The sequence below is a fragment of the Bradyrhizobium sp. cir1 genome (assembly GCF_014198245.1).
Lineage (GTDB): Bacteria > Pseudomonadota > Alphaproteobacteria > Rhizobiales > Xanthobacteraceae > Bradyrhizobium.
Genome location: NZ_JACIHE010000028.1, coordinates 1 through 56515 on the forward strand (window position 1 = coordinate 1; position 56515 = coordinate 56515).

The following is a 56515-nucleotide window of genomic DNA, read 5'->3' on the forward strand; positions in this document are numbered from 1 at the left end:
ACAGGCCGGACATATGGATGCAAGCGATCCGATCAAACCTCAAAATGCTCTTGTGCCACGGGGGCCGTCCACATATGGGTCCCGGATCTGCGCTCCGCCCTGACAACGCTAGGCGTTGCCAGAGCTGAGCTTGTCCGGGACGATGGCGGAGTTTGTGACTCTTACACCGCCACTTCCTCACCGAGATACGCGACCGCCGCCTCAAGCCCGCCCTTGCCGTGCGGAATCTTCAGCGCGTTCAATCCGACCTCGATCACCCCGAGCGTGCCGAGCAGCATCGGCGCGTTCACGTGACCCATATGGGCGATGCGGAAGGCTTGTCCAGAGAGGTCGCCGATGCCGGTGCCGAGCACGACGCCGCACTTGTCCTTGCAATAGCGTTGCAGCACCGCCGGATCATGGCCGTTGCTCATGGTCACCGTGGTCACGGTGTTGGAGCGCTCGCTCGCCTCCGCGACGTTGAAGCCGAGCACCTGGCCTTCCGACCACATCGCGACCGCGCGGCGCGCGGCTTCGCCGAGCAGGTTGTGGCGGCGGAACGCGTTCTCCAGCCCTTCCTCGTGCAGCAGGTCGATCGCCTTGCGCAAAGCGAACAAGAGATGCACCGGCGCGGTGCCGGCATATTTGCGATAGTTCTCGGTGCCCTCGCGCTCGCTCCAGCTCCAATAGGGCGTCGACATATTGGCCTTCTTGTGCACCTCGAGCGCGCGCGCATTGGCGGCGACGAAGCCGAGGCCGGGTGGCGTCATCAGGCCCTTCTGCGAGCCGGACATCGCGACATCCACGCCCCATTTGTCCATCTCGAACGGCATGCAGCCGAGCGAAGCGACGGTGTCGACCATGTAGAGCGCGGGGTGGCCGCTGGCCTTGATCGCCTTGCCGATCGCCTCGATGTCGTTCTGCACGCCCGAGGCGGTGTCGACCTGGACGACGACGACGGCCTTGATCCTGTGCTCCTTGTCGCGGCGCAGGCGCTCCTCGACCTCATGCGGCCGCACCGCGCGGCGCCAGTCGCCCTTGAGCACCTCGACCTCGGCGCCCATCAGCGCCGCTGCATTGCCCCAGCCGATCGCGAAGCGGCCGCTCTCCAGCACCAGCACCTTGTCGCCGCGCGACAGCACGTTGCTCAGCGCCGCTTCCCAGGCGCCATGACCGTTGGCGATGTAGATGTAGGACTTGCCCTTGGTCGCAAACAGCTTCGAGATGTCACTGAGCAGGCTCTCGGTCAAATCGAGCATCTCCTTGGAGTAGATGTCGATCGCCGGACGGTGCATCGCCCGCAGCACCTCGTCGGGCATCGTGGTGGGCCCGGGGATGGCCAGAAATTCCCGGCCCGCGCGAACGGTCATTGCATTGGTCCTTGTTGCTTGAGAACAGGATGGTGGGTTGCTGAGTCTCACTTTTACGCGGCGTTGGAGGCCAAGAAAAGCGCGTAAAACGCAGGTCTGGGGCTCTTATCTCTTGGTCTCGCGACACCCGGCCGCTTCGGCCTCCTCGACCGAGCAGAACCAGCGGGTGCCCTTGCTGATCTTCATCTTGATCTGGGTGTACCAGCGGCTGGTCGGCTGGTGATAGATGCATTCGCCGGCGCTGTTCACATTGCCCTTGATGGTGCAGTCGGGTGAGGGCGCGACCGGTCCCGAGGCTGAGGCCAGCAGCACGGCATGCGCCCCTTCCGGCGGCTTGGTAGCGCCCAGGATGGCGGTCTTCTTGTTGCGCACGCGCCAGTCCCAGGGCGCGATGAAGGCGCCCTGCCACATGCCGGCTTTTGCCTCGCGCGCGGCGGCTTCGTCGGCGTCGTAATCGTGGGAGACGCGGGCATAGGACAGTGCCCAGCCGTTGCGCACCAGCCATTTCTGGATGTCCTCGCCGCCGACCTCGCAGCGCGCCACGGTGCGGCCGCGCCGGTCGATCGCGCGGGCGTGGCAGACCCAGTTCTTGCCCTCGGTGTATTTGGCGAGTTCCTCGCGCGCGGCCACGCCACAGGTCCACCGCTCGCTCTTGGTGTTGAGACAGAGCTGGTCGGACGACGGCGCGTCGATGCCGCCAAGCCGGATCCGCGTGTTGCCGATCACGACGGAATCGCCGTCGCGGACCTTTGCCGTGCCGGTGATGTCGGCAGCCTCAGCCAGCGAAGGGATAGCGAACAAAGACAGCGCAATCAGGACTTTTCGCAACATGCCGGTCCGGGTGTTCAGGACAATCTCGATAAGCCCAGTAATTGTGGTCGGCTTTTGGCCGCCCGGCCAGCTTATGCCTAACGATCGGGCTTTCAACTTCCTGTCATCTTGCGACGACCCTACGAGACCTATGTCCGGGGCACGAGACCTACCCCCGCCCCGCCATCGCCCGTTTCGCCACCGCCAGCCCCATCAGCACGAACGCCGACGTCACTTCGGGACCGCCGACCAGGATCCGCGTCGGCGTCTTCATCTTGTTCCACTCATAGGCGCGGAACGGGCCGCGGCGGCCGCCTTCGCCGAGGCTTGCAATGATGACGTTCAGCGCCGGTGCAAAGGCGCGCGGATCGGCGCCGAGATGGCCGAGCGCGATCAGCGCCAGCGCGGCGTCGAACACGTTCATCTCCGCGGCCATCAGCTCGCCCTTGACGTAGGAGAGCACGCGATGGCGGATGAAATCGAAATCGCCGTCGGGATCGATCGCCGCCTGCGCTGCCAGCGGCAGTGCCAGGAACGCCGCGTAACAGCGGCCGAAATAGGCGCTGTAGAGCTCCGGCAGATAATAGATGTGCGAGCGCGGATTGGCGAAGGCGCCGCTGGCAGCCAGCCGTTTCTGGAAACCGATGATCCGGTGCACGGTGGCGAGCCGGGCCGGCGTCTCCAACACCTTCCAGCGCGCGAGGTTGCGAAAGCTCACCTCGAGAATGTCGAGATTGAGCGTCGGATCGAGATCGTTGCCGTAGGGCCGCTCGCCGCTGAGATTGTCGATCCAGGTGGCGACGCCGCCCTCGTAGTCGATGTTGTCGTTGAGCGGCACGGTGATGCGCGGCGCATTGACACCGGCACGCACCTGGTAGCCGGCGTAGAAATCCAGCAGCGGCTGGTCGATGATCGCATCAAGGCAGCCGGCCTGCGTCGCCGCCGAGATCGAGCACGCCGTGGTGTCGCAATCCGGCACATAGATGCCGAAGCCGAGGTCCTGCTTGATCTGGGCAAAGAACCGGGAAAAGCGCGGATGCGGCGCCGGGGCGAGCGCGGTGATGACGTTGAAGCGTGCGCCGCCCAAGCCCTCGACTTCCTCGCGGCTGATATTGACGCAGAAATTCACCATGTCGGCGATCGCACGCTCCGCCGCGATCTTGTCGGCCAGCGAGGCGAGCCCGCTCTCGACGAAGCCGAGCAGCGCCTCGATGAAGAACGCATCGTAATAGGCCGAGCGGTGGCGGATCTGCACCGGCTCCCACATCGGCTCGGCGATGCCCTTCCAGGGCGGATTGACCACCGCGCGGGCCGGCGAGTGTGCGATGAAGACGCGCGCGAGGTTGAACAGCAGCGAGGAGTTCTTGTAGCCGCGCGCGTTCAGTCCCGTCAGCGCCATGATCAGCTCGCGGCCGCGGCAATCGGGATCGCCGATCAGGTTGAAGGCGGCATAGGTCGGCAGGAAGCCGTTCTTGCGGTACGAGCCGAGCAGGTGCTGCGCGCAGTCGCGGATCACGCCGTCGATCTCAGCGGCTTGCGGCATGGTGCCGGTGAACATGGCCGGCGGCGGCTTCGGGTGGTCGAGCGTGATGCTGTCGACGAGATCGGCCACGGGCTGGCCGACCGCCGCCCAATCCGGCTCCGCATCATCGCGGGCGCGCCTCAGCGCCTCGCGCAGCCGGGTCAGCTTCGCCTCGTCGCGCAGCTCGGGCAGCCCGGCCCGCCGCAGCAGCATCCGCAATGCGGGATTGCCGAGCGCGGTCTTGTAGAACTTTGCCAGGTGCAGGTCGCCGCTGGCGCTAGCCGCCAGCACGGGATCGCAGACCTCATAAAGAGAGGGGCCGTCCTTCCGCGCCGTCAGCGCCCGGCAGGCGGCGCCGGCAAAATAATGAAAGCTCATGAAATACCTGGTCGCGGGGCCTTGCCCGGGAGCTGCGAGCGCGCACCCGTCCGCCCACCACCCCCTGCAAGTCCTTGAAAAGCTACCCGGATTCGCAGGAAAAACAAATGTGATGGTGGTCACGGAAATAACAGGCACGAAGCCTGCATGATCCAGACCCCGGAAAGCTACGGGGATGCCATAAATCGAGAAATTCGGCCTGGAGAATTAACCAATAACTTCAGCGACTTAGCTCAAATTTTGGGCGATCTATTGCCGGCAGGGCGATATCCGGTTAAGGGTTTGTTTGGTGCGGCGCCGCAAATTGCGCGCAATTCGGGGGCACTCCCCGGGCCAATCCCTCAAACCTAAAGACGCTATCGCGCTACTCAAACAGTGTGCGCGCGCTTGGCTGGTCTTTGGCACTGACAGGAATGAACCGAGATGAATGTAAGGCAGCTCGACATTTCCCGACGCACCATCGCGGTGGCCGCAGCCCTCATCGGCACGGTGTCGCTGGTGATCGGCGCCCATGCTGCCCTCAACATGCGCGCGCTCGATGCCGCCAAGGCTGTGACGACCGACCAGATCACCGGCTCGATCGGCCAGACCTCGCGCCTCGCGCTCGTCATCGGCAATGGACATTATCCCGACGCCAGCGCGCCGCTGACGCAGTCGATCAACGACGCCCGCGCGCTGTCCTCGTCGCTGCGCAAGAACGGCTTTGACGTCGACATGGTGGAAGACGCGACCAAGGACGACATGGTTCGCGCCGTCAATCGCCTGAAGTCCAGAATCAAGCGCGACACGGTCGTCATGCTGTTCTTCGGCGGCTTCGGTGTGCAGGCCGGACGCGAGAGCTACATGCTGCCGGTCGACGCCGTGATCTGGAAGGAAAGCGACGTCCGCCGCCACGGCGTCTCCATCGAGGGCGTGCTCGAGATGATGAAGGAGCAGGGCGCCAAGGCCAAGCTCGTCGTCGTCGACGCTTCCCGCCGTAATCCCTACGAGCGCCGCTTCCGTTCCTACAGTCACGGCCTCGCGCCGATCAGCGCGCCCGACAATGCGCTGATCCTCTCCTCCGCCTCGCCCGGCAAGGTCGTCGACGACGGCAAGGGCGAGCACAGCGTGCTGGTCGGCGAGCTGCTCGGCAATCTCAATGCGCAGAGCGGCAGCGCCGAAGCCGTCTTCAACAAGACCCGCGTCGCCATCTCCCGCGCCTCCGAAGGCGGCCAGGTCCCGACCGTGTCGTCCTCGCTGCTCGAAGACGTCCATTTCGGCGAAGCCGGCAGCTAGTTCGCGGCAGTCGCCGCTCTCGGGTGGGCAAAGGCGCAACGCGCCGTGCCCACCATCCTTCCAGGATTTCGATAGAAGACGTGGGCACGCTTCCGCCGTCGCTCTTCGAGCTATGGCGGACAAGCCGCTTTGCCCACCCTACGATTATGTGTGCGTAGGCACGTCTGCCTCTCCATCGTCATTGCGAGGAGCTCTTGCGACGAAGCAATCCAGGATCCCTCCCCGGAGAGATTCTGGATTGCTTCGCTTCGCTCGCAATGACGATCGTGGCTGTTACTTCCCCGCTTCCGCGCTCGCCATCGCCGGGCGCACGGGATCGCCTTCGCGGAGCAGCGCGCCGGCGCGGGCGACGACGACGTCGCCCTCGTTGAGGCCGTCGCGGACCTCGATATTGCCGCCCGACATCAATCCGATCTCGACGCGCTTGGTCTCGACGCGGTTGCGGCGGATCACCTGCACCACGGTGCCGGCCGACGAATATTGCACGGCGGTGAGCGGCACCGCGACGTTGCAGCTCTGGCCGGTCTTGATCAGCGCGCGGCCGCTCGCGTTCAGCAGCAGCCGCTTCTGCGAGGAGATGCCGATATAGACCATGCCCTGCTGGATGTTCGGCTCGACGGTCGGCCCGATGCGGCGCACCTTGCCCTCGATGTCGCCGGCGCCTGCGATACGCACGGTCGCCGGCTGGTTGACGGCGAGCTTGCGCACGTCAGTGGTCGCGACCAGGCCCACGAGATCGTATTCGCTGCGCGCCACGATGGTGAACAGCGCCTCGCCCTTGGCCGAGGCTAAGTTGCCGATCTGGGCGGTGGAGGTCGCGATCACGCCGGCCACGGGAGCGGTGACCTGAAGCGTGCCGCCTTCGGGCAGCGCGAGGCGCGCCAGCACCTGGCCGGCCGTGGTGGTGTCGCCGGCTTCCGCCAGCACCTCCGTCACCTTCAGGCCCGGACGTTCGGGCCGCACCGAGCTTTCCTCGCGCGCGATGATCGTGCCGGTGGCTTCGACGATGTCGGAGAAGCAGGATTTCGCGACCTTGAGCACCGTGACCGCCGGCCCCTTGGGCGCGTCGTCATCGGCGGCTCCGGCCGGATATGGATCGAGGAGGAGCACTCCGGCAATGGCTGCGGGATACAGGCTTCGAACAACGGCACGGGACAAAGGGCGCATCGGAAATTCCACGGGGGCTATGCCTCCAAGCGATAGCAGATGGCGGGGGCCCGGACTACGGCAGCGTTGTCCCAAAGCGGGATGCCGCGCCGCCCGGGGTGACGCGGCAAGTCCCTTGATTAGTCGCTGGATTGGAGAACAGGTTCGCCGCCGGCCGGCCCGAGCGAACCGCTCAGCTCCGGCGATCGCCGAGCAGCTTGCCGGTGGCGCGGTCGATCAAATGCAGCCGCGTGCAGGCCGGACAGGGCACGGACACGTGCGTGCGATCGGCCGGTACGTCCTCGAGCCGATGCTGCACGTTCATGCCGGTCTGGGGGCACTTGAAGAGGATATGGCGGTCCATGACCGCCATATGATGGCAACGCCGGCCCCGCGAAATTACGGATGTTTACGTAGGTCGGTCGCGGCCCCTCACGGCAGGCTCAGGAATTCCACCCAGTTCGGCTTCTTGCCGGTCGGGTAGGACTTCAGCTTGGCCAGCACGCCGCTGCCCTGGTCGATCGCATAGACCGTCATGCCGTCGGAGAGCTCACCGACCGCGGCGAGGTAGCGCCCGCCGGGATCGATGTTGAAGCCGCGCGGCTGCTTCTCGGTCGGCACGCTGCCGATCGTGGTCAACTTGCCGCTGGCCGCGTCGACCTGGTAGGCGGCGATCGTGTTGGTGGTGCGCTCGGAGGCGTAGAGGAAGCGCCCGTCCGGCGTGATGTGGATGTCGGCGGCCCAAGGCTTCTTATCAGAATCTTTTCCGGTGAACCCTTCAGGCAGCGCGGTGGTACGCTGGACCTCGTCCCATGCGCCGCTCTTGGCTTCATAGGTGAACGCGGCGACATCGCCGTTCAGCTCGTGGAGGAGATAGACGAACTTGCCATTGGGGTGGAACACGAAGTGCCGCGGCCCCGATTTTTCCGGCAGCTTGTAGGCCGGCGGATCGCTCGGCGTGAGCGCACCGGTGGTGGGCTCGAACGCAAAGCTTAGCACCTGGTCGGAGCCGAGATTGGTTGCGAACACGAAACGGTTGTCGGGCGAGGGCAGGAAGGCGTGCGCGTTCAGCCCGGTCGGGATCACCTGCGTCGGTGCGCCCAACACGCCGTTCGCTCCAAGCGGATTCACCGCGACCTTGTTGCCGCCATAGGAAGCGCTGAACAGCACCTTGCCGCCGCGATCGGTGGCAATGTGGGCCATGCTGTCGGCGAGCGGCCCGTTGCCGATATGGCTGAGCTGGCCCGTCTTGGGGTCGATCGAAAAGCTCACCGCCTGGAATGGCTGCGAGCGGACGCCGGCAATCAGCACGCGGTGGTCGGGCGTGATCGCGAGCGGCGTCGAGGATCCCGGTTTTTCCACGCCGGTGAGGGCGGCGGTCTGCACCGGTGTCATCTCGCCGGTTTCGGCCAGCTTGAACACGCTGATGTCGTTGCTGTCGGCATTGCCGACATAGGCGAAGGTCTCGGCCATGCCGGCACGGGCTCCCAGGGTGAGGGCAAGAAAGGTGAGAGTGGTGGCAATCGCAGCGCGAGGCGTTGTGGACGCGATGCGGCGGGTCGGACTCGACATGGGCGTTCTCCTCGGGGGGCCAGTGCGGCGTTGTTGTTTTGCCGGAGAGGATAGCGGGCGGCAGGTTGCCGCACCAAATTCCAATTGAGATCGATCGATGCCGAAATTGTATCGGTTGCACTGATGCGGCTATCGCACCGCCGCCGTCAGATTGCGGGAGGGCAGGTGCGGGCCGGCCGGGCGGTCAGGCGGCCCGAGCACGGTCCACACCGCCACAGCAAGCAGGGCGCTGGTCAGAAGCGTCCAGGCGACCAGTCGTTTTCGCATCAGGCCAAATCCCGTTCGTCGCAAGTCCCGTCCGTCAAACGCGTGCGGCGATGCACGCCGTCATCGTGCACCGCAACGGACGACGCTCCTATGAACTCGTTCACAGGCGAAAACAGGGCAATGCAGGCGAACCAATGCCGGGCGCAGGCATTGACCCGGCATGCCCCGCGAAAACGATCTCGAAGGCAAGCCCGACATGGGCGGCAAGCATGGCGGTCAGGCCGGCCAGCCCAAGCCGCCGCCGCGCCCGCACGAAGGCCCGCGCGATGAGGATGTCGTGGCAAAGCGCCACACCGGTGAAACCGATCGCAGCTCCCCGCCGACCAAATCCAAATAGCGCCTCGCCCGCGCCGCGCTCGCGTCAGGAACGGCAGCCTCGCCTTGCCGCTACCTGATCCCGCAGGCGGAGGACGACAAAACGGAGGGTGGCACGTGTTTTGGATCTATTGGGACACCGCCTGGTCGATCATCATCAGCGGCATCATGTTCACCACCATCGTCACCCATCCCGACGCCGAGTTCGCCGAGATCCGTGCGGCCAAGCAGGTGAAATAAGCCTGTCCCGTGAGCCAGTCTGTAGGGTGGGTTAGCCGCTCACGCCCTCGCTCGTTCGCCAGCCGACAGTGCAAGGCGTAACCCACCACGCTCCAGGCGAGACCGGCGGTGGATTACGCCAAGCGGACTGCGCTTCGCGCATCCGCAAGGCTAACCCACCCTTACGAAGCCCACGCGCGCGCTCGATTCACACCTCGGACGTCGCATCATGGCGACGTCCGAGTGCGGCCCAGAGCGTCGTGTCTGGATGGCTGCTACGGTCAGGCCGTCTTGGTGGCGGCCACCGCGATCTGATTCGCGAAATTGCGATAGGAGTGCAGCGGACGACCCAGGATCCTGGTCAGACGCGCGACGTCGCCGTCCTCGGGGATCATTCCGTCGCTGACATAGCGCTCGGCCATCAGGCGCATTTCGTAGGCCATCCACTTCGGCATGAAGCCCGCCAGATTCTGCTCGAATCCGGTGGGATCATCGCCGCCATACACGACGGAGCGGCCGAGGATGTCGGACCAGATCGCAGCCACTTCCGGACCGGTCAGCGTGTCGGGGCCGACCAGATTGATGGTCTCGATCGGCAGTTCGCGAGGCGCCTGCTCGCGCCGGATCAACTCGATCGCTGCGACCTCGCCGATGTCGCGCGCGTCGACCATGGCGACACCCTTGCTGCCGATCGGCATCGGATAGATGCCGTGGTTCAAGATGACGTCCTTGATCATGAGCTCATTGTCGATGAAGTAGGACGGACGCAGGATCGTGGCGCTGAAGCCCATCTGCTCGATCATCCGCTCGGCGCCGGATTTCACCGCGAAGTGCGGCACGTTCACGAAGCGATCGGCGTGGATGACCGAGAGATAGACGAGGCGATCGACGCCCGCCTCGCGGGCGACGTTCAGGGTGATGAGCGCCTGGGTGAATTCGTCTCCCGTCACTGCATTGAGCAGGAACAGCGTGCTGACGCCGTTGAATGCGGTGCGCAGCTGCTCGATATCGAGCAGGTCGCCCTTCACGACCTTCACGCCGGCCGGGACATCGGCCTTCGCGGGATCGCGGGACAGCACGCGCACGTCCGCGCCGCGCTTGACGAGTTGCTGGACAACGTGGCGGCCGACACGGCCGGTGGCGCCGGTAACGAGGATAGTCATGGGGGGCACTCCTTTTTGGGATTGAGAAGACACCCCGCAAATTAGTGATCCACATTCGGGCCGATAGACGCTAATTATAGACCAATCGTCTCACTGGTGGAACGAATGGATCTTCTGGCCCTCGCTGACTTCAATCTCGTCGCCCGGCACGGAGGGTTTGGCCGGGCCGCACGGGCCTCCGGTCGCCCGAAAGCGACGCTGTCCCGCCGGGTCTCGGATCTGGAGGCTAGCCTCGATCTGCGCCTGTTCGAGCGCGGAGCACGCGCCCTGAAACTCACCGAGGAAGGGCGGGCACTCTACGAACGGACAGGAGCATTGCTCGCCGAGCTCGATGAGACGGCAGCCGCGATCGCTTCAGGCGGCGACAGGCCGCGCGGCAGGCTGCGGATCAGCGCGCCGCTCCTGTTCTCGCAGACTGCGATGGGAAAGCTGGCCGCTCTGTTCGCGCTGAAATATCCGGAGGTCCGGCTCGAGGTCACGACGGAGGATCGCACCGTCGACATGATCGAGGAAGGCTATGACCTGGTGATCCGCATCAATCCGGATCCGGGCGAAACTCTTGTCGGACGAATCTTCCTGCGTGATCGGCTGGTGGTCGTGGCGAGCCCGAGCCTCGGTCGTCCCACCGGCAATGTCGCAGTGCCGGCGGTCGTGCGCGGAGCAGGCGACCTGAATTCCGTCTGGGAGGTGACGGCGCCAAACGGAAGATCAAATATCAGGGTCGAACCAGTGCTTCGCCTGTCGTCTCTCATCATGGTCCGCGATGCGGTGCGCGCGGGCGTCGGGGCTGCGCGGCTCCCCGTCTCGCTCGTGAGTCACGACCTGGCGGCCGGCAAGCTTGTGCATTGGGGCGATGTCGACGGACCCGAGATCGCTCTCTGGACGCTCTATCCATCGCGCCGGCTGCTGAGTGCGCGCGTGTCCGCGTTCCTCGACTGTCTCAAGGACGCATTTCCCTCCGGCACGCCGGAGGAATTTGCATCGTTTATCGATTGAGCCCTATTGCAGGACCTTCGGCATGACGACGACGACGTCGATCTGCTTGCCGAGCACCCGCGATACGACCGCGGCGATGAGAGGCGAGTATCCGTCCTCGATGTCGGAGGCGACGTCCTCGTTCCTGGCGACGGCATAGAGCATCGTACCCTCGATCTCGTCGAAGCGGATGCCCGCGAAGACGTGATCGAATGTCTCGGCGCCGACGATGCCTGCCATGAGCGCCTGGATGGCCTGGTCCTGGACGAGTGTGAGCTTCATCATGCCGATGAGATATGGAACCTTCGCGCGATTGCAAGGTGCGGAGCGACGCGGGACGTAACGGCGCCCGGCTTGATCTAAATCATCCGAACACAGCCGATTTCGTGGAGAATCCCTGCAAACAGAGAGGTTCACGTGTCCTTTGAACGTTCGAGTATCGCGTCGCCGGCATTTCGCTCGAAGATCATGTCGGCCGATGATGCCGCGGCGCTGGTGCCGCATGGCGCGAATGTCGGGATGAGCGGCTTTACGGGATCAGGTCATCCGAAGGTGGTCCCGGGAGCGCTCGCGCGCCGGATCGGGCAGGCGCATGCGCGCGGTGAAGAATTCCGGATCGGCGTGTGGACCGGCGCCTCGACCGCGCCCGATCTCGACGGCGCGTTGTCCAGGGTCGATGGCGTTGAATTGCGCTTGCCCTATCAGTCGGACGCGATCACGCGCGAGCGCATCAATGCCGGCGCGATGGAATACATCGACATCCATCTCAGTCATGTCGCGCAGTTCGTCTGGTTCGGTTTTCTCGGCCATCTCGACGTCGCGCTCGTCGAAGTCACGGCCATCCTGCCGGATGGCAGCCTGGTGCCCTCGACGTCCGTCGGCAACAACAAGACCTGGCTGGATCAGGCCGATCGCGTCATCCTCGAGGTCAATTCGGGAATGAGCACGTCGCTCGAGGGCATGCACGATGTCTACTACGGCACGAGACTGCCGCCGCATCGCAAGCCCGTCCCCATCATCGCGCCGGGCGACAGGATCGGCGAACCCACGTTTCGCTGCGATCCCGGCAAGGTGATTGCGGTGGTCGAGACCAATGCTCCGGATCGCGACACGACCTTCGCCGCGCCGGATGCGACGTCCAGGGCCATCGCCGGTCACATTCTCGAATTTCTCGACCACGAGGTTCGCCGTGGCAGGCTGCCGCCGGAATTACTGCCGATCCAGTCCGGGGTCGGCAATGTGGCCAATGCGGTGATGGCGGGCCTCGAAGACGGTCCTTTCGCCGGGCTGACCGCCTATACCGAAGTGTTGCAGGACGGCATGCTGAACCTGCTTCGGTCCGGCCGCATGACGCTCGCTTCCGCCACCGCGCTGTCGTTCAGCGCCGACGCGACGACGCAGTTCAACCGCGAGATCGACAGACTCAAGCGCAAGATCGTGCTGCGTACGCAGGAAATCTCCAACCATCCGGAGGTGATCCGGCGGCTCGGTGTGATCGCCATGAATGGACTGATTGAGGCGGATATCTACGGCAACGTCAACTCGACCCATATTCGCGGCTCCGCCATCATGAACGGCATCGGCGGCTCCGGTGATTTTGCCCGTAACGCATACCTTTCGATCTTCATGACGCCGTCGACCGCCAAGGGTGGGTCGATCTCGGCCATCGTGCCGATGGTGACGCATGTCGATCATACCGAGCACGACGTCCAGATCATCGTGACCGAGCACGGTCTGGCCGACCTGCGCGGCCTGTCGCCGAAGCAGCGCGCCGCGGTCATCATCGGCAATGCGGCGCACCCGTCGTTCCGGCCGGCACTGAAGGATTACTTCGAGCGCGCGTGCCGGCTCTCGTCCGGAAAACACACGCCGCATCTGCTGGACGAAGCCTTCCACATGATCACGCCGGCGGGCTGAAGCGCGAGCCCCGGCGTGTAGGCCCTAAGCCGCTTCCGCCTGCGCCGACAGCAGCTGCTTCAGCTTCGCCGCCGGCACGGCCGGGCTGAACAGCCAGCCCTGCATCTGGCTGCATCCGAGCTGGCGCAGCACCTCGCGCTGGGCTTCGGTCTCGACGCCTTCCGCCGTCGTCGCCATGTGGCGGGCGGCGGCCATGTGCACCACGGCCTGCACGATCGGCGAGGAATCCTCGGGCTCGCCGATGTCGCTGATGAAGCTGCGGTCGATCTTGATCTTGTCGAACGGGAAGCGGTGCAGATAGCTCAGCGACGAATAGCCGGTGCCGAAATCGTCGAGCGCGATGCGCACGCCGAGCTCGCGCAGCTGCTGCAGGATCGTCAGCGCCTCCTCGTCGTCGCGGATCAGGACGGTCTCGGTGATCTCGAGCTCGAGCCGTCCGGGTGCAAGACCTGAGTCCGCAAGCGCGGCGGCGACCTTCAACGCCAGCGACCTGGAGCGGAACTGCACCGGCGAGACGTTGACCGCGATGTGGATATTGCCCGGCCAGCTGGCGGCCTCATTGCAGGCCTGCTTCAGCACCCATTCGCCGATCTCGCCGATCAGTCCGGTGTCTTCCGCGACCGGAATGAAATCCGCCGGCGAGACCATGCCGCGCTCGGGATGGCGCCAGCGCAATAGCGCCTCGCAGCCGGTGACGACATTGGCGGCGAGATCGACCAGCGGCTGATAGTGCACCTCGAACTCGCCGCGCGCGAGCGCCTGGCGCAAATCGAGCTCGAGCTGGCGGCGCTGCCGCGCCTTGGCGTCGTATTCGCTCACGAAGACGCGGAAGGTGCCGCGGCCTTCCGATTTCGCCGCGTACATCGCGAGATCGGCGCACTTGAGCAGATCGTCGAGATTGTCGCCATGCTCCGGCGCGATCGCGATGCCGATGCTGGCATCGGTCGCAATCTCCTGGCCCTTGCAGTTCACCGGCGCACGCAGCGTGTTGAGGATCGTGTCCGCCAGCGCCGTCAGCTCGGCGTGATCACAGGTCCCGGCCTTGACGATGGCGAATTCGTCGCCGCCGAGCCGCGCGACGAGGTCGTTGCCGCTGACGCAGGCGCGCAGGCGGTTCGCGACCTGGCGCAGCAGCTCGTCGCCGACCTCGTGTCCCAGCGAATCGTTGACGCCCTTGAACTCGTCGACGTCGATATAGAGAATCGCGAACGGCTTGCCCTGGGCAAGCTCGGCGACGCGGCGCTCCAGATGGCTGCGCATCAGCACGCGGTTGGGCAGGTCGGTCAGCGCGTCGTAATGCGCCATATGCGCGATGCGTTCGTCGGCGCGGATGCGCTCGGTGACGTCGTCATGGGTGGCAAGCCAGCCGCCGGCGGCGCCGGGCTGGTTCTTGATCTCGATCAGGCGGCCGTCACCCGTCTCCACGATCGAGCTGTGCGTCTGGTCGGCGCTGCCCAGGATGCCGTCGCAATAGGCATCGACGTTGCCGTCGAAGGAGCCGGTGTCGTGGCGGTGCTGGATCACGTCGCGGAAATGGGCGCCAGGCTTCACGATGTCGGCGGAGAGGCGGTACATCTCGATGTAGCGCCGGTTGCAGACGATCAGCCGCTCGTCCTGGTCGAACATCAGAAGGCCCTGCGTCATCGTGTTCATCGCGGTGTCGAGCCGCTGCTTCTCGAGCAAGAGCCGGCGCGTCACCTGGCGGAAGATCAGGAACAGCGTGAGCACGAGCAGGGCGATCGACGTCACGGCGACGGCGACGAAGAATTTCGTCTGCGTACGCCAGGTGGCGAGCGTTGCGTCCAGCGATTTGGTCGCGACCACGACCAGCGGCTCGCCGGTCAAGAGGCGCGAGGCGACGATGCGGTCTTTGCCGTCGATCGGGCTCGCGAGCTGGGTCGTGACGAAGGTGCGCTCGAACACCGCCATCTGCTCCGGCGTGCCCTTGCGAAATCTCTGCCCGATCATGGTCTCGACGTGCGGGATGCGCGCAAGCAGCTGGCCGTTCTGGTGGTGCATCGCGATCGAGGATTCCTCGCCGAGCCCGGTCGAGGCAAAGAAGGATTCGAGCTGGTCGGGCGCAATCGCGCGCGTGACGATGCCGAGGAACTCGCCACGCGGACCGGAGACGCGCCGCGCGAACACGATCGCCGGTCCGTTGCCGAGCCGTCCCGGCACGACCTCGACCTCTTCCTGCGCGGCCGGGTCGTTCTTGAGGCGATTGAAATAGCCGCGGTCCGTGATCGAGACGTCGGCGACCGGCCAGCGCCGCGACGAGTTGATCAGGATGCCGCCAGAGTCGAACACATTGGCGCCGGCGACGTCGGACCAGCCGCTGGCTTTGGCGCGCAGCAACTCATGCATGGCGAGCGTGCCCATCTCGCTGCGGAAGACGTCGGCGGATTCGATGCCGTGGCTTTCGAGCTCCGCGATGATGCCTTTTTGCAGCACCGCGAAATCCTCGAACTCGCGGTCGAAATGGCGGGCCAGCAGGCGGACGGCGCTCTCGAGGCTGTCGCGGCCGCTCTCGATCGCGTTCTGCCGGAAACGGTCGACGGTGAGCGCTGTGCCGATGGCGGTCGCAAGCATCAGCACGAAGCCGCCGGCGATCAGCCATGTCAGCGGCGCCCCGCGCCAACGACGGAGCAGCGCGCGCATGCGCGCGGTCCATCGGATCGATGTGCCCATCCAGCCCTCCCGTGGGATGCAAGATGCAGCAAAACCGACAAGACCCCGTTACCATTGAGGGTTAGGAAAATATGAATCGGAGCGGAATCAGGGGGTTGGTTCCGTCGCGCAGAATGCCGGAAATCGTGGACTGCGCTTCGCGCAGCCGCCAGCTAACCCACCCTACGAAGCAGCACTCACCGCTTGATCTCCCACTCCAGCGCTTCCGCGTTCTCCTTGGCGAACATCTTGGGCACGTCGAACTTGCCGGTCTTGAGGTCATAGCGGCATTTCCAATCCGCCAATCCCTTCACGGCGACGTTCTTCGGATGCTTGTCCATCTCGCCCGACAGCGAGATCAGGAGGTAGCGGTTGTTCGGCCAGTCGACGCCGAGCCAGCGATAGCCGTCCTCCGTGCCCTTCATCAGATTGGCCGAGATGTGGTAGTCGAGCTTCATCTTCTTGGTGTCGGGCCGGCTGTGGAAATAGGCCCAGGCGAGATCGCTGAGCGATTTCTTCGTCGCGTTCACGAAGGCACCGTTCTCGATATGGTAGAGAAAGAGATCCTGCTCGCCCGAGCCGGTCTTCTGCATCCGCACCAGCCATTGCGAGTCGCTGGTGAAGCGGAAGCCGGCGCCATAGCCCTGCTCGGGCTTCAGCTCCGTCATCTGATCGCCGCGCCGCGCCCAGACCTGCCATTTGACGCCGAAAAGGTCTTCGCTGTCCTTCATGTACTGCTCGAGCTTGGTGGCGCCGTCGGGCGAGGTGAAGGCGAGATCCTCATTGTCGGTGAGAACGTAGCCCGGCGGCGGGCCGGCGGCAGCGAGCGTGGGGGACGTGGCGAGCATCAGGGCGAGCGCCAGCCATGGCGCGGTGCGAAAAAATGCGGTCATGGAAAAGTCCTTGAAAAATAGCCGCAGCGCGGCCTCGCTCATTTGACGCCGAAGGGGCCGCGCCGGTTCATCCGCGGCGTCCGGGAACGATGGCCGATCATCCCTTTGAGCGACTTGCTGCCGCAACCAAATCGGCGCAATTTGCCGTCATCGGCAAATTTGCCAGCAAGGGGTCGACCTCATGATAACCGCAACCAAGGCCCTCATTGCGTTCTGCCTGCTCGCGGTGGCCGGCACCGTCCTTGTGATCGGTCCCACCGAGCTGCGCCGTCTGTTGCCGGGCGGAGCGGGCACCGAGATCGCTGTCGCCGCCAAGCCTGAAGCCAAGGGCGAGACCAAGGCCGCAGCCAAGGCAGAGTCCAAACCCGAAGAACCGAAGCTCGCCGCCGCACAGCCCGCGCCGGCGCCGGCTGCCGCGCCGAAGCCGGCGGCCGAGGCGCAGAAGCAGGTCACGGCCGCGCTTGCCGATCTCGCACCGGTCAAGCCGCAGCCCTCCGCGACCGACGCCGGGCCCCGGTTCGATGTCGCCCGCATCGACGATCATGGCGAGGCGGCGGTGATCGCGGGCCAGGCCGCGCCGGGAGCGAAGGTCGAGCTGCTGCGCGACGGCCAGCCGCTGCATTCGGTCACGGCGGATGCGTCGGGCCAGTTCGTCATGACGCCGCCGCAGCTTCCCGCCGGCAGCTACGAGTTGACGCTCCGCGCCAGGGCGCCCGATGGCACCGTCACGCAGTCCAGCCGGACCATGCCGGTGATCATTGCGGAGGCCGCACCGCCGCCCGCGCGCCCCGCGCCGGTTGCAAGGCAGGAGACGAAACCGGCCGAGAAGGTGGACGACAAGTCGGATGTCGTGGCGGCGCTGTCGTCGGCTGCACCGCACCTCTCTTCAACGCCTGACAGGCCCGCGGTTCGCCCCAGAATGATGGCGGCGCCGAAACCGAGGAGCATGGCGCGCGCGCCTGCCGCCACGACCGTCGCATCGGCCTCGCCGGCAGACGCCCTCGGCGCCGCACCGGCCGAGGCCGGCGGCAGCCGGGTGATCTCCCGCGGCGACAGCCTGTGGGCACTCAGCCGGCTCGCCTATGGCGACGGCGCCCGCTACGCGGTGATCTTCAACGCCAATCGCGACAAGATTCGCAATCCGAACCTGATCTACCCCGGCCAGACGTTCGTGTTGCCGCAGAAGGCGCAGTGAGCGCGGCGCCTCGGCGCTGCGACAATCGGGATTCTCTCCGTCCGCGACGGTTTGGCCATTGCGCGCCGGGAACCTTTGGTTCCCCCAAACGTCATCTTGCGTGAGGCGCATTGCGCGCTTTGCACGGGAGGAGGGCCAGGAAGTGGCCAAGTCGGCGGTCAAGTCGGCGGTCATGTCGGGACGCATGGGACTGGTGCTCGCTGGCGCGACCCTCCTGATTGCGGCAGTGCTGCTGCCCGACAGAGCCGAGGCCCAGTTCGGGCTGCGCGGCGGTCCGCTCGGTGTCGCGCGGTTCGCGGTCGGTCACGTCATCGGCCTGTCGCGCCTGCGCCATGCCCGCATGGCGGTGCGCGGCGGCCGCTACCGTTCCGCTGCGTTGCGGTCAGAGGATCCGCGTGGTGCCGACCGTGGGCAGAATTCCAATCCTTACATCATCCGTGCGGCTCTCTCGGCGCAAGCCGCGCTCGCGGGCTGGCACGGCGGCCGCAGCCCGCAGGGCTGGTGGCGTCATCCCGACGGCAGCTATGGCTGGGCCGGCCCGGTGTTCTGGCCGTTCGCACATGACGATCTCGCCAACGCGGTCATCTTCGCCGACACCACCAGCATCTCGCTATATGGCTATGGCGACATCTATGCCGCGATCTTCTCGCCCTATGCGGCCACCGAGCTTGCCGCCTATACCGCGCCGCAGGGCAGGCGCGCGCGCAAGATTCCATCAGCGCAGAACATCTGCGATGTCAGCGATCCCGCCGGCTTCCCTGCGGATCTCATGGCCGCCGCCGTGCAGCCCAACGAAATGCAGCGCGCCGCGCTCGATGAACTCGTGAGCGCCTGGCAAGCTGCCCGCGACAGCATCCGCGCGACCTGCCCGGCGGAGGTGCCCGCGAACGCAGCGGAGCGCCTCGGCCTGATGCGCGAGCGCATCGCGGCCATGATCAAGGCGACGGATGCGATCGAAGCGCCATTTGCGAAGTTTGCAGGTCTCCTCAATGACGACCAAAAAGCCAGGCTCAATGCCCTCGGCAATGATCGTCGCGCTGCGCTGGCGTCTCGCCAGCCCAAGGATCAGCCCAAGGATCAGCCCAAGGATCAGTCCAAGGATCAGTCCAAGGACGCGCAGGCCGCCGCCGCTTGCCGGCCGGACTACGATCCCCGCTACGACGAAAAGGCGCAGCGCCAATATGAGCAGCTCGTGCAGCAGCAATGGCCTGTCGCCGATATGGCCACCACGCTCCGTCTCGACGAGATCGCCCGCGCCCGCCTCGACGTGCTCCAGGACACCACGCTGCGCACCATGGAGACGCTGAGCGCCTGCCCTGTGGAGGCCGCCGCGACACCGCTGGCTCGCCTCGCAGCCGTGAAGGCACGACTGGCGACGATGCTGCAGGCGGTGAACGGCGTCACTGATGCGCTCGACGATTTCGAGGCGGATCTGAGCGACGAGCAGAAGGCGGGGTTTGAAGCGATCGGGCCGAAGCGGGGGGCGTAAGGGGATTCGACCTCAAGAAAAATAGATCCAATTCGTTTTAGTCTTTCTAAGATTAGTTTGCTGCCAATTCCGATTCCTCCTCCTGACGAGGCTACTGAAATTCTTCGTCGCGTGTCAGATGCTTTGGCGGTGTTGGCTGACACAGTCGGGCACCTCGATGCCGAAGCGTCGATGCTGCTCGGCTGAGGCAATCCATTCTCAAGGCTGCGTTCGACGGCCGCCTCGTGCCACAAGATCCTTCGGATGAGCCCGCGAGCATCCTGCTGGAGCGGGTCGCGGATGCTCCGGTCAGCGCGCGAAAGGCGCGCGGCAGAGCTAAAAAACAAGTGTCTGCGACCACTTGAAGAAAATGATATCCTGACTATGATATACATGTCCTGGCATACGGATCAGAGATAGGACGATGCAGATTTCCAAATGGGGCAATAGCTTAGCCGTACGGCTGCCCAAGAAGCTGGTCGAGAAGCTCGGCCTTGCCGAGGGCGACCACGTCCATGTCACGTCCGCCGATGAGCAGACCATCGTGGTCTCCAAGGACAAGGTCGGCGAGGGTGATTTTCTGCGTCAGCTTCGCGCCTTGCAGAAGCCTCGTCCCAAGGGCTTCGTCTGGAATCGCGACGACGCCAACGCGCGGTGACTCCCTTTCTTGACACCAACGTCCTCGTCTATGCCGCACTGTCGGACGATCCGCGCTGCGCAATTGCGGAACGGCTGCTAGCGGCGGGAGGCGCGATCAGCGTCCAGGTGCTGAACGAGTTCGCCAACGTGGCGCGAACCAAGCTCAAATGGAGCTGGCCTGACATCGAGGCGATGCTCACGCTGGTGCGAAGCCGGTCGGGCCGTGTGCAGCCGCTCGCACTATCGACCCATGAAGCCGCCCTCGTGTTCGCTCGCGATCACAGTGTAGGCTTCTATGACGCATTGATCGTCGCCGCCGCACTCGAAGCCGGCTGCGACACCGTCCTGACCGAAGACATGCAGCACGGCCGCAAGTTCGGCGCTCTCACCATCGTCAACCCTTTCATCGAAAGCGCGCCGTGAACGCCCAAACCCTCGTCGCCAAAGTCTGGAACTTTGCCCACGTCCTGCGCGACCAGGGCGTCTCCTATCAGGCCTATATCAGCCAGATCTCCTATCTCCTCTTCCTCAAGATGGATGAGGAGCGCGTCACCCAGATTGGCGAAGCCTCGATGCTGCCCAAGGGCGCCCGCTGGGAGGACATCAAGGATCTCTCGCGCGAAGCGCTGAGCGGGACCTACGCGAAGCTCTTGGAGAAGCTGTCGAAGCAGAGCGGCATCATCGGCGCGATCTTTCTGAAGGCGCAGAGCGAGATTCAGGACACCGCCAAACTCAAGCGGCTCGTCGGCCTGATCGACAGCGAGACGTGGCTTGGTCTTCCGGTCGATGTGAAGGGCAGCATCTACGAAGGCCTGCTCGCCCGTAACGCGGAGGACGTCAAGTCCGGTGCCGGCCAATACTTTACGCCGCGGCCTCATCGAGGCGATGGTCGAAGTGGTCGACCCGCAGCCGCACCAGACCGTGCATGATCCCGCCTGCGGCACGGCCGGATTTCTGCTCGCCGCCTGGGAGCACATGAAGCAGAACAAGAAGGCGCGCGACCGCGCCGTCTATTCGGCCCTCAAGAACAAGTTCTCCGGTGTCGACATCGTTCCCGAGGTCGTCCGCCTCGCCGCGATGAATCTGTATCTGCACGGCATCACTGGCGTCGATTCCATCGTCGAAGCCAAGGATGCTCTCCTCGGAGCGGGCGGCAAGACTTACGACGTCGTTCTGACCAATCCTCCATTCGGCAAGAAGCAGAGCTATCGCATCGTTCGCGACGACGGCGAGATCGACAGCGAGCGCGAGGACTACGACCGTCAGGACTTTTTCGTCACCACGTCCAACAAACAGCTCTACTTCCTCCAGCACATCATGACGGTGCTGGCGCCGAACGGCGAGGCGGCAGTGGTGCTACCGGACAACGTCCTGTTCGAGGGCGGCGCAGGCGAAACCATCCGCCGCCGTCTGCTGCAGAATTTCGACTACCACACGCTGCTGCGGCTGCCGACCGGCATCTTCTACAAGCAGGGCGTCAAGGCCAACGTGCTGTTCTTCGACAAGAAGCCGCCTTCGGAGCAGGCCGCAACGAAGGACTTATGGATCTACGATCTCCGGACCAATCAGCGCTTCACTCTGAAGGAGCGACCGATGGCTCGCGCCGACCTCGACGATTTCGTCGCTTGCTATCGATCAGGCCATCGCGCGCAGCGCGAGGAAGCCGAGAAGTTCAAGCGCTTCCCTCTGCAAACCCTACTCGCGCGCGACAAGGTCAATCTTGATATCTTCTGGCTGAAGGACCATGCGCTCGACGATCCCGATCTGCTGCCGTCACCGGATGAAGCGGCTGCCGAGATTGTCGAAAGTTTGGAAACAGCTCTCGAGCGCTTCCGCAATGTCGCCAAGGCTCTGGGCGAGAAGCTGGCCTGAAATGCCGATGATGCTATTTTGCCAGTGTTTTGCCCGACGTGTCAAAGGACCTTGTCACCCTCGGCCTTGGCCCCCTCGTAACCCATTGATCCGACAGCCCGCGTCTACTGTGCATGGGGTTGTTTTCGACTTTTATTATTGAAGAGGCATCTCGGGCCGCTGCCTAATGTCATTCACCCGGCTCCACTTGCTGCGAGCAGTAGTCAAGGATTCCTTGACTACTGCTCCTGGAGAACTTGTGCGCCGTGGATGATTTTTAGACGTAGACTGAAACAGCCTTCCTCGGAGGATGGGCGTGCGTAGGTAGCGGAGCGGCCGCTATCCCCGCCGGCGCGCCGCCGCGGCAGCATCCACCACGTTCTCCACTTCCTCGCGCCAGCTCAAGATCTCCATCGCGAGCACCGGGTGATTGAAGCCCTTGAGCTGGAGATCGTCGAGGGCGCGGGCTTCGACCCAGGGCTCGACCATGCCGTAGACGCGGCGGCTGACCACGATCTGGTTGGGCTTGGCCTCGCCGCAGAGGCGGGAGGCGAGGTTGGTGACGCTGCCGATCGCGGCATATTCCAGCCGCTGCTCGAAGCCGACCTGGCCGAGCGTGGCATAGCCGAGCGCAATGCCGATGCCGAACCCCAGGCTATGCCCGCGGTTGCGCCAGCGCTCGGTCAGCGGGCCGATGGTGTCGCGCATCTCCACCGCCATCTTCACCGCGCGCTTTGTGTGGTCCTCGAATTGTATCGGCGCGTTGAACAGGATCATCACGCCGTCGCCGGCATATTTGTCGAGCGTGCCCTCATATTTGAAGATCAGCTTGCCGAGCGCCGCGTGATATTCGCGCAGCACGTTCATCGCCTCTTCCGGCTCGGTCGCTTCCGTGAACGCGGTGAAGCCGCGCAGGTCGCAGAACACGACCGTGACCTCGCGGCGCTGGCTGGTGAGCAGTCCCTCGGGGCTGTCGGAGGAGGCGATCAGCTGCGCCACCTGCGGCGCCAGGAAACGCTCGAGCTTGCGGATGCGCTCGATCTCGCCGAGCTGGGTCTTGACGCGCTCCTCCAGCGACTTGTTCCAGTCCTTGAGCTGCTCGGTCTGCTGCTTGAGCTTGTCGGCCTGGGCGCGCACGGTCTCATGCGCCGCCTCCAGCGCGTGACTCTTGTGATCGACCTCCGTGAACAGCCGCGCATTGCGCATCGCCAGCACGGCCTGGTTGGCGAAGGTGCGCATCAATCCGATGAGGCTGCCGGCGAACTCGCCACTGGGGCGTCGCAGCACCACCAGCGCGCCGAGCGTGCCCTGCTGGTCGACCAGCGGCACCACCAGCACCGCGTGGAAGCCGGCCGCGATCGCGGCGTCGCGCAGCGGCTGCTGGGCCGCCCGGTCGAGATCGGCAAGCGCGATCGGCTCGCCGCTTCTGGCGGCATCGCTCAGGATGTTGTCGCCTTCGTCGATCGTGACATGGGCGCCCTCGGCCGATTTGTCGATGCCGCCCGCCTCGACCAGGTTGAAGCGCCGCGTCTCGGCGTCATAGCCGTAGATCAGCACGGCATCGGCGTGGGTGATCTCGATCGCGCGGGCCGCGATCGTGGGCAGCACGGCGTTGAGATCGAGCGAGGAGGAGACCGCGCGGCCGACCTCTTCCAGCACCTTGAGCTCGTTGATCGACTGCGCGAGATCGCGGGTGCGCTCCTCGACCTTGGTCTCCAGGCTCGAATAGGTCTCCTGGAGTTGCGTCGCCATGCGGTTGAACTGGCCGGCGAGGTCTTCCAGCTCGTCGGAGGTGTGCACGTCGATGCGATGGCTGAAATCGCCTTCGCCGAGCTTGTGCGCGCCGTCGCGCAGCGCCGTGATCGGGATGATCATGCGGCGTGCCAGAAGCGTGCCGGCGAGGATCGCGACCAAGAGGCCCATGCCGATCAGAAGCGCAACGCGCACCAGCTGGTCGCGGATCGGCGTCAGGGCCTGTGTGGTCGGTTGCTCGAACATCACGCTCCAGCCGAGCTTTGGCACCGTGCTCGCGGCTGACAGCACCGCATGACCGTCGAAGTCGGTGCCTGACGCTTCCGACGCGCCGCCGGGCGAAATCGCGGCCGCCACCTGCGGCAGCTTCGACAAATCCTTGCCGACATCGGGGCCTTTGGCCGACGTCGCCAGCACGCGGCCGCGCGGATCGACCACATAGGCGAAGGCGGCCTTGCCGACCTGGGCGTCGGACAGGAAGTCGGAGAGGAAACTGAGGTCGATCTCGGCGACCGTGACGCCGGCGTTGAAGCCGGAATGCGCCACAGAGATCGACATGAACGGCGTCCGGTCGGAGAACCAGGCCGGCGCGTAGCTGACGCCGCGCGCGACCGTGTCGGTGAAGCGCATGTCGCGGGAGAGGTCGGCATTGCCGCCGGTCGTGGTCGACTGCCGCGAGACGCGCAGCACCTCGCGGCCGTCGCCGTTGAGCTGGAACAGCTGGTTGACGACTGAAACCTGGTGCAGGAGCGAGGCGTAATCGGCGCGGCGCTTCTCGAGCGTGTCCTGGCTCGCCCGCGTCACCCAGCTGATCTGGCGCTCGAGCTCGGAGATCGACTGCTCGATCCGCCGGGCGGCGCCCTGCGCCTTGTCCTCCAGCCCGCCGGTCAGCTGCGTCTTGGTGGCGCGGTAGGAGATCCAGGTCTCCATCGCGCCGTTGACGGCGAGCACGAACACGACGAGGCCGACGAGGGAGACGACATATTTGGCGAACAGGCCCTCGCGCAGAAACCGTGTCTTGTCGTTCGCCCCTGCCATCCGGATCCTCTCGCGCCGCCATCGACGCGGCGCTACGGGCTGTGCAGCCCAATGGCCCTTTCTACCACAATTTGGGCCGGAGGACGGGTGGACCGCCGGTGTGGTTACCCAATGTGGACGCCGGGACAGGCCGAAGGGTGGTGAATTGTCGCAGCCTCATCCGCTCGGAGGAAGCAGCGGAGGCGGAAGCCGATGTAAGGGGATTGGCGTGACATCATCGATTGAAGAGCTGCCGCAGAACGTCGTTCATCGGCTGGCTGTCCTGCTGCGCCACCGGCGGGTCCTCCTGGGCGGGGGACGCGGGCGAGGCCTGCGGCGCCGGTGCTGGCGGCGTTGCCGGCAGGCTGCGGCTGCGGCCGGTGCCCGTCGCGGTACCGGTGCCTGTTCCGGCGCCGCTGGAAAGCCCCTGCTGAATCAGGTTGCCGATCGCCTCGCCGAGAGGGCCGCCAAGCAGGTTGTTCTGCCCCGGCTGCTGGGCCTGCGGATTCGCATTGCCGTTTGCGTTGCCGCCGCCCGGCGCGGTGGCGCTGCCGAGACCCAGACTTCCCAAAATATTGCCGAGCCCGGCGCCGTCAGGGCCGAACAGGCCCTTGCCCATCTCGCGCAGCTTGGCATAGGCGGCGTCGGGATTGTCGAGTATGCCGGCCATGTCAGGGTAGATCTTCGGCTGCGACCAGCTGCCCTGGATCATCACGGGGATGCCGAAGCCGACCGGCTCGCTAGCGCGGCCCTGGCCTTCGGTCGTCATCACCAGCTTGGGCTCGACGCGAAAGCCCATCATCTTGGTGTCGAGCGCGATGGTGCCGGCGCCGGTGACGCGCACCAGCGGCCCGATCAGGTTGAGATCGGTCGTCACGGCCTGACCCTTGTCGATGCGGAAGGAGGCCGAGAGCTGCGACAAATCCGTGCTCTGCTCCTGGCTGCCGTTTGGGTTGTCTTGCCAGCCGGTGAGCGTGCCCGTCGTCAGCGAGCGGATCATCTGCGCAACATTGATGCCGCGGATGGCGCCGTCCTGGAAGTTGACGAAGGCGGTGCCCTGCATGTTCGCCATCAGCGCACGCTGGCTGGTACCGGCGCTGCGCAAAGCGAGCTTGGCTTGCAGCTTGCCGTCGATCCGGTCGAATTCGGCGAGCCCCTGCAGCAGCGGCAGCGCGCGCACGCCGACGAGGTCGGAATGCATGGCAAAGCTCGGCGCACCGGTGGTCGCATCCACGATCACCTCGCCCGAGACCTGTCCGCCATACGCGCCGAGATTGGCGGTGCCAGCCTTCAGCACGCCGCCGGCGAGCTTTGCATCGAGCGCCAGCGGCGCAAGGCGGGCATCGCCGATCACGGCCTCGCTCGCGGAGATCCTGATTTGTGCATCGACATAATTGAGCCCGGACACGTCGATCGGCGCATTGCTCCAGGGCTGTCCCGGCGCACCGTCGGGCGTTTTCGCCAGCGGGATCGCGAGGCGCTGGAAATCGAGATCGACCTTGACCAGCGGCTTGCTCGCGATGTCGACCGAGGCCCAGCCGTTGAAGGCGCCGTCGCCGAGCCTGCCGCTCACGCCGCTGATCATCACGACATCGCCATTGAGCCGCGCCTCGGCATGGCCGGTGAGCTGGGACTTCAGCACGTCGGGCATGTCGATGGCGAAATCCACCGGAATGGTCGGCCGCTCGGCCGGCGGCGTCGGCGCCGTCGCCTTGATGTCGAACTTGGTCAGGTGATCGCCGACGCGCGCAGTGCCGGTGATGTCGACCTTGCGGTCGCGGCCGACGACGGCGTCGGCGTTGATGGCGCTGATGCGGCCCTCGACGCGGTCGCGCACGCGCGCGAACGCGACCTCGCCGTCGGTGACCTTGACGCGGTCGATGGTCGCCCCGGCCGTGTCGAGCGCGATCGGCCTCGACGCGGCGCCGGCATTCGGCAGGCGCTCGCGCAGCAGCGGCTGGTACAGCACGGGATGGGTGACGACGAGTTCGCTGATCTCAGGGCTGCCCGACCACACGCTGGAGAGCGACATGTCGGCCTGCACACTGTCGACCGTCAGACGCGTGATGCCGCTGCGGTCCTTGGGGTCGGCCAGCGTGAGGTCGTTCAGCGTGACGTTCAGCGTCGGCCACAAGCTGATCTTGGTGGTGCCGTCGATCGACAGGCGATAGCCGGTCGCGCTCTCGACCCGCGAGGCAATCGTCGAGGTCAGGAAGCCCGAGGGGATTCCGACCACGAGCAGAAGCGCGATCACGATGATGACGGCGGCGACCGTCGCGCCGGCGAATTTCACTGCTTTCATGTCGACTTTCCAACGACGGACGAACGGCGCCGAAACCGGCCGCCCACCCGTCCCTTGCGCGTGAGTTTATCCCCGGACGGGAAGCCGCTCCAAGCGGTCAAAAATAGTCAGGGGGTGCTGCAAAGTTATGTGACTTATGACACACTTCTCCGGCGCGGTTTTACGCGATCCTGATGCTGATGGTTCCAAGCGATTTGCCGGCGAAATTGACAAGCAAAATCACAAGGACGTTCAAATGAGCAAACAGGCCGAATTTGCGGTCATCCTGAAGATGAACCCGATGTTCGCCGATCTCGGCGCGGACGAGCTCCAGCGGCTGTCCAATCTTTGCCACACCCAGCATCTGGCGAATGGCGAGGTGCTGTTCCAGAAGGGCGATCCCGGGGACGCGCTGTACGGCGTGCGCCGCGGCCAGGTCCGCATCGAGACCGGCGCCTCCGACGGCAGCCGGCTGACGCTCAATTTCATGGGGTCGGGCGATCTGTTCGGCGAGGTCGCGGTGCTGGACGGCCAGAACCGCACGGCGGATGCGACCGCGGGTGAGGCCAGCGAATTGTTCGTGCTGCGGCGCGAAGACTTCCTCGGCTTCCTCGAGCGCGAGCCGAAGGTCGCGATCAAGATCATCGCGCTGCTGTGCCAGCGCATCCGCTGGCAGAGCGAGCGGATGGAAGAGTCCATGCTGCAGCCGCTGCCGGTACGCCTGGCGCGGCGGCTGTGCGCGCTCGCCGCCGATTTCGGCTCGGAGGTGCACATCTCGCAGGAGCAGCTCGGCGTCTTCGTCGGCGCCGCCCGCGAGAGCGTCAACCGCCAGCTCCAGGCCTGGCGCAAGGAAGCGATCCTCGATCTCCAGCGCGGGCGGATTTTGCTGCGGAACATGACCAAGCTGACGGCGATCGCGCGGAACGAGTAACTCGAGCAAATTCACTTCGCTTGGACCGTGGGAGGCAGGTCGACGGCTGTGTCCTCGGCGAGGAAGGCCGCGTATCGCAACGCCTCATCAATGTCTCCACGCTCGAGATACGGGTAGTCATTGAGGATGGACTCGCACGACTCGCCGGCCGCCAGCAGGCTGAGCAATCGCGCGACCGGAAACCGCAGCCCGCGAATGCAGGCCTTACCAGTGCAGACGGCAGGGTCCATCGTGATACGCGCAAAAGCCATGGCATAAGCTAGCGCGCACGAACGACTTGCGCCACCGTGTGCCTCAAGATCCGGCTCGCCTCGAACCTCACTCCGCCGCCGGGTGCACGATCTTCTTCGGCACGTGCGGCGCCTCCGCAGCCCCGTGATGATCGTCCGTCTCCGCATCCTCGCTGTGCACGATCAGCCGCTTGCCAAAACGCCAGATCAGGGCGCCGAGATCGTCCATCACCATGAACATCGCAGGCACGAACACCAGCGACAGGATGGTCGAGAAGAGCAGGCCTCCGATCACCGCGAGCGCCATCGGCGAGCGGAATTCGCCGCCGGCGCCGACCGCGAGCGCGCTCGGCATCATGCCCGCGGCCATCGCGATCGTGGTCATCACGATCGGGCGAGCACGCTTCATGCCGGCGTCGATCATGGCCTCCTCGCGCGGCTTGCCGTCGCGGATCGCTTCGATCGCGAACTCCACCAGCATGATCGCGTTCTTGGTGACGATGCCCATCAGCATCAGGATGCCGATCCACACCGGCGTGGTGAGCTGCTTGCCGGTGACGAGCAGGGCGGCGATGGCGCCGCCGATCGAGAGCGGCAGCGAGAACAGGATGGTGATCGGCTGCAGGAAGGTTCCGAACAGCAGCACCAGCACGGCATAGACCATCATCAGACCCGCCGTGATCGCGGTGGCGAAGCCGTCGGACAGCTCGTTCAGGCTTTCGGCATCGCCCGAGGGTGAGACCTTCACGCTCTTCGGCAAGGTCTTCATGACGGGCAGGTCGTAGATCTTCTTGGTCGCATCGCCGAGCGCGGCGGAGCCGACGAGATCGGCCGCGACGGTCGCCTGCCGCTCGCGGTCGTAGCGATTGATGCTGGTCGGGCCCTGGTCGAGCTTGACGTCGGCGATCACCGAGAGCGGCACGCCGCCCTTTTCGCCGTGCTCGCCGAGCGGCACGCGCAATTGTTCGAGCGTCTTCAGATTGCCGCGGGCGGCATCCTCGAGCTGCACGCGGATCGGCACCAAGCGGTCGCCGACGTCGAACTTGGCGAGCGCTGGCCCGACGTCGCCGATGGTGGCAACGCGGATGGTCTGCGACAGGCTTTCGGTCGAGACGCCAAGCCGCGCGGCGAGATCGGCGCGCGGCTCGATGCGCAGCTCGGGCCGCTCCAGCGTGGTTTCCGAGATCACGTTGGAGATGGTCGGAATCCGCTTCATCTGCGTCGCAAGCTCGCTGGCGACGTTGTTGACGATGTTGGCGTCGACGCCGGTCACGACCAGCGAGATCGCGCGCAGGCCGTTCTCGTCGAGGAACCAGAAACGGATGTCCGGAATGTTCTCCAGCTCCTGGCTGATCGAGAATTCCAGCTCGCGCTGGGTGATGTCGCGATCGGCCTTGGGCGTGTAGTTGATGATCAGGGCGGCGCGCCGGACTTCCTGGGTCCCGGGCGGAACGCGGCCACCGTCCACGAAGATGCTCTTCACCTCGGGCCGCTTGCGCAGTCGCGCGACGATGTCCTCGGTGACCTTCTCGGTGTAGGCGAGCTGGGTGCCCGGCGGCAGCTCGAGGGCCAGCAGCGAGCGCGCGCTGTCCTGCGCGGGCAGGAAGCCCTGCGGCAGCAGCGTGATGCTCCAGATCGAGGCGGCGAAGATGCCGAAGCCGATCAGCACCGTGATGAAATAGTGCTTCACCGACCAGGCCACGATCCCATGGTAGGACCGCAAGATGCGGCCGGGCGGCGGCTCCTCGTGATGGCCATGTTTGAGGAAGTAGGCGGCCAGCACCGGCGTGACGAAGCGCGCGGCGAGCAGCGAGAAGAACACCTGCACCGAGACGGTGATGCCGAACTGCTTGAAGAACTGCCCGGCGATGCCCGACATGAAGCTCGCAGGGGCGAAGATCGCGATGATGGTGAGCGAGATCGCGATCACCGCGAGACCGATCTCGTCGGCCGCTTCCAGCGCGGCACGGTAGGGCGATTTGCCCATGTTCATGTGCCGGACGATGTTCTCGATCTCGACGATGGCGTCGTCGACGAGAATACCCGTCGACAGCGTGATGGCGAGGAAGCTGACGAGGTTCAGCGAGAAGCCGAGCAGGTCCATCGCCCAGAACGCCGGGAAGATCGACAGCGGCAGCGAGATCGCGGCGATGATGGTCGCGCGCAGGTCGCGCAGGAACAGCAGCACGATCACGACGGCGAGGATGGCGCCCTCGAACAGGGTCGAGATCGCCGCTTCGTAATTGCCGTTGGTGTAGTCGACTGAGGTGTCGATCAGCTTGAGGTCGACATCGGGATAGGCCGCCTTGAGCGCGTCGATGCGCTTCTGCACCGCGGCCGCGACCTTCACGTCGCTGGCGCCCTTGGAGCGCTTGATGCCTAGCGCGACCACCGGCTCGCCGTTGAAGCGGGCGAAGGTGCGGCGGTCGGCGATGGTGTCGGTGACGGTGCCGAGATCGTCGAGCCGCACCTCGCCGCCGCCGAACAGCGGAACCATGGTGCCGGCGAGATCACCCAGCGTCTTGGCGCCGGCGAGCGTGCGGATCGCCTGGTCGTTCTTGCCGATCTCGGCGCGGCCGCCGGCGACGTCGACATTGGTGCCGCGCAGGCTCTGGCTGACATTGACCGCGGTCAGGCCCATCGCCTGCAGGCGGTCGGGATCGAGCGAGACCAGGATCTCGCGCTCGACACCGCCGATACGCTCGACCTGGGCGACCCCGCGCACGCCCTGCAGCGCGCGCTTGACCACGTCGTCGACGAAATAGGACAGCTGCTCCGGCGTCTTGCCGGGCGAGATCGCGGCATAGGTGACGATCGGCAGGCCGATCACGTCGACGCGCTGGATCAGCGGCTCGGTGACGTTTTGCGGCAGGTTCGAACGCACGCGCGTCACGGCGTCCTTGACGTCGTTGAGCGCGCGGTCGGTGTTGGTCTCCAGCGCGAACTGGATGGTGGTCAGCGACAGCCCGTCGGTGATCTGCGAGGTGATGTGCCTGACACCCTCGACGCCGGACACCGCGTCTTCGATGGTCTTGGTGACCTGGGATTCAAGCTCGGCGGGCGCCGCGCCGAACTGCGACACCGCGACCGAGATCACGGGAATGTCGGCCGAAGGCAGTCGCGTCACCGCGAGCTTGACGAAGGAGGTCCAGCCGAGCACCAGCAGGATGATCGAAAAGACGACCGACGGCAGCGGATGACGAATCGACCATGCCGAAATATTGAGAGCCATCAGCGTACCCGCGTGCGATCGAGTTCATCGGCGAACATGGTCTTGATCTGGTCGCCGTCATGCAGCGAAGAGCCGGCGTCGGCCACGACGATTTCGCCGACGTCGAGGCCGTCCAGAATTTCGGTCGCGGTGTCGGACGACAGTCCGACCCGCACCTTGCGCGTCTCGACCGTGTTGCCCTTGACGACCTGCAACGTGAGATGGTCGATCGCGGTCTTGGGGACCGCGACGCCGCAGCTTCGCTTGGCGTCGATCGAGGCGCGGGCGAACACGCCGACCTTCAGCGAGGGATTGTTGGTGACGCTGATGCGGACACGGCCGAGCTGCGTGGTGCGATCGATTTCAGGCGCGACCAGCCGCACCCGTCCGATCAGATCGGGCGCGTCGTCGCGGCTGATGCGCACGGTCGCGCCGGGGCTGAGCTTGGTCATGTGGACCGCCGGAACCTGAGCGTCGAGCTCGATCTCGTTGTTGACGGCGATGCGGAACATGGGGCCGGCCTGCGGGGAAGCGGGCGCGCCGACGATGGTGCGCACCTCGGTGACGAGGCCCGGCGCGGGCGCCTTCAGCGAGATCGGACCTTGCGGGCCCGGCCGCTGCGGCTGGCCCGGAATCTGCGGCGGCGCGGTCAGGCGCGCCAGCTCCTGATTGTCGGTGACCAAGGTGCCTTCAGTGACGAAGAGGTCGGTGACCCTGGAGCCTTCCTGGTCGGCGACGACCACCGCCTCGCGGCGCGGCACGAAGAAGCCGGTCACCCGCACGAGATCGGAGAAGCAGGCATTGGTCGACTTCGTCACGATGACGAGCGCGGCGCTCGGCGTCTCCTTCACCTCGGGACGGCGCCGATGCTCGAACAGGTAATAGCCGACGCCGAGGGCCACGACGAAGACCACGGTTCCGGCTGGCTTGAGATATTCGGAGAGGTTCATCGCCGGATCATCCTGGCCTTGCTCACGGCCGTCCGTACGAGGCCCATGAAGAGCATTTCCCTGAAATAAAGCGGCGTCCCGCAAGGCTGCGGGACGCGCTTTGGACGCGAGACTTTACACCACATCACGACCGGTCACTGCAAAGGATTACGTCGTGCTTACTTCGATGCGGTGGTCTTGTTTTCCATATTGACGACCTGCACGCGGCGGTTGACCTCGGCCATCGGCTGGCTCGGGTCCTTCAGCTTGCTCTTGCCGTAGCCGACGGTGACGAGGTCGGTCGCCGAGATGCTGTACTTCTCGACAAGGTAACGCTTGATCGAATCCGCGCGGCGCTCCGACAGGTCCTGATTGTAGGCCTCGCCGCCGGCGGCGTCGGTGTGGCCGGCGACCACGAAGGTCGAGCCCTTCAGGTCGGGGCTGGTGAGCGCGCGGCCGAGCGCCTGCACCGAGGGCATCGACTTGGCGCTGATATTGGCCGAGTTGTAGTCGAAGGTGATCTCGAGGTCGATGTTCGGCTTGTCCTTGGCGACTGAGGCGATCTCCTCGCGCTCGGTCGACGACAGCGAGCGCGTCGAGCGGCCGCGCACGGACTGGATCAGCTTGGTCTCCGCCGCGTTCGGCGCGGGATCGGCCTGCGGGGCCATCGAGAGGCCGCGGGTCAGCGGCTTCCTCGCCGGCGGCGCCAGCGCGCGAAGGATCTCGTCCTCGGTGACGTTCTTGCTGTTGCCGTCATCGGCGGCAAATGCGGGGGTGGCCGGCAGCGACAGTGTCGCGCCAATGGCCAAGATGGACAGGATTGCGGTCAGTCCCTTTGCAGCCAATCTCATAGCTAGTCCCTCCTGCGCAGCGTGCCCGCGCGGTTCCAAAATTCCTGCAATAGGCCCCCGGGAAAAGGCCGCCTGCGGCATCCGACCGTTAGTCTTCCGTGGGCCGCCAAGGGTTCGAGGCGTCCGCTGCCTGAACCTAAAAAAATACTAGCGTACTCCGTAGCTTGCGAATTCCTGAACGATGTTCGGATCCATCGCCTTGGCATTGGCAATGTCCAGCGCGCCTTCCTGGGCGGAGCCGTTACGCTGCTTGGCGAGGCCGCGGCCGTAGAGCGAGGAGGTCAGGCGCGGGTTGATCCTCAGGGCCGCATCGAAATCGGCGATCGCGTTCTTGACCGCGCCCGACTTCAGATTGACCAGCCCGCGGCTGTCCAGCGCGTCGACGAAGTTCGGCCGCAGCCGCAGCGCCTCGTTGCAATCCTTCAGCGCGCCCTGGAGGTCGCCGACCACGGTGCGGGTCCAGCAGCGGTTGTTCAGCGCCTCGACATCCTTCGAATTGATCCGGAGCGTGTCGTCGAAATCCTTGATGGCGAGGCTGTAGGCGCCCTTGCTGGCATAGACCTGGCCGCGCCGGTACAGCGCGTTCACATCATCAGGATTGGCCGCGATCTTGGCCGTCAGGCCCTTGATGGTGGGATCCTCCGCCAGGACGGCCGCGCTCGGCCCGCTATCCGCGTTCGGCGCGGGCGCGGGATCGGCCGGTTTCACCGGCGGTGGCGGCGGGGGCAGGGCGGCCTCGACCTGCGGCTTCGGTGACGGAGCCGGTGCGGGCGGCGGCGGCGGAGGGGCAGGTGCTGCAACGTTGTCAGCCGGCTTCGCCGGCGGCGGTAATGGCGGCGCGGGCGGTGCCGGGGGCGGGTTGTTGGCGACGACGGGCGGCGCAGGCGGCGGTGCCGCCGTCGATGTTGTCGGGCGCGACCCGGCGGCGCCCGGAATGAAGGAGAAATCCTCGGCCAGCGAGGAGGAGATCCACGGCACCTGCTCGCCGCGCGAGGCGCGGGTGACGCCCATCTTGGTGCGGTTCAGCGTCTCCTCGGCCATCAGGTCGGGGACGCGGATTTCCTTGAGCAGTTCCTGGACAAACAGGCTGTGCTCGCCGCCGGCGTCCGAGACCACCGAGGCCAGCGCCGCCGAATACATCACCAGCGTGCCGTTCGGCGCGATGACGGGCGTAAGACCGGCCGAGAAGCTGCGGAACCGGCGCTCGAACGGGTTGCGCCTGGAGGCATCGATCAGCGCGATCTTGACGCCGGCGCCGCGCGTGTTGAGCTCGCCGAGCACGGTCTCCAGGCTGAAACCGTCGCGGCGCACGTCGGATTCGGTCCAGATCTGCGCGTCGACCGGCAGCATGTAGCTCTGGCGCGCCGACTGGATGCCGAAGCCGCTGAAGAACACCAGCGCCACCGAGCCCGGCTTGATCTTGCCATAGAGCTTGTCGAAGGCGCGGCGCATGCCGTCGCCGGTCAGGTTCTCGCCGATCTCGACCGAGAAGCCGTCGCGCTTGAGCTCGTCGGCGATGTCGCGCGCATCGTTGAGCGGTTCCTTCAGCGGCGCATCTGCATCCGGATATTTGGCGTTGCCGATGACCAGCGCAAAACGGTCGCCGGCCGCCAGGGATGGCGCAGTCGGGACGAGCGAAACGAGCAAAGGGAGAAGGAAAAGGAAGCGAATTTTCATAATCAGCGCGGTCCAGCCAAAAAGGCGCCGTTCCAGCTTGCGCCGCGGCGACCTTAACTTACGCATCTTGCATTATCAAACCGGGGGGAGGGGGCGTCAACCTCTTGGAGATTCGGCATTATCGCGACGATTGACCGCAACGCAGGGGCGCGCCGGTAGCGGAATGAACGGGCTGTCATGTTTGTGCTCGACCCGATCTGGTTGGGCATGGCAAGCGGCCATGTTGCAGCAGTCATGTTAGGGGAGTGATGTTAGGGGAGTCATGGCGACGAAAATGTGATTGGTCTCACATTGCAGGCCCGCGGTCGTAGCAAGCCCAAAGCATGATCCGGAAAAGTGCGAAGCGGTTTTCCGGAAAGATCATGCGTAAACAACAAACTAAAGCGCGATGACGATTCATCCAAATCTCATCGCGCTTTAGGCTGTTTGACCTTTGCGGCGGACGATGGCTTGGTGCGTCACGTCATCCAGATCCCCTCACAAAAAAGAAGAGCCATGGGAAACGTCTACGAAATCTACGCCCTGCGCTACGCGACGATGTCGCCGCGCACTCCCAGCATGAACTTTCTGGCGCCCGATCCGCATGACAGCGCGGCGCAGGATCTCGACTATTTCGTCTGGCTGATCCGAGGGCACGGCCGCGACATCCTGGTCGATACCGGCTTCAATGCCGAGGACGCGAGCGCGCGGGCGCGCAAGCTGACGCTCAACCCGGTCGATGCGCTGGAGCGCTTTGGCGTCGCGGCTTCGAGCATCCGCAACGTCATCGTGACGCATCTGCATTACGACCATGCCGGCAATCTCGACCGCTTCCCGAATGCGCGCTTCCATCTCCAGGAGCGCGAGATGGCTTACGCGACGGGGCGGTGCATGTGCAACGGCCTGCTGCGACATCCGTTCTCGGTCGAGCACGTCACGCAGATGGTGCGCCATGTCTATGGTGAGCGTGTCACCTTCTACTCGGGCGACGGCGAGGTCGCGCCCGGAGTCACCGTGCACCGCGTCGGCGGCCATTCGGATGGCTTGCAGGTGGTGAAGGTCGAGACCGCGCGCGGGTCCGTGGTGCTGGCCTCCGATGCTGCGCATTACTACGCCAATCTGCAGCGCCGCAGCCCGTTCCCGATCGTCTACAATGTCGGCGACATGGCACAGGGCTGGGAGACGATCGAGCGCCTCGCAGGCCACCCTGATCGATTCATCCCCGGCCATGATCCGATCGTGACCGAGATCTATCCGCGCGCCAGCGACAAGGTCGACGCCTGGGCACTGCACCTGCCGCCGTCGCGGTCGTTTGCGAAATGACGCGATAGCGTCATTCCGGGGCGCGCGCAGCGCGAACCCGGAATCCAGAAGTTGTAGCGCGAGATTCCGGGTTCGCCGCGTCGCGGCGCCCCGGAATGACAGCATCAGCTAGTACGCCTGCTTCGCGTCCGCCTCTTCGCTGGTCTGGATCAAGTCGAGGCTCGCTTCGAATTTGCGGAGCAAGGCTGAGAGCGCCGGGCCTCATGTCAGCTATGCTCCCGAATGCAGCGCGAAAAGAACATCGTCTGAGGTCCGGGTCGGGCCAATGGCGACTTGAGTGCCGCCCACGTGATCGCAAGATGTGCCTTTCGACAATGGCGATTGGAACTAGGAAACCTTGGGAAGCTCGCGCGTTTAGGGGGACGGAGCAAGCCGTGGAGGAGAAGCATGCGAACAGCAGTTCTCGCGTTGATCGTAGTTGCCGGAAGCGCAATTGCCTTCCAAGCAACGGCCCAACAGCAAAAGGCCGCACCCAGTGAGCAAACCAAGGAGGAGATGCGCCGTGATGTAGACCAAGGGCTCAAGACTGGCGAGCCCAACGAGCAGATGCAGCGCGATGCGGACAAAGGGATCAAGACCCGCAACTCCGGAGAGTCCGGATACGTGGCCGACCAAGACAAGCCGGGCGCATCTGCGCATCCTCCGGGCCGACCGGGAAGTGAGCAGACCACGGGTTCGGGTGGCCAGACCAGCGCTCCGAAATAGAACCCTTGGCGATGCGCACTAGGCAAGCATAGAGGTTGGCAGCTTCTGGGGGAGGAGCGGAAGAGCGATCGACAGCCCTATCCGGGCCGACGGCCGACGATCGCATTGGCGCACGCCTCGATCGAGACACGCTCACTCGCCTCGATAGGCACCTGCTCACGAACCCGAGACTTGAGTTGCATCACGTCGGCTGACGCCATCGTTGTAAGCATCGGAGCGAGATTGGGCGCCGCGATCGTAGTCGACCAATAGTCCTCGAAATCGTCGAAGGTTCGTCGCGTGCGAAGAACGCGCGCTTCGATGTCGGCGAAACCCGCCCCTGTCCACAGCTCATGGAGTCCTTCGGGCGTCGAGGCTTCCGCTTTCGGAGCCCGCGGTGGCGTGAACCCCATGCCTTTCATCTCGGTTATGATGGCCTCCGACGGGCCGCCGCCGCTGACGACGTCCCAAACATAGGCGGCCGCGATACCGCCCGGCCGGAGGACGCGAGCCATTTCAGCGACGCCCCTGGCAGGGTCCGGTATGAAAAACACAACGAGCGCCATGACGGCCGCATCGAAGGTGCCATCGGCAAATGGCAATGCCATTGCATCGCCCTGTCGAAACCCCGCGACGGGTGTCGCCAGCCGCTCTCGTGCAAAGGCCAGCTGACCTTCCGAGGGATCCACGCCTTCGACGGTCATTGGGGCGCAGCGCTCGACCAGCAACTGTGTAAACGCGCCATTGCCACAACCGATGTCGACCCATCGCAAATTGGGCGGGGGCGAGAGCCAATCAATAAAGGCGCGTCCGGCCAGTCCACTCCACTTGCCCATCATCCGTTCATAGACGGCGCCGTCATCGAACCTGATCGTCGGCGCGGACATCGGGGGGCCTCGCTGCGTTTCGCGCGTCTCACGAAGGTCGGCTCCGACGATAACCGGACACAACCTTGGGATCAACGCTCCGATCACGTTGACGACTGTTCGGGGTCAAAACCCGCAACGCTCTGATCAAGCATAAGGCTTCTGCTCAACCCCCAAAGAAGCAAAGGCTGCCTTGGCAAGCTTGGATGGCTTGTTCTGGTCACTTTCAGGAAGCAGGCCTCGCGGTGCTCTGAGCCAAGGTCGGCCACGGGCCACAAATGGACATCGGGGTGTCAACTCAGTCTTGCCCGCTACCCGCCAGTTTGGATTCAGGTGTCTTAGTTTTTCGGCGAATGGTTGAGCCTGCCTACCTGAATTCTTGCCCATATTTGAGAGCAATCGCGTTGATCTGCTCGCGCGTGAATTGCTTTCGCGATTCACCGGGTCGGCTGCAGGTTTCGCGAAAGAAGCCATCGAGGCCGGGCGGCACCATGATCCACAGCAGAACCATTTCTTGGTCTGGACTACTGAAACCATGCCACGTGTTCTTAGGTATGAAGATCGTTCCACCTCTTTCGCAGGGGTGAGGCGTATCGTTGAGTGTGACTATGCCAGCGCCTTCCAGAACATAGAACGCTTCATCCTGTCCGAGGTGCCGGTGAACCGGAATGCCCGAGCCCTTGGGTAGCTGCTGTGTGCCCAAGCCGAAATTATTGGACCCGCTTATGGGGTCGGCCTTGATGAAGATGTTGCCGCCATCACGATAGTGGATGAGGTGTTCACCCTGTCCGGCGCCAAGTACATAGCCGTGCGGCACCGAGCCTTGCGATCTCGTCTCGATCTCCTCGTTGTTTGGCATCACCTGCTCCATTGGCCTGGGCCTAGCAACAATTAGGGCGCGTACTCATAGGTCGTCGGCGATGTCCGCTTCGCTTCGGTACCGACTGCCTTTGTGCAACTGGAGCAAATGCCGCGATGGGCCAAAGGCGACATCAAGCTCTTATGACGGCGCCACACCCCGCGCGCGCGGCTCTGGGAGCGCGCCGGCCCTCAGGGGAAGCGGCTGGTCGCCAAGCAGCACCTTCATCACCACGTCACGCGCATTGCTGGGATCAAGCGAGTGCTTTGCGATCAGGTCGCTGCAATCGGCCACGATCTGGTCGGCGTCCTGCATGATCTTGAGCTCTTTGTAGCGATCATGCCGATGCAGGCCCATGCTTTCGCCAACCACTTCAAGGATATTTATGATGCGGAATGGCCAGTCGCGCTCGTGTGCGCACAGTTCGCGATGATCGGAATGATAGACCGCGACCAGTGCATCGACGCCTGCATCGCGCGCCGCCTCAAGTTCCATGAGTTGTAATTCACGCTTGAACTTTGGGAGTACACCGACATCCACGCTCTGCAAACCCACCGCCGGCTGGTTCAGATCGACGAGTTCGATACCGGGGACCGTCGTCAGGATTTCAGCGGCGGCTTCCACGACGCCGGCCACGCCGGGATGCTTGTGCAGCGCGACCCGCATTTCGACCCTGTGCTGAAGGTGCGGCTTTAGCTGCGCCAGCCGGTCACCGAGAAAGCGCATGAACGGGCTCATCTCGAACGGGCGGGAGCCACGCTGCCGCTCGACCGTTGGCAGGATGGTTTCCGTGTACTGGACGTAGCACGACGGGCACCAGGAGATCACCTGCCCCGATTTGGTGTGCGACAGCTTTTCCATAGTACTCGAGCCCATACGACCGGCCATCTCGGCGTCCCCAGACTTGAGTTGGAGGATGCCGCAACAATGGCTCGGTCCGCCCATCACCTGGTAACTGACGCCGAGCGCATCCATGATATCGAGGGCAAGCAAGGCGATGTGCGGCGTCTTGAGCACATTGCAGCCGGTGTAAAACACGAAATCCGGCGCCTCAACGGGCGTGGAGACCGACGCCGATTTCTGACCCAGTCGTTCGAGCGCGTCCGTATCGAGTTGCAGGTGCGAAAGCACGTTCACTCCACGACTGCCGTCGCGGTACTTCTCGATACCCTGTCGGCGTCGTTCGGCAAGCTCATTGTCCGACTTCGCGATGCCAAGCCGCGCCATGCTCAGCAAGAAACGCGGATTGACGCCATAGTTGCATGCCTTGATGCATGCCCCGCTCCGCATGCAGGATTGCGCCCATTTGCGCGACGCTTGCGGGCCGTTGCCGGTACTGACCAGTTCGAGGATGCCGCCGATGATGTCTTCGGACTTCGTATCCGAGATGCCCGCTGGCTCAACACTCGGACAAGCCTCAACGCATTTCCCGCATCGCGTACAGGAGTCGAGCATTTCCTCGACATATTCAGCCAGGGTCGTCTCGAATGGGATCTCGTTCATCGGCTGCATGACCAGCTCCAGACCTGCTGACGGATCAGCTACGTGCGGCACATGACAACTTCGGAACCTACCCCACAAATGACGAGCTGTACACGAACTGGCCGCAATCGGGATTTGTTGCCTCTGGGTCAAAACCCGCAATGCTCTGATCAAGCATAAGACTTTTGCTCACCCCCAGGAAGCCGACATCGGACGAGAGTGCCGCAATCTTGGAAGACCCCGGCTGGCATGCAGTGGTCGCAAAGGCCGAAACCGTCGCCAGCAGCTGCTCGCCATCACGACGGACGCGGTCGAGCGGAGTTACTTGACAGGAGAATGGGTGCCGCGTGAACCGTAAGATGACTGATAGGGATCAACGGCTGCCTCGGTACCTTGCATAACGCTGTTCAGCTTACCTCTTGGAAGCAAACATCGCGGCACTTTGAACGAACGTCGGCAACGGGCCAGAAGCTGACGGCCGAGGTCAGGGTCCTCGCAGGTCTTTAACGAGTTTTGGAAGCAATCTTCCGTCTATCGAACCAGATGGCACGAATCCGCAGTCTTCTGCGCCCATCCGTCTATAGAAGGGTGCGGCGTCCGGATCCCCCTCGATCACAAGCTCGTCGGCGCCCACACTTGCCGCCCTTCCGCAGGCCCAAAGAAAGAGAGCCCTGCCGACACCACATCTCAGCGCGGTCGGCTCAACGAAAAGCTTGAGCAAGTCGGCTTCCTTTCCAATTACCTTGACCTGCGCGACGCCAACGATCCTCCCGTGCTCTTCCGCAACGACGATCGAGGTCGATCGCAATTCCAATGGATCAAAGGAGAGTTCGCGACGGCATGCCTCCATGAAGTCGTTGTCGTAACCCCATACTGCTTTCGACCGAAAACATAACGCTGAAAGCGCGGGTAGCTCTTCGACCGCTGGAGTTCGGATTAGGTACGGCATGCCGCCTCGGCTATGTTTGACTGGAGCATAGCAATTTGAGTGACCGATGTCCGCAATGGGTCATAAGCGGCCTTCAGCCGTCGTCGGCGGCCGGCTTTGGGGAAGGGCCAAATTCGGACTAGCTTTCGCGCACAGCCACTTTATGATTTGGGCGTTTTAATCGGTACTTGATCACTTTGTATTCCCCTGGGGGTCAACCGGATGCCTGCCAAAAGCATTCCGACTATAGGGATCATGATTGCTGGGACTGAGCGTCCCATTGAGGGCTTCAAGACAGGTCTCAAGGAACTCGGGCTTGTTGAAGGACAGACTGTCAGGTTCGAGCAGCGGGTTGCCAATGGCGAGCTTGCGAAGCTTCCCGCCTTTGCGGCGGAGCTGGCTAGCCTCAATGTCGATGTCATAGCATTGATTGGAGCTGTCACCGCTCGCGCTGCGCAAAAGGTGACGACTACTATTCCGATCATTTACTCGGTTGTGGTCGACCCGGTCAGCGACGGCCTCACCACAAGCATGGAAAGGCCCGGCGGCAACATGACTGGGGTGACGAGTTTCGACCCGAACCAGGCGAGGACGCACGTTGATCTGCTGCGGTCAGTTTCTCCTAAGCTCTCGCGCGTGGCAATTCTTAGCGACAGGGGCGTATCCGAGTGCATGTCCAACAGCAACGATCAAGCCATTAGAGAGCGCGGGCTCTCTTCGCAGATTTTGCGTGTTCTCGGACCCGAACCTGATCTTGATGGAGCCTTTGCGGCGATTAAGCGAGAGCAGGCAGATGGTTTGATTGTTGTCGAAGAGCCGATCATTGGTCCGAACCGCATGCGAATCGCGCAAACGGCCGTGGCCCTGCAGCTTCCGACAATTTTCCCGAGGGAGATGGCTGACGCAGGCGGCCTCTTCAGCTACGGCACGAGCCTCCGTACGGCCACCCGGCATATGGCACAGTACGTAAAGAACGTTCTCGATGGCGAGAAGCCGGGCGAGATGCCGATCCGTACATTGTCCGCACACGAATTGGTGGTGAACTTGCAGACCGCTGCAACACTTGGACTCACTGTGCCGGCGGACGTGCTCGACAGAGCCGTCGAGGTGATTCAATGAAGTCTGAGTCTGCTTCGCGTCAAAACCCGCAATGCTCTGATCAAACATAAGACTTTTGCTCACCCCCCAAGATGCCGACATCGGGACCTTGCGAGTCCGCGCCCTACTACGCCTGCTTGGCGTCGGCCTCTTCGCTGGTCTGGATCAGGTCGAGGCTCGCTTCGATCTTGCCGAGCAGGGTCGAGAGCGCCGGTTTGAGGCTCAATCGGCAATTCCGGTCCGACCTTTTCTTCGGATACGTTCAGCCTCTGAGACGGGTGGCTGGAGTTGTGTCAACGAGTGCCGGCAGGATCCCTACAAGCAACGATATCGCGAGGAGATTTTCGAGCCGCCAGCTCCGGCGGAGAGAATACCGCCAGGTATCCTCCGTCCCCTGCGAGCTTATGTGTGGCGACCTCGCGATAGCCGACGGCAGTCAATTCGCAGCGCAAGAGCTCAATTGGCGTGCCATGCTTCGACGTCGGAAGCTCAAGATCGACAATTCCGACCCGCGCACCCTGCTTCAAGGCGGGCGCGAGATTGTAGAGGAAGGCATAGGGTTGGGCTATCTCGTGATACATATGCACAAGGATTGCGGCATCCAGCGAGGAAGCGGGCAGACGCGGATCGTGTGGTTCGCCGAGCGCGAATTGCACGTTCGTCAACTTCAGACGTTCTGTTCGCCTGGCGAGTTCCATGAGGTAATCCCGCGTGACGTCCTGGGCGACGACAGAGCCGGCGGGTGCGACGAGGTGCGAGAGCCTGACCGTGTGGTAGCCATCGCCTGCTCCAATGTCGCCGACTGTCATGCCTGGTTTCAGTTCAAGCATACGTGCGATTTGACCCGCCTCATCGAGGGCATCGCGGTGCTCTTCAGCGGAGCGGCGGGGGCTGACGATTCTTGCAACAGGACGCTGTGGTGAGGGAAACTCGTTTGCAGCGACTCCAGGGGGAGCCAGATGACCTATGTCAGCGGCGTATGCGCGAGTTGCGGCAAGCGCCACAAGGAGCATCGCTATATAAGCCAGTGCCGTCACGGCCCTACAAGCTTCCTCAACCGGACCCCAAAAAGCCGACGTCCGCGGCTCTATGAGTCCCTAATACGACTGCTTCGCGTCGGCCTCTTCGCTGGTCTGGATCAGATCGAGGCTCGCTTCGATCTTGCCGAGCAGGGCCGAGAGCTGCTTGCGCTCCTGCGCGGAAAGGCAGGCGAGAATCTCGTCCTCACGCCGCAGCAATTGCGGGAATAGCTCTTCGTAGAGCGCGCGGCCCTTCTTGGTCAGTTGCAGGCGGAATTCGCGGCGGTCGGCTTCGTTCTCGACGCGCTCGATGAGTTGCTCGTTGAGCAGCGTGGTGACCGCGCGGCTGATGGTCGATTTGTGCGTGCGGGTGCATTGCGAGATGTACTGCGCGCTGCAGGCATCATTGCGGAAGCCGAGCGTCGCGATGACGCGCCAGGCTGGAATGTCGAGGCCGTGGCGCTCCTGATATTCGACCGAAAGCGCGGCGCTGACTTCCGCCGCCAGCCGGTTGAGACGGAACGGAACGAACTTGAACAGATCGAGCCGCGCCTTCGGCCGCGCCAAGGCCTCGTCGGCCTGCGGTGTCTTCAGCGCGATGTCGCTGGATGTCCTCGCCAAGGCTGCGCTCCGAATTCCAGTTGACGGCCGGCCGGCTCCGGTTCAAAATAGTTGCACATGAGACTATCTAGCAGATCAGTCGTCTTCTGACCAGAGCCGAGGTTAGTGTATGGCGCCGGCCAATACGCATCAGGCCAAAACCCAGTTCGGCTATCGCCGTCATCCCGATCAGGACCGCCCCGGGCCAAGCCCGGCGGAGCATCCGGTCGTGATTGTCGGCGCCGGTCCGGTCGGCTTGTCGCTGGCGATCGATCTCGCCCAGCGCTGTCAGCGCGTCGTCCTTTTGGACGATGCCGACCGCATCGGCGAGGGCTCGCGCGCGATCTGCTTCTCGAAACGCTCGCTGGAATATTGGGACCGGCTCGGCGTCGGCGACCGCATGGTCGAGAAGGGCGTGGTGTGGAGCGTCGGCCGGATCTTTCACGGCGAGTCGCAGCTCTACCAGTTCAATCTCCTGCCGGAAGACGGCCACAAGCGGCCGGCCTTCATCAATCTCCAGCAATATTACGCCGAGGCCTATCTGGTCGATCGCATCAACGAGCTGCCCGAGATCGACCTGCGCTGGCGCAACAAGGTGACGGCGCTGGAGCAGCGCAACGATTCCGCCCTGCTGACGATCGAAACGCCGGAGGGCGCCTATCGCCTGAATGCGCAATATGTCATCGCCTGCGACGGCGCGCGGTCGTCGCTGCGGCAGATGGTCGGTGCGGAATTTGCGGGTCAGGTGTTCGAGGACCAGTTCCTGATCGCCGACGTCAAGATGACCGCGGAATTTCCGACCGAGCGCTGGTTCTGGTTCGACCCGCCGTTCCATGCCGGGCGTTCGGCGCTGCTGCACCGGCAGCCCGACGATGTCTGGCGCATTGACCTCCAGCTCAATCGCTATGCCGATCCCGTGCTCGAGAAGAAGCCGGAGAACGTGCGGCCGCGCATCGCGCGCATGCTCGGCCACGACAAGTTCGAGTTCGAGTGGATCTCGCTCTACAAATTCCAGTGCCGCCGGATGGACCGCTTCATCCATGGCCGCGTGATCTTCGCCGGCGACTCCGCGCACCAGGTCTCGCCCTTCGGCGCGCGCGGCGCCAATTCCGGCCTTGAAGACGCGGAGAATCTGTCCTGGAAGCTCGATCGCGTCCTGCGCGGCAAATCGCCCGCGAGCCTGCTGGAGAGCTATCATCTCGAGCGCAGCATGGCCGCGGACGAGAACATCCGCGAGTCGACGCGCTCGACCGATTTCATGGCGCCGAACTCGCATCAGGAGGCGCGGCTGCGCAAGGCGGTGCTGTCGCTGGCCAAGGAGACCGAGTTCGGCAAGCGCATGGTCAATGGCGGCCGGCTCTCGGTGCCTTGCAGCTACGATACGCCGCTGTCGTCGCCCGATGCCGATGCGTGGGCCGGCGGTCCCTGTCCCGGCTGTTCCATGCTCGATGCGCCCGTCGCCGAGCGGGGCTATCTGACGGATGCCTTCCGCAGAGGTGGAACAGACTTCACCCTGCTGTCGTTCAGCAATGGTGTGGCGTTCGATGCGCCCGACGGCGTCAAGGATATCCGCATCGGCGGCGAGGGAGGACTTGGCGATCCCTCTGGTCTCGTCGCAAAGCGCTACGACGCAGAGCCGGGCGCAGCCTATCTGCTCAGGCCCGATGGTTACGTTGCGGCGCGCTTCCGTCATCCGACGCGCGAGGCAATCGCGGCGGCATTGTCTCGGGCCGAAGGGCTGAATTGAGGTCTCGCATGCCGCTTTCAACCAGCTCGAACTTCGCGCGCCCCGACGATGCCTTCCGCGCCATCGTCGAGGCGCATCGCGGTCTCACGGAGGAGCAGAGCGCCGACTTCGATGCGGCGCTGGTGCTGATCCTCGCCAATCATATCGGCGACATCGACGTGCTGCGCGAGGCGATCGGGCTCGCCAGGCGCCGCATGATCGACGGACAGCAACAACAACAGCAACAACAATAACCTCGTAAGGACGAATTGATGGCGAAGAACTTCGCATCCACCGGCGATCTCTCCGAGAAGAAGATCACCTTCTCCGAGATCGGCACCGATCTCTATGCCTTCACCGCCGAGGGCGATCCCAACACGGCCGTGATCGTCGGCGACGACGGCTGCCTCGTGTTCGACGCGCAGGCGACGCCGGCAATGGCGAACAAGGTGATCGAGCGCGTGCGCGCGGTCACCGACAAGCCGATCAAATATGTCGTGCTGTCGCACTATCACGCCGTGCGCGTGCTCGGGGCCTCCGCCTACAAGGCGCAAGGCATCGTCGCCTCGCAGGAGACCTATCGTCTCATCGAAGAGCGCGGCAAGCAGGATTGGGATTCCGAATACGGCCGCTTCCCGCGCCTGTTTCAGGATGCCCAAAGCATTCCCGGCCTGACCTGGCCGACGCTGACCTTCGAAGGCGAGATGTCGATCTATCTGGGAAAACGCGAGGTGCGGCTGATGCAGTTAGGGGCGGGCCACACCTCGGGCGACATCGTCGCCTGGGTGCCGGATGCCGAAGTCATGTTCTCCGGCGACCTCATCGAATATCACTCGGCCTGCTATTGCGGCGATGCGCATTTGCGCGAATGGCCGATGACGCTGAACGAGATCCGCAACTTCAATCCCAAGGCGATCGCGCCGGGGCGCGGCGATGCGCTCAAGGGCACGGCCACCGTGCGCGAAGCGATCGCGATGACGCGCGACTTCGTGACCTCGCTCTATGGCGCCGCCGAAATCTCGGTCGCCAAGGGACGCACGCTGAAGGAATCGATGGCGGCGACGCGCGAAGTGATGGATCCGAAATTCTCGAGCTTCGCCATTTACGAGCACTGCCTGCCGTTCAACGTGTCGCGCGCCTATGACGAAGCGTCGGGGATCGACGACCCCGTGATCTGGACCGACAAGCGCGACCAGGAAATGTGGGCCGCCTTGCAAGGAGGAGGATAGTCATGAACATCAATACCTCGCCTGACCAGATCGTTCGAAGCTCGGCCCAGGTGACGCCAGGCTACATGTCCGGCTTCGGCAACAGTTTTGAGACCGAGGCGCTGCCGGGCGCGCTGCCGATCGGGCGCAACTCGCCGCAGCGCTGCGCCTACGGGCTCTATGCCGAGCAGCTCTCGGGCTCGCCCTTCACCGCGCCGCGCGGCACCAATGAGCGCTCCTGGCTCTATCGCATCCGTCCTTCGGTGAAGCATTCGGGGCGCTTCGAGAAGGTCGATGCCGGACTGTGGCGCTCGGCGCCGTGCCACGAATACGACCTGCCGATCGCGCAGTTGCGCTGGGACCCGACGCCACTTCCGAAGGAGGAGATCACCTTCGTCCAGGGCGTGCAGACCATGACGACCGCCGGTGACGTCAATACGCAGGCCGGCATGGCCGCGCATGTCTACCTCATCACCAAGTCGATGGTGGACCAGCACTTCTACAATGCCGACGGCGAGCTGATGTTCGTGCTTCAGCAGGGTAATCTTCGCCTCGTCACGGAGTTCGGCCGCATCGACGCCGAGCCCGGCGAGATCGTGGTGATCCCGCGTGGCGTCAAGTTCCGGGTCGAGATCCCGAACGGTCCGGCGCGCGGCTATCTCTGCGAGAACTACGGCGGCGCCTTCACGCTGCCGGAGCGCGGCCCGATCGGCGCCAATTGCCTCGCCAATGCGCGCGACTTCCTCACGCCGGTTGCGTATTACGAGGACAAAGACACGCCGACCGAGTTGTTCGTGAAATGGGGCGGCTCGCTGTTCAAGACCACGCTGCCGCATTCGCCGATCGACGTCGTCGCCTGGCACGGCAATTACGCGCCCTACAAATACGATCTGCGCGCCTTCTCGCCGGTCGGCGCGATCGCTTTCGACCATCCCGATCCCTCGATCTTCACCGTGCTGACCTCGCCGTCGGAGACCGCGGGCACGGCGAATATCGACTTCGTGATCTTCCCCGAGCGCTGGATGGTCGCCGACAACACCTTCCGTCCGCCCTGGTACCACATGAACATCATGAGCGAGTTCATGGGGTTGATCTACGGCGTGTACGACGCCAAGCCGCAGGGCTTCGTTCCCGGCGGCATCTCCTTGCACAATTGCATGCTGCCGCACGGCCCCGACCGCGACGCCTTCGAGCATGCCAGCAATGGCGAACTGAAGCCGGTCAAGCTGACCGGCACCATGGCCTTCATGTTCGAGACCCGCTATCCGCAGCGCGTCACCGCACATGCCGCGAAGTCCTCGACGCTGCAGGACGATTACGCCGATTGCTGGAAGGGACTGGAGAAGCGGTTCGACCCGAACAAGCCGTAGTCTTGCTTACCCTCCCCTGGAGGGGGAGGGTCGCTCGCGTCAGCGAGCGGGGTGGGGTGACAGTCTCTCCATTGAGGCGGTGCCCGAGTGGAGAGATCACCCCACCCCGTTTCGCATTCCGCTCCGCTTCATGCGAACCGACCCTCCCCCTCCAGGGGAGGGTAAGAGAGTCCAGCATCAGCATTTGTGTCGGGAGAAACATGCCCCACCCCAACGATCCCAGCCTCCGCTCCTTCATCGACGTCGATCCCGCCTCGGACTTCCCGATGCAGAACCTGCCCTATGGCGTGTTCTCAACCGCGCCCAATCCGACGCCGCGGGTTGGCGTGGCGATCGGAAACTACGTCCTCGATCTCTGGGAGCTCGAGCAGGATTCCCGGCTCGATGTCGGCCCGCTCGGCGTGTTCTCCGGCGCCTCGCTCAATCCCTTCATGGCGCTGGGGCCGAAGGTCTGGACGAAGACGCGGGCGCGGATCAGCGAGCTCTTGCGCGCGGATCATCCTGAGTTGCGCGACAACGAGGAGCTGCGCGGCCGCGCGCTCGTGCCGATGCGCGATGCGAGACTGCATCTGCCGTTCGCAGTCTCCGGCTATACCGATTTCTATTCGTCGAAGGAGCATGCGACCAATGTCGGCGTGATGTTCCGCGGCAAGGACAACGCGCTGCAGCCGAACTGGCTGCATATGCCGATCGCCTATAACGGCCGCGCCTCCACCGTCGTGGTCTCCGGCACCAAGGTGAAGCGGCCGCGCGGGCAACTGAAGCCGCCGAATGTGGAGCTGCCGAGCTTTGCGCCGTGCAAGCGGCTCGATTTCGAGCTGGAGATGGGGGCCGTGATCGGCCAGTCCTCGCCGATGGGCGGCATGCTGAGCGAGAGCCAAGCCGAGGAGATGATCTTCGGCTTCGTGCTGCTCAACGACTGGAGCGCGCGCGACATCCAGCAATGGGAATATGTGCCGCTCGGCCCGTTCCTCGCCAAAGCGTTCGCGACCTCGATCAGCCCCTGGGTGGTGACGCGCGAGGCGCTGGAGCCGTTCCGCCTGAAGGGACCGGAGCAGGAGCCGGTGCCGCTGGATTATCTGAAGCAGGCCAAGCCGCAGAACTACGATGTCGAGCTCGACGTGTCCTTGCGCGCTGCGGGCGCCAATGCGCCCGCCAGCATCAGCCGCACCAATTTCAAGTACATGTACTGGTCCTCGGTGCAGCAGCTGATGCACCACGCCTCAAGCGGCTGTGCCATGAATGTCGGCGATCTCTTCGGATCCGGCACCATCTCCGGCCCCGAGAAGAACCAGCGCGGCAGCTTGCTCGAGATCAGCTGGAACGGCACTGAGCCGGTGGAATTGCCCGGCGGCGCCAGGCGCTCGTTTCTGGAGGATGGCGACAGCCTCGTTATGCGCGGCTGGTGCCAGGGCAACGGCTATCGCGTCGGCTTCGGCGAGGTCGAGGGGACGATTGTGGCGGCGGAGTAGCCGACGGCGCCGCCACAACCTCCGTCATTGCGAGGAGCCCTTGCGACGAAGCAATCCAGGCTGCTTCCGCGGATGCATTTCTGGATTGCTTCGCTGCGCTCGCAATGACGTGGAGAGAGCCTACCGCTTCTCCGGCGGCACGTCGTGCACCCGCGCACAATGCGCCGCGATGTCCTCCGCGCTGTACTTCAGATGCACCCGCTTGTCCGACGGCACCTGTTTCGTCGTGCACACACCCGGCCGCCATTCCTGCGTCGGCCTGATCGGGCGCGGCGCAAAGCCGCCGCCGCAGTTCGGGCAGACGTTGAAGAGTTTTGTCTCGACGCAGTCCGCACAGAACGTGCATTCGTACGAGCAGATCCGCGCATCCGTTGCATCAGGCGGCAGGTCGCGGTCGCAATATTCGCAGTTCGGTCGCAGCTGGAGGGCCATGGCTGAATCTCCGAAAGTCAGGCCTGGATCATCACAGACGGCGCGTGACGCGCGAAGGCCGTAGTTCCCTCGATTTCAGCCAGCCTTCAAATCCGTCAGCGGCAGCTTCGAGCTTTCCTTCAGACGGTCGAGCACGATCGAGGAGCGCACATGCGCGACGCTCTGATGCGGCATCAAGACGTCGTTGACGAGGTTGGAGAGGCCCTTGAGATCGCGCAGCACGGCCTTGAGCACATAGTCGGCATCGCCCGTCAGCGAGTACGCTTCCTGGATCTCGTCGATCCGGTTCACCAGCGCGCGGAAGCGTTTTGAGTTGTCGGGCGAATGCGTCGCGAGCCCAACCTGGATGAAGGCGATCACGCCGAAGCCGAGTGCCTCGCTGGAGAGATCGGCGTGATAGCCCGATATCACCTTCTCCTCCTCCAGCCGCATCCGCCGCCGCGAGCATTGCGAGGCGGAGAGGCCTGCGAGGTCGGCCAGCTCCTGGTTGGTGAGGCGGCCGTCGTCCTGCAGTGCGGTCAGGATCTTGAGGTCGAAGGCGTCCACGGAAATCATGCGTGTTCTGTCCAATTGATGCACGGATCGTGCACATAATAGCCAAATGCAATCCCGTTTGCACGCTCCTTGCGCGTCCGATGAAGGATAGTTCCTCCCCGGCAGCCATTTGGGAGAGCAGCATGGGTCCGTTTCCGCACGATGCACCGCCGGCCACTGTTAGTGCCGACAATCCGATGGGCACCGACGGCTTCGAGTTCGTCGAATATGCGCATCCCAATCCGGAAGAGCTGCACGCTTTGTTCAAGCTGATGGGCTATGCGCCCGTCGCGCGGCATAGAACCAAGAAGATCACCGTCTATCGCCAGGGCGACATCAACTATCTCGTCAACGAGGAGCCGGGCACCCACGGCTATGAGTTCGTCGCCGCGCACGGCCCCTGCGCGCCGTCGATGGCGTTTCGCGTGGTCGATGCCAAGGCGGCCTATGACCGCGCGATTGCGCTCGGCGCCGAGCCGGCCGATGTATCATCCGCGCAGAAGACGCTCGATGTGCCCGCGATTAGGGGTATCGGCGGCAGCCTGCTGTATCTGGTCGATCGTTATGGTGCGAAGGGTTCGGCCTATGATGCCGGGTTCGAATGGCTGGGCGCGCGCGATCCGCAGCCGGTCGGTGCCGGCCTGTTCTATCTCGATCACCTCACCCACAACGTTCATCGCGGCCGCATGGACGTCTGGGCCGGCTTCTACGAAAAGCTGTTCAACTTCCGCCAGATCCGTTTCTTCGACATCGAGGGCCGCGCCTCCGGGCTGTTCTCGCGGGCACTGACCAGCCCGGACGGCAAGATCCGGATTCCGATCAACGAGGACGCCGGCGATTCCGGCCAGATCGAAGAATATCTGAAGACCTATCGCGGCGAGGGCATCCAGCACATCGCCTGCGGCTGCCGCGACATCTACCGCACCATCGAAGGCCTGCGCGAGGCCGGCCTGCCCTTCATGCCGTCGCCGCCAGACACCTATTTCGAGAAGGTCGACATGCGCCTGCCCAAGCATGGTGAGGATATCGCGCGGCTGCAGAAGAACGGCATCCTGATCGACGGCGAAGGCGTGGTCGAGGGCGGCCAGACCAAGGTGCTGCTGCAGATCTTCTCGGCCAACGCGATCGGCCCGATCTTCTTCGAGTTCATCCAGCGCAAGGGCGACGACGGCTTTGGCGAAGGCAATTTCAAGGCCTTGTTCGAATCGATCGAGGAGGACCAGATCCGGCGCGGCGTGTTGAAGGTGGGGAACGCGGCGTAGGGCGCTGCACGATAACCACGCTCGCGCGTCATCCAAGGCCGTCGTCCCGGATCAGCGCTCCGCTCCGCTCGCTTGTCCGGGACGACAGTGGAGATGTTGGCGAGAGCATCCCTACTTCGCCGCCTTCCATTCCTTCGTCACCGCGGCGATCTCCGCCGCTTCCGGCTCCCGCACCGCCGACGGCGTCCGCGAGAATCTCGGCGCCGGTGCCGGCTGCTTCACGCCGTGGCGTTCGACGAAGACGTTGCGGGCGACCATGTGCGGATGCTCGGTGGCTTCCGACATGGTCAGCACCGGCGCGAAGCAGATGTCGGTGCCTTCCATGATCTTGCACCAGTCCTCGCGCGTCTTGCTCTTGAACACCGCCTTCAGCTTCTCCTTCAGCGCCGGCCAGGCCTTGCGCTCCATCTGCGCGTCGAAATCCGCATCCGTCAGCCCCGCATGCTCGCGCAGCAGCGCGTAGAACTGCGGCTCGATCGAGCCGATCGAGACGAAATGGCCGCAGGCGCATTCATAGACGCCGTAGAAATGCGCGCCGCCGTCGAGGAAGTTCTGGTTGCGCCCCTCGGTCCAGCGGCCGATCGTGGTCATGTCGAAGAAGAACGACATCAGCGAGGCCGCGCCGTCGCACATCGCGGCGTCGACCACCTGGCCCTTGCCGGACTTCTGCGCTTCCAGCAATGCTGCGAGCACGCCGACGACGAGATAGAGCGCGCCGCCGCCGAAATCACCGACCAGGTTGAGCGGCGGCACCGGCGCTTCCTTGGTGCCGATCGCGGCGAGCGCGCCGGTGATGGAGATGTAGTTGATGTCGTGGCCGGCGGCGTTCGCGAGCGGGCCTTCCTGGCCCCAGCCGGTCATGCGGCCGTAGACCAGCTTTGGATTGCGCGCGAGCGCCACGTCAGGGCCGAGCCCGAGCCGCTCCATCACGCCGGGACGAAAGCCTTCGACCAGCGCATCGGCGCTGGCGAGCAGGTCGAGCACCTCTGCGATCGCCGCCTTGTCCTTGAGGTCGAGCTCGATCACCTTGCGGCCGCGGCCCGCGACCGACTTCATGCTCTTCTTCGCGCCGACGCGGTCGAGCGTGACGACGTCGGCGCCCATGTCGGCCAGCATCATGCAGGCGAACGGGCCGGGGCCGATGCCCGCGAATTCGACGATGCGGAAGCCCGAGAGCGGGCCGGAGGTGCGGACGGACGAGCCTTCTGATTTTTCTTGGGCGGGTTTATCGAGCACGTTGTTGTTTCCTCGGGTCGCGGGCGAATGCCGGTGATCCGGCCAGCGCCTCTGACGTTGCTCTTGGTGGCGAGTTAATCGGCTGATTAACTTTTCTCGCCTTCACGCCAGCGAGGCAAGCGGTTTTCATGCCGCATGGCCAAATAAAAGCGGCGCGCACCGAAGTGCGCGCCGCGGAAAATTTGCGTCGAGGCGCTGGAGCGCTCTATTCGAGCATGATCTTGCCGGAAAACCGCTTCACACTTTTCCGGATCATGCTCAGCCCGCAGCAGCCACCGCACGCTGCGCCATCACCTTGACGAGGTTGGCCCGGTACTCCGACGTGCCGTGGATATCGGACAGAAGTCCGCTCGCCGGAATGCTGACGCCGTCGATCGCCGAAGGCGACCAGTTCGCCTTGAGGGCGGTTTCGATGGCGCCAACCCGCATCACGCCGCTTTGTGACGCGCCGGTCACGGCCACGCGAACGTCGCCCGACTTGGTCTGGGCAACGAACACGCCGGTGAGTGCAAAGCGCGAGGCGGGATGTGGGAATTTTGCGTAGCCCGCTTTCGCCGGAATCGGGAACGAGACGGCGGTGATGATCTCGCCGTCCTCGAGTGCCGTCGAGAACAGGCCTTTGAAGTAGTCGTCCGCGGCAATCGAGCGCTTGTTGGTCTTGATCGTCGCGCCCAGCGCCAGCGTCGCGGCCGGATAGTCCGCGGCGGGGTCGTTGTTGGCCAGCGAGCCGCCGATCGTGCCGCGATAGCGCACGGCGGGATCGCCGATCAGCGAGGCCAGATAGGCGAGCGCGGGAATCGCCTTCTTCGCGGCGTCGCTGGTCGCCACATCGTAATGCGGCGTGGCGGCCTTGATCGTCAGCGTGTCGCCGGAGGCCTCGACGCCGATCATGTCCTTGATCTTGCCAAGGTCGATGACGTCGGACGGGCTGGCGAGCCGTTGCTTCATGACAGGCAGCAGCGTCTGCCCGCCAGCGAGGAATTTGGCTTCGCTGCTCTTGCCGAAGAGGTTGGCGGCCTCGTCGACCGAGGAGGCGCGATGATAGGTGGTCTGGTACATCTTCGTTCCTCCTCTTTAAGCCGCGTGGATCGTGCGCCACACCCGGTCAGGGGTCGCGGGCATTTCCAGATTGTTCTTGCCGATCGCATCCGTGATTGCGTTGATCACGGCCGCTGACGCCCCGATCGCGCCGGCCTCACCGCAACCCTTGATGCCTAGCGGATTGCCCGGGCATAGCGTCGTGGTGTGGGACAGGTTGAAGGAGGGCACATCGTCGGCGCGCGGCATGGCGTAGTCCATGAACGAGGCCGTCACCGGCTGGCCGTTGGCATCGTAGATCGCGTGCTCCAGCAATGCCTGCCCGATGCCTTGAACCAGGCCGCCATGGACCTGACCCTCGACGATCATCGGATTGATCAGCCGGCCGAAATCGTCGGCCGCGACGAAGTTGACGAAGGAAGTCTTGCCGGTGCCGGGATCGACCTCGAGCTCGCAGATATAGGTACCGGCCGGGAAGGTGAAGTTGGTCGGGTCGTAGAAGGCGCTTTCCTTCAGGCCGGGCTCCATTCCGTCAGGCAGATTGTGCGCGGTGTACGCCGCGAGTGCGACCATCGGGAAAGCGATGGCCTTGTCGGTGCCGGTCACCTTGAACTCGCCGTTCTCGATGACGATGTCGGCCTCCGACGCCTCCAGCGCATGCGCGGCGATCTTCTTGGCCTTGGACTCGACCTTCTCCATGGCCTTCAGGATCGCGGTGAGGCCGACGGCCGCCGACCGCGAGCCGTAGGTGCCCATGCCGAACTGCACCTTGTCGGTGTCGCCATGCACGATCGAGACCTGGCTGATGGGGACACCCAGGCGATCCGCGACGAGCTGGCAGAACGTCGTCTCGTGACCCTGGCCGTGGCTGTGCGAGCCCGTCAGGATCTCGATGGTGCCGACCGGATTGACCCGCACCTCGGCCGATTCCCACAGGCCGACGCCGGCGCCCAGGCTGCCGACCGCCTTCGACGGCGCAATGCCGCAGGCCTCGATGTAGCAGGACACGCCGATGCCGCGCAGCTTGCCCTGTGACTTTGCCTGGGCCTTGCGTGCGGCGAAGCCGGCATAGTCGATCGCCTTCATCGCGGCGTCGAGCGAGGCATTAAAGTCGCCGGTGTCATAGGCCATGATCACGGGCGTCTGGTGCGGGAACTGGGTGATGAAGTTGATCCGGCGCAGCGCGGCCGGATCGACCTTCAATTGCCGCGCCGCCGTCTCCATCAGACGTTCGATCAGGTAGCTCGCCTCGGGGCGGCCCGCGCCGCGATAGGCGTCGACCGGCGTGGTGTTGGTGTAGACCCCGATCACCTCGGCATGGATCGCCGGGATGTTGTACTGGCCCGACAGCAGCGTCGCATAGAGATAGGTCGGCACCGACGAGGAGAACAGCGACATGTAGGCGCCGAAATTGGCGTAGGTCTTCACCTTGAAGCCGATGATCTTGTTGCTGGCGTCGAACGCCATCTCGGCATGGGTGACATGGTCGCGGCCATGCGCGTCGGTGAGGAAGGCCTCGGTGCGGTCGCCGGTCCATTTCACGGGGCGGCCGACCTTCTTCGAGGCCCACAGCGTCACCATTTCTTCGGGGTAGATGAAGATCTTCGAGCCGAAGCCGCCGCCGACGTCGGGCGCGATCACGCGCAGCTTGTGCTCGGGGGCGATGTTGTAGAACGCCGACAGCACGAGGCGGGCGACGTGAGGGTTCTGCGACGTCGTGTAGAGCGTGAAATGCTCTTCCGCCGCGTCGTATTCGGCGATCGCCGCGCGCGGCTCCATCGCGTTGGGGGCGAGGCGGTTGTTGGTGACGTCGAGCTTCACGACGTTGGCGGCCTTCGAGAAGGCGGCATTCACCGCGCCCTCGTCGCCGATCACCCAATCATAGACTTGGTTGCCGGGAGCCTCGGGATGAAGTTGCGGCGCGCCGGCCTTGATGGCGGCGTGGACGTCGGCAACCGCGGGAAGCTCCTCATAATCGACGACGACAGCTTCCGCCGCGTCGCGCGCGAGGTTCTTGTTGTCGGCGATCACGACGGCGACGGCCTGGCCGACGAAGCGCACCGTCTCCGGCGCCATCGCCGGCCAGGCGCCCATCTTCATCGGGCTGCCGTCCTTGGAGGTGATGGCCCAGCCGCAGATGAGGTTGCCGACCTTGTCGTCGACGAGCTGCTGGCCCGTGAGCACCGCGACCACGCCCGGTATCTTCAGCGCGGCGGAGGAGTCGATCCCCTTCACCTTGGCGTGCGCATGCGGGCTGCGGATGAAATGGGCATGGGTCATGCCCAGCAATTTGATGTCGTCCACGTACCGGCCCTTGCCGGTGATGAAACGCTTGTCTTCCTTGCGCACGACGCGCGCGCCGATGCCTTCAACACCCATGTCTGGTCCTCCCGACCGGAAATTTCCTTGACCGCGCTGTCCATCGACAGCTGCGGCGGTGGTTCTGCTTTCGAGGCGCGCCGCTTACTCGGCCGCCTGCGAGACCTTCATGCGGCCGGCTGCATCCAGCACGGCCTTGACGATGTTGTGGTAGCCAGTGCAGCGGCAGATATTGCCCTCGAGCTCGTGGCGGACGGTGGCCTCGTCGAGCTGTCCGCCATAGCGATGCACGATGTCGATCGCCGACATGATCATGCCCGGGGTGCAATAGCCGCACTGCAGGCCGTGATTGTCGCGGAAGGCGGCCTGCATCGGGTGCAGCTCGTCGCCCTTGGCGATGCCCTCGATGGTGGTGACGGTGGCGCCGTCGGCCTGGCCCGCCAGCATGGTGCAGGATTTCACCGCGCGGCCGTCCATGTGCACGACGCAGGCGCCACACTGGCTGGTGTCGCAGCCGACATGGGTTCCGGTCAGGTTGAGGTGATCGCGCAGCAGATGGACCAGCAGCGTGCGGTCCTCG

The 56515-nt window shown here is 64.3% G+C and carries 51 protein-coding genes and 2 pseudogenes (1 of these 53 cut by a window edge); 21 read left to right on the top strand and 32 right to left on the bottom strand.

Annotated features, from left to right (window positions below; translation table 11 throughout):
• Positions 1–161 precede the first annotated feature (161 nt).
• The 3 genes from GGD63_RS34295 to GGD63_RS34305 all read right to left on the bottom strand — a co-directional run bounded on the left by GGD63_RS34295 (position 162) and on the right by GGD63_RS34305 (position 4059).
• The gene (locus GGD63_RS34295; RefSeq protein WP_183248854.1) at positions 162–1349 is read right to left on the bottom strand and encodes an alanine--glyoxylate aminotransferase family protein; all 1188 of its coding nucleotides are present in this window, start codon (positions 1347–1349) and stop codon (positions 162–164) included.
• A 105-nt stretch (positions 1350–1454) separates the two neighbouring features.
• Positions 1455–2180 (bottom strand): thermonuclease family protein, encoded by a 726-nt coding sequence (locus tag GGD63_RS34300; RefSeq protein ID WP_183248856.1) that lies wholly within the window; start codon positions 2178–2180, stop codon positions 1455–1457.
• 148 nt (positions 2181–2328) lie between these two features.
• On the bottom strand, positions 2329–4059 hold the full coding sequence (locus tag GGD63_RS34305; RefSeq protein ID WP_183248858.1) for a hypothetical protein: 1731 nt from the start codon (positions 4057–4059) through the stop codon (positions 2329–2331).
• Positions 4060–4482: 423 nt separating this feature from the next.
• On the opposite strand from GGD63_RS34305, the gene GGD63_RS34310 reads away from it, so the two are divergent.
• Complete coding sequence (locus tag GGD63_RS34310; RefSeq protein ID WP_183248859.1) at positions 4483–5334, top strand: caspase family protein; 852 nt, start codon at positions 4483–4485, stop codon at positions 5332–5334.
• 273 nt (positions 5335–5607) lie between these two features.
• Here GGD63_RS34310 and GGD63_RS34315 read toward each other — a convergent pair whose 3' ends face one another.
• The 4 genes from GGD63_RS34315 to GGD63_RS34330 all read right to left on the bottom strand — a co-directional run bounded on the left by GGD63_RS34315 (position 5608) and on the right by GGD63_RS34330 (position 8319).
• Positions 5608–6501: an efflux RND transporter periplasmic adaptor subunit gene (locus GGD63_RS34315; RefSeq protein WP_183248861.1), complete on the bottom strand. Its 894-nt coding sequence runs from the start codon at positions 6499–6501 to the stop codon at positions 5608–5610.
• Positions 6502–6673: 172 nt separating this feature from the next.
• Positions 6674–6844, bottom strand: coding sequence for a hypothetical protein (locus tag GGD63_RS34320; protein WP_183248863.1), 171 nt, complete (start codon positions 6842–6844; stop codon positions 6674–6676).
• A 68-nt stretch (positions 6845–6912) separates the two neighbouring features.
• Positions 6913–8052: a beta-propeller fold lactonase family protein gene (locus GGD63_RS34325; protein ID WP_183248865.1), complete on the bottom strand. Its 1140-nt coding sequence runs from the start codon at positions 8050–8052 to the stop codon at positions 6913–6915.
• A gap of 129 nt (positions 8053–8181) precedes the next feature.
• A complete protein-coding gene (locus GGD63_RS34330; protein WP_183248867.1) occupies positions 8182–8319 on the bottom strand; it encodes a hypothetical protein in 138 nt (45 codons plus the stop codon).
• Positions 8320–8479: 160 nt separating this feature from the next.
• Between GGD63_RS34330 and GGD63_RS34335 the strand changes: the two genes are divergently transcribed.
• A complete protein-coding gene (locus tag GGD63_RS34335; RefSeq protein ID WP_183248869.1) occupies positions 8480–8656 on the top strand; it encodes a hypothetical protein in 177 nt (58 codons plus the stop codon).
• A 95-nt stretch (positions 8657–8751) separates the two neighbouring features.
• Positions 8752–8874, top strand: a complete 123-nt coding sequence (locus GGD63_RS40670; RefSeq protein WP_260387549.1) for a hypothetical protein — start codon at positions 8752–8754, stop codon at positions 8872–8874.
• A gap of 260 nt (positions 8875–9134) precedes the next feature.
• Here the strand turns inward: GGD63_RS40670 and GGD63_RS34340 are convergent, their stop codons facing one another.
• Positions 9135–10016 carry an SDR family oxidoreductase gene (locus GGD63_RS34340; protein WP_183248870.1) on the bottom strand — a complete coding sequence of 294 codons (882 nt, stop codon included), beginning with the start codon at positions 10014–10016 and terminating at the stop codon, positions 9135–9137.
• A 105-nt stretch (positions 10017–10121) separates the two neighbouring features.
• Between GGD63_RS34340 and GGD63_RS34345 the strand changes: the two genes are divergently transcribed.
• A complete protein-coding gene (locus GGD63_RS34345) occupies positions 10122–11012 on the top strand; it encodes a LysR family transcriptional regulator (RefSeq protein ID WP_183248872.1) in 891 nt (296 codons plus the stop codon).
• A 3-nt stretch (positions 11013–11015) separates the two neighbouring features.
• Here the strand turns inward: GGD63_RS34345 and GGD63_RS34350 are convergent, their stop codons facing one another.
• On the bottom strand, positions 11016–11276 hold the full coding sequence (locus GGD63_RS34350; protein WP_183248874.1) for a hypothetical protein: 261 nt from the start codon (positions 11274–11276) through the stop codon (positions 11016–11018).
• 183 nt (positions 11277–11459) lie between these two features.
• On the opposite strand from GGD63_RS34350, the gene GGD63_RS34355 reads away from it, so the two are divergent.
• The gene (locus GGD63_RS34355) at positions 11460–12908 is read left to right on the top strand and encodes an acetyl-CoA hydrolase/transferase family protein (protein WP_183248967.1); all 1449 of its coding nucleotides are present in this window, start codon (positions 11460–11462) and stop codon (positions 12906–12908) included.
• A 24-nt stretch (positions 12909–12932) separates the two neighbouring features.
• Here GGD63_RS34355 and GGD63_RS34360 read toward each other — a convergent pair whose 3' ends face one another.
• The gene (locus GGD63_RS34360) at positions 12933–15596 is read right to left on the bottom strand and encodes an EAL domain-containing protein (RefSeq protein ID WP_183248877.1); all 2664 of its coding nucleotides are present in this window, start codon (positions 15594–15596) and stop codon (positions 12933–12935) included.
• Positions 15597–15772: 176 nt separating this feature from the next.
• The gene (locus GGD63_RS34365; protein ID WP_183248879.1) at positions 15773–16468 is read right to left on the bottom strand and encodes a hypothetical protein; all 696 of its coding nucleotides are present in this window, start codon (positions 16466–16468) and stop codon (positions 15773–15775) included.
• A gap of 181 nt (positions 16469–16649) precedes the next feature.
• On the opposite strand from GGD63_RS34365, the gene GGD63_RS34370 reads away from it, so the two are divergent.
• The 6 genes from GGD63_RS34370 (at position 16650) to GGD63_RS34390 (ending at position 21642) form a co-directional block, all read left to right on the top strand.
• A complete protein-coding gene (locus GGD63_RS34370; protein WP_183248881.1) occupies positions 16650–17663 on the top strand; it encodes a LysM peptidoglycan-binding domain-containing protein in 1014 nt (337 codons plus the stop codon).
• Between the two features lie 172 nt (positions 17664–17835).
• Positions 17836–19152 carry a Spy/CpxP family protein refolding chaperone gene (locus tag GGD63_RS34375; protein ID WP_183248969.1) on the top strand — a complete coding sequence of 439 codons (1317 nt, stop codon included), beginning with the start codon at positions 17836–17838 and terminating at the stop codon, positions 19150–19152.
• A 403-nt stretch (positions 19153–19555) separates the two neighbouring features.
• Positions 19556–19789, top strand: coding sequence for an AbrB/MazE/SpoVT family DNA-binding domain-containing protein (locus GGD63_RS34380; RefSeq protein WP_183248882.1), 234 nt, complete (start codon positions 19556–19558; stop codon positions 19787–19789).
• Entirely contained in the window at positions 19786–20193 is a 408-nt protein-coding gene (locus GGD63_RS34385; RefSeq protein ID WP_183248884.1) for a PIN domain-containing protein, read from the top strand. The genes GGD63_RS34380 and GGD63_RS34385 overlap by 4 nt, the downstream gene beginning before the upstream one ends.
• Positions 20190–20699, top strand: coding sequence for a type I restriction-modification system subunit M N-terminal domain-containing protein (locus tag GGD63_RS40675; protein ID WP_312013471.1), 510 nt, complete (start codon positions 20190–20192; stop codon positions 20697–20699). Before GGD63_RS34385 ends, GGD63_RS40675 begins: the two co-directional genes overlap by 4 nt.
• Positions 20617–21642 carry an N-6 DNA methylase gene (locus tag GGD63_RS34390; RefSeq protein WP_312013472.1) on the top strand — a complete coding sequence of 342 codons (1026 nt, stop codon included), beginning with the start codon at positions 20617–20619 and terminating at the stop codon, positions 21640–21642. The genes GGD63_RS40675 and GGD63_RS34390 overlap by 83 nt, the downstream gene beginning before the upstream one ends.
• 318 nt (positions 21643–21960) lie before the next feature.
• Here the strand turns inward: GGD63_RS34390 and GGD63_RS34395 are convergent, their stop codons facing one another.
• Positions 21961–24411 carry an adenylate/guanylate cyclase domain-containing protein gene (locus tag GGD63_RS34395; RefSeq protein ID WP_183248886.1) on the bottom strand — a complete coding sequence of 817 codons (2451 nt, stop codon included), beginning with the start codon at positions 24409–24411 and terminating at the stop codon, positions 21961–21963.
• 214 nt (positions 24412–24625) lie between these two features.
• On the bottom strand, positions 24626–26692 hold the full coding sequence (locus GGD63_RS34400) for an AsmA family protein (RefSeq protein ID WP_183248889.1): 2067 nt from the start codon (positions 26690–26692) through the stop codon (positions 24626–24628).
• Positions 26693–26927: 235 nt separating this feature from the next.
• Between GGD63_RS34400 and GGD63_RS34405 the strand changes: the two genes are divergently transcribed.
• On the top strand, positions 26928–27602 hold the full coding sequence (locus tag GGD63_RS34405) for a Crp/Fnr family transcriptional regulator (protein ID WP_183248891.1): 675 nt from the start codon (positions 26928–26930) through the stop codon (positions 27600–27602).
• A gap of 11 nt (positions 27603–27613) precedes the next feature.
• Here the strand turns inward: GGD63_RS34405 and GGD63_RS34410 are convergent, their stop codons facing one another.
• The 5 genes from GGD63_RS34410 to GGD63_RS34430 form a co-directional block, all read right to left on the bottom strand.
• The gene (locus GGD63_RS34410) at positions 27614–27832 is read right to left on the bottom strand and encodes a DUF433 domain-containing protein (protein ID WP_246785771.1); all 219 of its coding nucleotides are present in this window, start codon (positions 27830–27832) and stop codon (positions 27614–27616) included.
• 88 nt (positions 27833–27920) lie between these two features.
• Positions 27921–31064: an efflux RND transporter permease subunit gene (locus GGD63_RS34415; protein WP_183248896.1), complete on the bottom strand. Its 3144-nt coding sequence runs from the start codon at positions 31062–31064 to the stop codon at positions 27921–27923.
• Positions 31064–31993 carry an efflux RND transporter periplasmic adaptor subunit gene (locus tag GGD63_RS34420; protein ID WP_183248898.1) on the bottom strand — a complete coding sequence of 310 codons (930 nt, stop codon included), beginning with the start codon at positions 31991–31993 and terminating at the stop codon, positions 31064–31066. Before GGD63_RS34420 ends, GGD63_RS34415 begins: the two co-directional genes overlap by 1 nt.
• A gap of 158 nt (positions 31994–32151) precedes the next feature.
• Entirely contained in the window at positions 32152–32823 is a 672-nt protein-coding gene (locus tag GGD63_RS34425; RefSeq protein WP_183248899.1) for an OmpA family protein, read from the bottom strand.
• A 147-nt stretch (positions 32824–32970) separates the two neighbouring features.
• Positions 32971–34500, bottom strand: a complete 1530-nt coding sequence (locus tag GGD63_RS34430) for a caspase family protein (RefSeq protein WP_183248901.1) — start codon at positions 34498–34500, stop codon at positions 32971–32973.
• A 495-nt stretch (positions 34501–34995) separates the two neighbouring features.
• Between GGD63_RS34430 and GGD63_RS34435 the strand changes: the two genes are divergently transcribed.
• Positions 34996–35802: an N-acyl homoserine lactonase family protein gene (locus GGD63_RS34435; protein WP_183248903.1), complete on the top strand. Its 807-nt coding sequence runs from the start codon at positions 34996–34998 to the stop codon at positions 35800–35802.
• Between the two features lie 108 nt (positions 35803–35910).
• Here the strand turns inward: GGD63_RS34435 and GGD63_RS40870 are convergent.
• A pseudogene (locus GGD63_RS40870) lies at positions 35911–35994 on the bottom strand (MarR family transcriptional regulator); the annotation flags it as partial.
• 195 nt (positions 35995–36189) lie between these two features.
• Between GGD63_RS40870 and GGD63_RS34440 the strand changes: the two are divergent.
• Positions 36190–36507 carry a hypothetical protein gene (locus tag GGD63_RS34440; protein WP_183248978.1) on the top strand — a complete coding sequence of 106 codons (318 nt, stop codon included), beginning with the start codon at positions 36190–36192 and terminating at the stop codon, positions 36505–36507.
• 77 nt (positions 36508–36584) lie between these two features.
• On the opposite strand, the gene GGD63_RS34445 is transcribed toward GGD63_RS34440, so the two are convergent.
• The 4 genes from GGD63_RS34445 to GGD63_RS34460 all read right to left on the bottom strand — a co-directional run bounded on the left by GGD63_RS34445 (position 36585) and on the right by GGD63_RS34460 (position 40642).
• On the bottom strand, positions 36585–37373 hold the full coding sequence (locus tag GGD63_RS34445) for a class I SAM-dependent methyltransferase (RefSeq protein ID WP_183248905.1): 789 nt from the start codon (positions 37371–37373) through the stop codon (positions 36585–36587).
• 346 nt (positions 37374–37719) lie between these two features.
• Positions 37720–38211 carry a cupin domain-containing protein gene (locus tag GGD63_RS34450; protein ID WP_210316084.1) on the bottom strand — a complete coding sequence of 164 codons (492 nt, stop codon included), beginning with the start codon at positions 38209–38211 and terminating at the stop codon, positions 37720–37722.
• A 141-nt stretch (positions 38212–38352) separates the two neighbouring features.
• Complete coding sequence (locus GGD63_RS34455; protein ID WP_183248909.1) at positions 38353–39723, bottom strand: (Fe-S)-binding protein; 1371 nt, start codon at positions 39721–39723, stop codon at positions 38353–38355.
• Positions 39724–40177: 454 nt separating this feature from the next.
• Positions 40178–40642, bottom strand: a complete 465-nt coding sequence (locus GGD63_RS34460) for a GNAT family N-acetyltransferase (protein ID WP_183248910.1) — start codon at positions 40640–40642, stop codon at positions 40178–40180.
• A 201-nt stretch (positions 40643–40843) separates the two neighbouring features.
• Between GGD63_RS34460 and GGD63_RS34465 the strand changes: the two genes are divergently transcribed.
• On the top strand, positions 40844–41740 hold the full coding sequence (locus GGD63_RS34465) for an ABC transporter substrate-binding protein (RefSeq protein WP_183248912.1): 897 nt from the start codon (positions 40844–40846) through the stop codon (positions 41738–41740).
• Between the two features lie 106 nt (positions 41741–41846).
• On the opposite strand, the pseudogene GGD63_RS34470 reads toward GGD63_RS34465, so the two are convergent.
• From GGD63_RS34470 to GGD63_RS34480, 3 genes and pseudogenes are all read right to left on the bottom strand, one after another.
• Positions 41847–41927: pseudogene (locus GGD63_RS34470) on the bottom strand (MarR family transcriptional regulator); the annotation flags it as partial.
• Between the two features lie 85 nt (positions 41928–42012).
• On the bottom strand, positions 42013–42732 hold the full coding sequence (locus GGD63_RS34475) for a methyltransferase domain-containing protein (RefSeq protein WP_183248971.1): 720 nt from the start codon (positions 42730–42732) through the stop codon (positions 42013–42015).
• 84 nt (positions 42733–42816) lie between these two features.
• Positions 42817–43359 (bottom strand): MarR family winged helix-turn-helix transcriptional regulator, encoded by a 543-nt coding sequence (locus GGD63_RS34480; RefSeq protein WP_183248914.1) that lies wholly within the window; start codon positions 43357–43359, stop codon positions 42817–42819.
• Between the two features lie 109 nt (positions 43360–43468).
• On the opposite strand from GGD63_RS34480, the gene GGD63_RS34485 reads away from it, so the two are divergent.
• From GGD63_RS34485 to fahA, 5 genes are all read left to right on the top strand, one after another.
• The gene (locus GGD63_RS34485) at positions 43469–45085 is read left to right on the top strand and encodes an FAD-dependent oxidoreductase (RefSeq protein WP_183248916.1); all 1617 of its coding nucleotides are present in this window, start codon (positions 43469–43471) and stop codon (positions 45083–45085) included.
• An 8-nt stretch (positions 45086–45093) separates the two neighbouring features.
• Positions 45094–45318 carry a DUF2783 domain-containing protein gene (locus GGD63_RS34490; RefSeq protein WP_018646238.1) on the top strand — a complete coding sequence of 75 codons (225 nt, stop codon included), beginning with the start codon at positions 45094–45096 and terminating at the stop codon, positions 45316–45318.
• Between the two features lie 18 nt (positions 45319–45336).
• Entirely contained in the window at positions 45337–46293 is a 957-nt protein-coding gene (locus GGD63_RS34495; RefSeq protein ID WP_145831645.1) for an MBL fold metallo-hydrolase, read from the top strand.
• Between the two features lie 2 nt (positions 46294–46295).
• Positions 46296–47642, top strand: coding sequence for a homogentisate 1,2-dioxygenase (gene hmgA, locus GGD63_RS34500; RefSeq protein WP_183248918.1), 1347 nt, complete (start codon positions 46296–46298; stop codon positions 47640–47642).
• Between the two features lie 200 nt (positions 47643–47842).
• Entirely contained in the window at positions 47843–49114 is a 1272-nt protein-coding gene (gene fahA / locus GGD63_RS34505; RefSeq protein WP_183248920.1) for a fumarylacetoacetase, read from the top strand.
• A gap of 120 nt (positions 49115–49234) precedes the next feature.
• Here the strand turns inward: fahA and GGD63_RS34510 are convergent, their stop codons facing one another.
• The gene (locus tag GGD63_RS34510) at positions 49235–49546 is read right to left on the bottom strand and encodes a DUF1272 domain-containing protein (protein ID WP_183248922.1); all 312 of its coding nucleotides are present in this window, start codon (positions 49544–49546) and stop codon (positions 49235–49237) included.
• A gap of 75 nt (positions 49547–49621) precedes the next feature.
• The gene (locus GGD63_RS34515) at positions 49622–50101 is read right to left on the bottom strand and encodes an Lrp/AsnC family transcriptional regulator (protein WP_183248924.1); all 480 of its coding nucleotides are present in this window, start codon (positions 50099–50101) and stop codon (positions 49622–49624) included.
• A 122-nt stretch (positions 50102–50223) separates the two neighbouring features.
• On the opposite strand from GGD63_RS34515, the gene hppD reads away from it, so the two are divergent.
• Positions 50224–51342 (top strand): 4-hydroxyphenylpyruvate dioxygenase, encoded by a 1119-nt coding sequence (gene hppD, locus GGD63_RS34520; protein WP_183248926.1) that lies wholly within the window; start codon positions 50224–50226, stop codon positions 51340–51342.
• A gap of 111 nt (positions 51343–51453) precedes the next feature.
• Here hppD and GGD63_RS34525 read toward each other — a convergent pair whose 3' ends face one another.
• The 4 genes from GGD63_RS34525 to GGD63_RS34540 form a co-directional block, all read right to left on the bottom strand.
• Positions 51454–52578, bottom strand: a complete 1125-nt coding sequence (locus tag GGD63_RS34525; RefSeq protein WP_183248927.1) for a CaiB/BaiF CoA-transferase family protein — start codon at positions 52576–52578, stop codon at positions 51454–51456.
• Positions 52579–52836: 258 nt separating this feature from the next.
• Positions 52837–53637, bottom strand: a complete 801-nt coding sequence (locus tag GGD63_RS34530; protein WP_183248929.1) for a xanthine dehydrogenase family protein subunit M — start codon at positions 53635–53637, stop codon at positions 52837–52839.
• 15 nt (positions 53638–53652) lie between these two features.
• Positions 53653–55995 carry a xanthine dehydrogenase family protein molybdopterin-binding subunit gene (locus GGD63_RS34535; protein WP_183248931.1) on the bottom strand — a complete coding sequence of 781 codons (2343 nt, stop codon included), beginning with the start codon at positions 55993–55995 and terminating at the stop codon, positions 53653–53655.
• Between the two features lie 84 nt (positions 55996–56079).
• Positions 56080–56515, bottom strand: partial view of a (2Fe-2S)-binding protein gene (locus tag GGD63_RS34540; RefSeq protein ID WP_183248933.1) — the 3' portion only. 50 nt of this gene lie beyond the right edge of the window; only the last 436 of its 486 coding nucleotides appear in the window; the start codon falls outside the window, past its right edge; its stop codon occupies positions 56080–56082.

Bases quoted from the DNA above. Each gene is read 5' to 3' on its own strand.
- GGD63_RS34295 (WP_183248854.1), bottom strand. From the start codon at position 1,349: ATGACCGTTCGCGCGGGCCGGGAATTTCTGGCCATCCCCGGGCCCACC.
- GGD63_RS34300 (WP_183248856.1), bottom strand. From the start codon at position 2,180: ATGTTGCGAAAAGTCCTGATTGCGCTGTCTTTGTTCGCTATCCCTTCG.
- GGD63_RS34305 (WP_183248858.1), bottom strand. From the start codon at position 4,059: ATGAGCTTTCATTATTTTGCCGGCGCCGCCTGCCGGGCGCTGACGGCG.
- GGD63_RS34310 (WP_183248859.1), top strand. From the start codon at position 4,483: ATGAATGTAAGGCAGCTCGACATTTCCCGACGCACCATCGCGGTGGCC.
- GGD63_RS34315 (WP_183248861.1), bottom strand. From the start codon at position 6,501: ATGCGCCCTTTGTCCCGTGCCGTTGTTCGAAGCCTGTATCCCGCAGCC.
- GGD63_RS34320 (WP_183248863.1), bottom strand. From the start codon at position 6,844: ATGGACCGCCATATCCTCTTCAAGTGCCCCCAGACCGGCATGAACGTG.
- GGD63_RS34325 (WP_183248865.1), bottom strand. From the start codon at position 8,052: ATGTCGAGTCCGACCCGCCGCATCGCGTCCACAACGCCTCGCGCTGCG.
- GGD63_RS34330 (WP_183248867.1), bottom strand. From the start codon at position 8,319: ATGCGAAAACGACTGGTCGCCTGGACGCTTCTGACCAGCGCCCTGCTT.
- GGD63_RS34335 (WP_183248869.1), top strand. From the start codon at position 8,480: ATGCCCCGCGAAAACGATCTCGAAGGCAAGCCCGACATGGGCGGCAAG.
- GGD63_RS34340 (WP_183248870.1), bottom strand. From the start codon at position 10,016: ATGACTATCCTCGTTACCGGCGCCACCGGCCGTGTCGGCCGCCACGTT.
- GGD63_RS34345 (WP_183248872.1), top strand. From the start codon at position 10,122: ATGGATCTTCTGGCCCTCGCTGACTTCAATCTCGTCGCCCGGCACGGA.
- GGD63_RS34350 (WP_183248874.1), bottom strand. From the start codon at position 11,276: ATGATGAAGCTCACACTCGTCCAGGACCAGGCCATCCAGGCGCTCATG.
- GGD63_RS34355 (WP_183248967.1), top strand. From the start codon at position 11,460: ATGTCGGCCGATGATGCCGCGGCGCTGGTGCCGCATGGCGCGAATGTC.
- GGD63_RS34360 (WP_183248877.1), bottom strand. From the start codon at position 15,596: ATGGGCACATCGATCCGATGGACCGCGCGCATGCGCGCGCTGCTCCGT.
- GGD63_RS34365 (WP_183248879.1), bottom strand. From the start codon at position 16,468: ATGACCGCATTTTTTCGCACCGCGCCATGGCTGGCGCTCGCCCTGATG.
- GGD63_RS34370 (WP_183248881.1), top strand. From the start codon at position 16,650: ATGATAACCGCAACCAAGGCCCTCATTGCGTTCTGCCTGCTCGCGGTG.
- GGD63_RS34375 (WP_183248969.1), top strand. From the start codon at position 17,836: ATGTCGGGACGCATGGGACTGGTGCTCGCTGGCGCGACCCTCCTGATT.
- GGD63_RS34380 (WP_183248882.1), top strand. From the start codon at position 19,556: ATGCAGATTTCCAAATGGGGCAATAGCTTAGCCGTACGGCTGCCCAAG.
- GGD63_RS34395 (WP_183248886.1), bottom strand. From the start codon at position 24,411: ATGGCAGGGGCGAACGACAAGACACGGTTTCTGCGCGAGGGCCTGTTC.
- GGD63_RS34400 (WP_183248889.1), bottom strand. From the start codon at position 26,692: ATGAAAGCAGTGAAATTCGCCGGCGCGACGGTCGCCGCCGTCATCATC.
- GGD63_RS34405 (WP_183248891.1), top strand. From the start codon at position 26,928: ATGAGCAAACAGGCCGAATTTGCGGTCATCCTGAAGATGAACCCGATG.
- GGD63_RS34410 (WP_246785771.1), bottom strand. From the start codon at position 27,832: ATGGACCCTGCCGTCTGCACTGGTAAGGCCTGCATTCGCGGGCTGCGG.
- GGD63_RS34415 (WP_183248896.1), bottom strand. From the start codon at position 31,064: ATGGCTCTCAATATTTCGGCATGGTCGATTCGTCATCCGCTGCCGTCG.
- GGD63_RS34420 (WP_183248898.1), bottom strand. From the start codon at position 31,993: ATGAACCTCTCCGAATATCTCAAGCCAGCCGGAACCGTGGTCTTCGTC.
- GGD63_RS34425 (WP_183248899.1), bottom strand. From the start codon at position 32,823: ATGAGATTGGCTGCAAAGGGACTGACCGCAATCCTGTCCATCTTGGCC.
- GGD63_RS34430 (WP_183248901.1), bottom strand. From the start codon at position 34,500: ATGAAAATTCGCTTCCTTTTCCTTCTCCCTTTGCTCGTTTCGCTCGTC.
- GGD63_RS34435 (WP_183248903.1), top strand. From the start codon at position 34,996: ATGGGAAACGTCTACGAAATCTACGCCCTGCGCTACGCGACGATGTCG.
- GGD63_RS34440 (WP_183248978.1), top strand. From the start codon at position 36,190: ATGCGAACAGCAGTTCTCGCGTTGATCGTAGTTGCCGGAAGCGCAATT.
- GGD63_RS34445 (WP_183248905.1), bottom strand. From the start codon at position 37,373: ATGTCCGCGCCGACGATCAGGTTCGATGACGGCGCCGTCTATGAACGG.
- GGD63_RS34450 (WP_210316084.1), bottom strand. From the start codon at position 38,211: ATGCCAAACAACGAGGAGATCGAGACGAGATCGCAAGGCTCGGTGCCG.
- GGD63_RS34455 (WP_183248909.1), bottom strand. From the start codon at position 39,723: ATGCAGCCGATGAACGAGATCCCATTCGAGACGACCCTGGCTGAATAT.
- GGD63_RS34460 (WP_183248910.1), bottom strand. From the start codon at position 40,642: ATGCCGTACCTAATCCGAACTCCAGCGGTCGAAGAGCTACCCGCGCTT.
- GGD63_RS34465 (WP_183248912.1), top strand. From the start codon at position 40,844: ATGCCTGCCAAAAGCATTCCGACTATAGGGATCATGATTGCTGGGACT.
- GGD63_RS34475 (WP_183248971.1), bottom strand. From the start codon at position 42,732: ATGCTCCTTGTGGCGCTTGCCGCAACTCGCGCATACGCCGCTGACATA.
- GGD63_RS34485 (WP_183248916.1), top strand. From the start codon at position 43,469: ATGGCGCCGGCCAATACGCATCAGGCCAAAACCCAGTTCGGCTATCGC.
- GGD63_RS34490 (WP_018646238.1), top strand. From the start codon at position 45,094: ATGCCGCTTTCAACCAGCTCGAACTTCGCGCGCCCCGACGATGCCTTC.
- GGD63_RS34495 (WP_145831645.1), top strand. From the start codon at position 45,337: ATGGCGAAGAACTTCGCATCCACCGGCGATCTCTCCGAGAAGAAGATC.
- hmgA (WP_183248918.1), top strand. From the start codon at position 46,296: ATGAACATCAATACCTCGCCTGACCAGATCGTTCGAAGCTCGGCCCAG.
- fahA (WP_183248920.1), top strand. From the start codon at position 47,843: ATGCCCCACCCCAACGATCCCAGCCTCCGCTCCTTCATCGACGTCGAT.
- GGD63_RS34510 (WP_183248922.1), bottom strand. From the start codon at position 49,546: ATGGCCCTCCAGCTGCGACCGAACTGCGAATATTGCGACCGCGACCTG.
- GGD63_RS34515 (WP_183248924.1), bottom strand. From the start codon at position 50,101: ATGATTTCCGTGGACGCCTTCGACCTCAAGATCCTGACCGCACTGCAG.
- hppD (WP_183248926.1), top strand. From the start codon at position 50,224: ATGGGTCCGTTTCCGCACGATGCACCGCCGGCCACTGTTAGTGCCGAC.
- GGD63_RS34530 (WP_183248929.1), bottom strand. From the start codon at position 53,637: ATGTACCAGACCACCTATCATCGCGCCTCCTCGGTCGACGAGGCCGCC.
- GGD63_RS34535 (WP_183248931.1), bottom strand. From the start codon at position 55,995: ATGGGTGTTGAAGGCATCGGCGCGCGCGTCGTGCGCAAGGAAGACAAG.